This is a genomic window from Rahnella sp. PAMC25617 (assembly GCF_050606005.1).
Taxonomy (GTDB): domain Bacteria; phylum Pseudomonadota; class Gammaproteobacteria; order Enterobacterales; family Enterobacteriaceae; genus Rahnella; species Rahnella variigena.
This window is the reverse complement of sequence record NZ_JBOCUM010000007.1, coordinates 1-57,671: the sequence shown is the minus strand read 5'-3', so window position 1 is coordinate 57,671 and position 57,671 is coordinate 1. Positions and strand designations below refer to the sequence as shown.

General features: G+C 51.9%; 46 protein-coding genes and 1 tRNA gene. 24 read left to right on the top strand and 23 right to left on the bottom strand.

Annotation, left to right across the window (positions count from 1 at the left end; genetic code table 11):
• Nucleotides 1–119: 119 nt before the first annotated feature.
• The 7 genes from ACM615_RS11185 (at nt 120) to ACM615_RS11155 (ending at nt 8,410) form a co-directional block, all read left to right on the top strand.
• Nucleotides 120–1,043 (top strand): LysR family transcriptional regulator, encoded by a 924-nt coding sequence (locus ACM615_RS11185; protein WP_112289238.1) that lies wholly within the window; start codon nt 120–122, stop codon nt 1,041–1,043.
• A 261-nt stretch (nt 1,044–1,304) separates the two neighbouring features.
• Entirely contained in the window at nt 1,305–2,294 is a 990-nt protein-coding gene (locus ACM615_RS11180) for an ABC transporter substrate-binding protein (protein ID WP_129638734.1), read from the top strand.
• Nucleotides 2,295–2,305: 11 nt separating this feature from the next.
• A complete protein-coding gene (locus tag ACM615_RS11175) occupies nt 2,306–3,733 on the top strand; it encodes an amidohydrolase family protein (protein ID WP_431011887.1) in 1,428 nt (475 codons plus the stop codon).
• A gap of 27 nt (nt 3,734–3,760) precedes the next feature.
• Entirely contained in the window at nt 3,761–4,765 is a 1,005-nt protein-coding gene (locus ACM615_RS11170) for an isopenicillin N synthase family dioxygenase (RefSeq protein WP_431011886.1), read from the top strand.
• Nucleotides 4,766–4,933: 168 nt separating this feature from the next.
• Nucleotides 4,934–5,473, top strand: coding sequence for a DUF2058 domain-containing protein (locus ACM615_RS11165; protein WP_112289242.1), 540 nt, complete (start codon nt 4,934–4,936; stop codon nt 5,471–5,473).
• 278 nt (nt 5,474–5,751) lie between these two features.
• Nucleotides 5,752–7,104, top strand: coding sequence for a GmrSD restriction endonuclease domain-containing protein (locus tag ACM615_RS11160; RefSeq protein WP_132963950.1), 1,353 nt, complete (start codon nt 5,752–5,754; stop codon nt 7,102–7,104).
• Between the two features lie 232 nt (nt 7,105–7,336).
• Nucleotides 7,337–8,410 (top strand): GIY-YIG nuclease family protein, encoded by a 1,074-nt coding sequence (locus ACM615_RS11155; RefSeq protein WP_431011885.1) that lies wholly within the window; start codon nt 7,337–7,339, stop codon nt 8,408–8,410.
• A gap of 184 nt (nt 8,411–8,594) precedes the next feature.
• On the opposite strand, the gene ACM615_RS11150 is transcribed toward ACM615_RS11155, so the two are convergent.
• The 3 genes from ACM615_RS11150 to ACM615_RS11140 form a co-directional block, all read right to left on the bottom strand.
• Nucleotides 8,595–8,670 (bottom strand) — tRNA-Asn (locus tag ACM615_RS11150).
• Nucleotides 8,671–8,814: 144 nt separating this feature from the next.
• The gene (gene mtfA / locus ACM615_RS11145) at nt 8,815–9,591 is read right to left on the bottom strand and encodes a DgsA anti-repressor MtfA (protein WP_120163434.1); all 777 of its coding nucleotides are present in this window, start codon (nt 9,589–9,591) and stop codon (nt 8,815–8,817) included.
• A 239-nt stretch (nt 9,592–9,830) separates the two neighbouring features.
• Nucleotides 9,831–11,390: an EAL domain-containing protein gene (locus ACM615_RS11140; RefSeq protein WP_240783304.1), complete on the bottom strand. Its 1,560-nt coding sequence runs from the start codon at nt 11,388–11,390 to the stop codon at nt 9,831–9,833.
• A 347-nt stretch (nt 11,391–11,737) separates the two neighbouring features.
• On the opposite strand from ACM615_RS11140, the gene ACM615_RS11135 reads away from it, so the two are divergent.
• Nucleotides 11,738–12,766, top strand: a complete 1,029-nt coding sequence (locus tag ACM615_RS11135; RefSeq protein ID WP_129638741.1) for an alpha/beta fold hydrolase — start codon at nt 11,738–11,740, stop codon at nt 12,764–12,766.
• Between the two features lie 87 nt (nt 12,767–12,853).
• On the opposite strand, the gene ACM615_RS11130 is transcribed toward ACM615_RS11135, so the two are convergent.
• A complete protein-coding gene (locus ACM615_RS11130) occupies nt 12,854–13,360 on the bottom strand; it encodes a phenolic acid decarboxylase (protein WP_112289251.1) in 507 nt (168 codons plus the stop codon).
• Nucleotides 13,361–13,506: 146 nt separating this feature from the next.
• On the opposite strand from ACM615_RS11130, the gene ACM615_RS11125 reads away from it, so the two are divergent.
• Nucleotides 13,507–14,403 (top strand): LysR family transcriptional regulator, encoded by an 897-nt coding sequence (locus tag ACM615_RS11125; protein WP_129638742.1) that lies wholly within the window; start codon nt 13,507–13,509, stop codon nt 14,401–14,403.
• 36 nt (nt 14,404–14,439) lie between these two features.
• Here ACM615_RS11125 and ACM615_RS11120 read toward each other — a convergent pair whose 3' ends face one another.
• Complete coding sequence (locus ACM615_RS11120; RefSeq protein ID WP_129638743.1) at nt 14,440–16,071, bottom strand: phosphoethanolamine transferase; 1,632 nt, start codon at nt 16,069–16,071, stop codon at nt 14,440–14,442.
• 356 nt (nt 16,072–16,427) lie between these two features.
• On the opposite strand from ACM615_RS11120, the gene lpxA reads away from it, so the two are divergent.
• Nucleotides 16,428–17,216, top strand: a complete 789-nt coding sequence (gene lpxA / locus ACM615_RS11115) for an acyl-ACP--UDP-N-acetylglucosamine O-acyltransferase (RefSeq protein ID WP_240783345.1) — start codon at nt 16,428–16,430, stop codon at nt 17,214–17,216.
• 16 nt (nt 17,217–17,232) lie between these two features.
• Here lpxA and ACM615_RS11110 read toward each other — a convergent pair whose 3' ends face one another.
• The 4 genes from ACM615_RS11110 to ACM615_RS11095 all read right to left on the bottom strand — a co-directional run bounded on the left by ACM615_RS11110 (nt 17,233) and on the right by ACM615_RS11095 (nt 20,902).
• On the bottom strand, nt 17,233–18,255 hold the full coding sequence (locus ACM615_RS11110; protein ID WP_129638745.1) for a DUF2891 domain-containing protein: 1,023 nt from the start codon (nt 18,253–18,255) through the stop codon (nt 17,233–17,235).
• Between the two features lie 11 nt (nt 18,256–18,266).
• Nucleotides 18,267–19,217, bottom strand: coding sequence for a DUF979 domain-containing protein (locus tag ACM615_RS11105; protein WP_129638746.1), 951 nt, complete (start codon nt 19,215–19,217; stop codon nt 18,267–18,269).
• Nucleotides 19,214–19,903 (bottom strand): DUF969 domain-containing protein, encoded by a 690-nt coding sequence (locus ACM615_RS11100; RefSeq protein WP_112289257.1) that lies wholly within the window; start codon nt 19,901–19,903, stop codon nt 19,214–19,216. The genes ACM615_RS11105 and ACM615_RS11100 overlap by 4 nt, the downstream gene beginning before the upstream one ends.
• A gap of 339 nt (nt 19,904–20,242) precedes the next feature.
• Nucleotides 20,243–20,902 (bottom strand): epoxyqueuosine reductase QueH, encoded by a 660-nt coding sequence (locus ACM615_RS11095; protein ID WP_120163425.1) that lies wholly within the window; start codon nt 20,900–20,902, stop codon nt 20,243–20,245.
• 187 nt (nt 20,903–21,089) lie between these two features.
• On the opposite strand from ACM615_RS11095, the gene ACM615_RS11090 reads away from it, so the two are divergent.
• The 6 genes from ACM615_RS11090 to dsrB all read left to right on the top strand — a co-directional run bounded on the left by ACM615_RS11090 (nt 21,090) and on the right by dsrB (nt 26,148).
• Nucleotides 21,090–22,100: an AI-2E family transporter gene (locus ACM615_RS11090; protein ID WP_112289259.1), complete on the top strand. Its 1,011-nt coding sequence runs from the start codon at nt 21,090–21,092 to the stop codon at nt 22,098–22,100.
• Between the two features lie 206 nt (nt 22,101–22,306).
• Entirely contained in the window at nt 22,307–23,368 is a 1,062-nt protein-coding gene (locus ACM615_RS11085) for an NAD(P)-dependent alcohol dehydrogenase (protein WP_129638747.1), read from the top strand.
• Nucleotides 23,369–23,615: 247 nt separating this feature from the next.
• Nucleotides 23,616–23,954 carry a hypothetical protein gene (locus tag ACM615_RS11080; RefSeq protein WP_112289261.1) on the top strand — a complete coding sequence of 113 codons (339 nt, stop codon included), beginning with the start codon at nt 23,616–23,618 and terminating at the stop codon, nt 23,952–23,954.
• Between the two features lie 178 nt (nt 23,955–24,132).
• Entirely contained in the window at nt 24,133–25,008 is an 876-nt protein-coding gene (locus tag ACM615_RS11075; protein ID WP_129638748.1) for an ion transporter, read from the top strand.
• A gap of 298 nt (nt 25,009–25,306) precedes the next feature.
• Complete coding sequence (cspE, locus tag ACM615_RS11070) at nt 25,307–25,516, top strand: transcription antiterminator/RNA stability regulator CspE (protein ID WP_013575246.1); 210 nt, start codon at nt 25,307–25,309, stop codon at nt 25,514–25,516.
• Nucleotides 25,517–25,950: 434 nt separating this feature from the next.
• The gene (gene dsrB / locus ACM615_RS11065; protein WP_112289263.1) at nt 25,951–26,148 is read left to right on the top strand and encodes a protein DsrB; all 198 of its coding nucleotides are present in this window, start codon (nt 25,951–25,953) and stop codon (nt 26,146–26,148) included.
• A 99-nt stretch (nt 26,149–26,247) separates the two neighbouring features.
• On the opposite strand, the gene ACM615_RS11060 is transcribed toward dsrB, so the two are convergent.
• From ACM615_RS11060 to ACM615_RS11040, 5 genes are all read right to left on the bottom strand, one after another.
• Nucleotides 26,248–27,948: a methyl-accepting chemotaxis protein gene (locus ACM615_RS11060; protein ID WP_129638749.1), complete on the bottom strand. Its 1,701-nt coding sequence runs from the start codon at nt 27,946–27,948 to the stop codon at nt 26,248–26,250.
• A gap of 241 nt (nt 27,949–28,189) precedes the next feature.
• The gene (gene rcsA / locus ACM615_RS11055) at nt 28,190–28,804 is read right to left on the bottom strand and encodes a transcriptional regulator RcsA (RefSeq protein ID WP_112289265.1); all 615 of its coding nucleotides are present in this window, start codon (nt 28,802–28,804) and stop codon (nt 28,190–28,192) included.
• Between the two features lie 390 nt (nt 28,805–29,194).
• Nucleotides 29,195–30,385: a glycoside hydrolase family 88 protein gene (locus ACM615_RS11050; RefSeq protein WP_129638750.1), complete on the bottom strand. Its 1,191-nt coding sequence runs from the start codon at nt 30,383–30,385 to the stop codon at nt 29,195–29,197.
• A 59-nt stretch (nt 30,386–30,444) separates the two neighbouring features.
• On the bottom strand, nt 30,445–31,728 hold the full coding sequence (locus tag ACM615_RS11045) for an oligosaccharide MFS transporter (RefSeq protein WP_129638751.1): 1,284 nt from the start codon (nt 31,726–31,728) through the stop codon (nt 30,445–30,447).
• Between the two features lie 27 nt (nt 31,729–31,755).
• The gene (locus tag ACM615_RS11040; protein WP_431011884.1) at nt 31,756–33,594 is read right to left on the bottom strand and encodes a DUF2264 domain-containing protein; all 1,839 of its coding nucleotides are present in this window, start codon (nt 33,592–33,594) and stop codon (nt 31,756–31,758) included.
• 265 nt (nt 33,595–33,859) lie between these two features.
• Between ACM615_RS11040 and ACM615_RS11035 the strand changes: the two genes are divergently transcribed.
• Entirely contained in the window at nt 33,860–34,711 is an 852-nt protein-coding gene (locus ACM615_RS11035) for an AraC family transcriptional regulator (protein WP_430320960.1), read from the top strand.
• Nucleotides 34,712–34,716: 5 nt separating this feature from the next.
• Here the strand turns inward: ACM615_RS11035 and ACM615_RS11030 are convergent, their stop codons facing one another.
• Nucleotides 34,717–36,105 (bottom strand): CoA transferase, encoded by a 1,389-nt coding sequence (locus ACM615_RS11030; protein WP_431011883.1) that lies wholly within the window; start codon nt 36,103–36,105, stop codon nt 34,717–34,719.
• A 396-nt stretch (nt 36,106–36,501) separates the two neighbouring features.
• Between ACM615_RS11030 and ACM615_RS11025 the strand changes: the two genes are divergently transcribed.
• The gene (locus ACM615_RS11025) at nt 36,502–38,160 is read left to right on the top strand and encodes a glucan biosynthesis protein D (RefSeq protein WP_112289271.1); all 1,659 of its coding nucleotides are present in this window, start codon (nt 36,502–36,504) and stop codon (nt 38,158–38,160) included.
• Between the two features lie 286 nt (nt 38,161–38,446).
• Here the strand turns inward: ACM615_RS11025 and ACM615_RS11020 are convergent, their stop codons facing one another.
• A complete protein-coding gene (locus tag ACM615_RS11020) occupies nt 38,447–38,629 on the bottom strand; it encodes a hypothetical protein (protein WP_112289272.1) in 183 nt (60 codons plus the stop codon).
• A 392-nt stretch (nt 38,630–39,021) separates the two neighbouring features.
• On the opposite strand from ACM615_RS11020, the gene ACM615_RS11015 reads away from it, so the two are divergent.
• Entirely contained in the window at nt 39,022–40,119 is a 1,098-nt protein-coding gene (locus tag ACM615_RS11015; RefSeq protein ID WP_129638755.1) for a glycerol dehydrogenase, read from the top strand.
• Between the two features lie 38 nt (nt 40,120–40,157).
• Here the strand turns inward: ACM615_RS11015 and ACM615_RS11010 are convergent, their stop codons facing one another.
• The 3 genes from ACM615_RS11010 to ACM615_RS11000 form a co-directional block, all read right to left on the bottom strand.
• Nucleotides 40,158–40,952, bottom strand: coding sequence for a YaeF family permuted papain-like enzyme (locus tag ACM615_RS11010; protein ID WP_129638756.1), 795 nt, complete (start codon nt 40,950–40,952; stop codon nt 40,158–40,160).
• A 236-nt stretch (nt 40,953–41,188) separates the two neighbouring features.
• Nucleotides 41,189–42,475, bottom strand: coding sequence for a DUF445 domain-containing protein (locus ACM615_RS11005; RefSeq protein WP_129638757.1), 1,287 nt, complete (start codon nt 42,473–42,475; stop codon nt 41,189–41,191).
• On the bottom strand, nt 42,475–43,419 hold the full coding sequence (locus ACM615_RS11000; RefSeq protein WP_129638758.1) for a LysR substrate-binding domain-containing protein: 945 nt from the start codon (nt 43,417–43,419) through the stop codon (nt 42,475–42,477). Before ACM615_RS11000 ends, ACM615_RS11005 begins: the two co-directional genes overlap by 1 nt.
• A gap of 171 nt (nt 43,420–43,590) precedes the next feature.
• Here ACM615_RS11000 and ACM615_RS10995 point away from each other — a divergent pair, with 171 nt between their 5' ends.
• The 4 genes from ACM615_RS10995 to ACM615_RS10980 all read left to right on the top strand — a co-directional run bounded on the left by ACM615_RS10995 (nt 43,591) and on the right by ACM615_RS10980 (nt 50,136).
• Nucleotides 43,591–44,991, top strand: a complete 1,401-nt coding sequence (locus ACM615_RS10995) for an MFS transporter (protein ID WP_129638759.1) — start codon at nt 43,591–43,593, stop codon at nt 44,989–44,991.
• 66 nt (nt 44,992–45,057) lie between these two features.
• Nucleotides 45,058–46,719 (top strand): multidrug ABC transporter permease/ATP-binding protein, encoded by a 1,662-nt coding sequence (locus tag ACM615_RS10990; protein WP_120164033.1) that lies wholly within the window; start codon nt 45,058–45,060, stop codon nt 46,717–46,719.
• 22 nt (nt 46,720–46,741) lie between these two features.
• Entirely contained in the window at nt 46,742–47,560 is an 819-nt protein-coding gene (locus tag ACM615_RS10985; RefSeq protein ID WP_129638760.1) for a hypothetical protein, read from the top strand.
• A 149-nt stretch (nt 47,561–47,709) separates the two neighbouring features.
• Nucleotides 47,710–50,136 (top strand): DUF3772 domain-containing protein, encoded by a 2,427-nt coding sequence (locus ACM615_RS10980; RefSeq protein ID WP_112290232.1) that lies wholly within the window; start codon nt 47,710–47,712, stop codon nt 50,134–50,136.
• Between the two features lie 606 nt (nt 50,137–50,742).
• Here the strand turns inward: ACM615_RS10980 and corA are convergent.
• The 4 genes from corA to ACM615_RS10960 form a co-directional block, all read right to left on the bottom strand.
• A complete protein-coding gene (gene corA / locus ACM615_RS10975) occupies nt 50,743–51,750 on the bottom strand; it encodes a magnesium/cobalt transporter CorA (RefSeq protein ID WP_129638761.1) in 1,008 nt (335 codons plus the stop codon).
• Nucleotides 51,751–51,967: 217 nt separating this feature from the next.
• Nucleotides 51,968–53,650, bottom strand: coding sequence for an efflux transporter outer membrane subunit (locus tag ACM615_RS10970; RefSeq protein WP_129638762.1), 1,683 nt, complete (start codon nt 53,648–53,650; stop codon nt 51,968–51,970).
• Nucleotides 53,634–55,202 carry a DHA2 family efflux MFS transporter permease subunit gene (locus ACM615_RS10965; RefSeq protein WP_129638763.1) on the bottom strand — a complete coding sequence of 523 codons (1,569 nt, stop codon included), beginning with the start codon at nt 55,200–55,202 and terminating at the stop codon, nt 53,634–53,636. Before ACM615_RS10965 ends, ACM615_RS10970 begins: the two co-directional genes overlap by 17 nt.
• The gene (locus ACM615_RS10960) at nt 55,199–56,401 is read right to left on the bottom strand and encodes an HlyD family secretion protein (protein WP_129638764.1); all 1,203 of its coding nucleotides are present in this window, start codon (nt 56,399–56,401) and stop codon (nt 55,199–55,201) included. Before ACM615_RS10960 ends, ACM615_RS10965 begins: the two co-directional genes overlap by 4 nt.
• 264 nt (nt 56,402–56,665) lie before the next feature.
• Between ACM615_RS10960 and ACM615_RS10955 the strand changes: the two genes are divergently transcribed.
• Nucleotides 56,666–57,577 (top strand): cation diffusion facilitator family transporter, encoded by a 912-nt coding sequence (locus ACM615_RS10955; protein ID WP_120164026.1) that lies wholly within the window; start codon nt 56,666–56,668, stop codon nt 57,575–57,577.
• The last annotated feature ends 94 nt before the right edge of the window (nt 57,578–57,671 follow it).

The window sequence follows — 57,671 nt, the reverse complement described above, 5'->3', positions numbered from 1 at the left end:
GGGCAGATAAGCGGTGAAACGATTGTTCCCGTTGCATTGAAAGCTACGTTATTGTTATAAAACTGTTGCGTCCAGCGCTTTGATTCGCACATCCCGTTGCATAAAAGAGAGCACTCCCTATGTTCGCATTCTCCCGATTTCTGCTGTACTTCACCGAGGTTGCCCGTCAGGGATCGTTTCGTAAGGCGTCCGAAACCCTGCATGTTGCCGCATCGTCAATTGACCGGCAGATATTGCGGGTTGAAAAGGAACTGGCGATGCCGCTGTTTGAACGTCATCCCACAGGTTTACGGCTGACGGCGGCGGGGGAGCTGTTGCTGCATGCTGCCAATAACTGGAAAAAGGATTTTTCGCGTGTTCTGGAACAGCTCGACGATCTGCGCGGGTTGCGGCGCGGGCACGTACGGATTGCCACCATCGATGCCATCAACCGGCAATTTTTCTCGTCGATGCTCAAAAAAGTGCACGTCGATTATCCGAATATTTCGTTCACGCTGACCACCATGAACAACGTGGATATTCAGCAGGCGCTGATGTCCGGCGATGCAGACTTCGGACTGATGCTGAATCCGCAAAGTTCCCGGGAGTTGCAGGTGCGTGCTTTCGCCGAAATTGAGCTGGGCATTGTGGTGCCGAAAGGGCATCCGCTGGGCGACAGAAGCGGCGTGCGTTTCAATCAGTGCATGGAATATCCGTTTATCCTGCCCGCCGCACCGCTGATGCTGGCCGAACCGGTGCAGGCGCTGATGAATATCAACGGTGACAGGGTTCGCGAAGTCGCGGTGTCCAATAACATCCACATGATCCGTTCGCTGATTAAAGAGAAAATGGGCATCGGCATTCTGTGCTGGCTAGATATCATGGATGAAGTGGAAAGCGACGAGTTGCAGTTTATTCCGCTGACCGATCCGCAATTAAAAACCTTCACGCTGTCCCTGTGCGTTGCCCCTTCACGGCAGCTTTCTCTTGCCGCTTCGATGATGCTCAAACAACTGGAGATGTTATTCAGCCAGATCCAAACGGCGGGGCGTGAACGGCACTGATTGCACGATTTTGGTGCTTCACGCTCTGTGATGAATCAAAGGTTGCAGGGCGTGAGACGCAATTATCCCGACAAGGCGCAGGGAAAGCGCATCTGCGAAGTTGGCATCGTTTTTGTATAGTTAAAAGTGAGTAGAAGCGGTCAGTGCAGGTAACTGCGCGGGACATTGCTCAGCAACCATTTCGCGGTTCATTTTGAGCCGGTCAGGGGGGCTGAGCCGCGTTTGCTTATCCTCCCTCCGGCGATGATTAGGAGAGGAGCAATGAAGTCAATTTCCCGCATTCCCCTGTCTTGCTGCGTGCTGAGCACGCTGATCACTGGCGCTTTCTCCCTGTCGGCGCAGGCCGATGAGAAAATCGCACTGCTGACTTCCTGGTACGCGCAGGCTGAACAGGGCGGCTATTATCAGGCGCTGGCGACGGGCATTTACAAACGTTACGGACTGGATGTCAGCATTCAGTCCGGCGGCCCGCAGATCAACGGCATGCAGTTGCTGTTATCAAAACGCGCTGACGTCATCATCGGTTATGACCTGCAGTTGCTCGAATCGGTGCAGCGCGGGTTCCAGGCCAAAGCCATCGCGGCGCCTTTCCAGTTCGACCCGCAGGGGTTACTGACCCACGCTTCCGTGACGTCGCTCGACGGCCTGAAAGATAAAACTATTCTCGTTTCCAGCTCCGGGCAATCGACCTGGTGGCCGTGGCTTAAAGCACGCTATCAGCTCAGCGATTCGCAGGTTCGCCCGTATACCTTCAATATTCAGCCCTTTGTCGCGGACGAGAACGTAGCGCAGCAGGCGTACGTCAGCTCTGAAGTGTTTCAGGCGCAAAAGGCAGGTGTGAAATCCAATTTCTTCCTGTTCTCGGAGCACGGCTATCCGCCTTATGGCGGCATTCTGATCACCCGTCCTGACCTTATCAGCAGCCGCAAAGAGGCAATGGCGAAATTTGTGCAGGCATCGATGGAAGGCTGGGTGAGTTATCTGCAAAACCCGGCGGCCGGTAACGCGCTGATCAAAAAGGATAACCCGAAAATGACTGACGACCTGCTGGCCTGGGGCGTTCAGCAAATCAAAGAGCATCACCTGATTGATGGCGGCGATGCGGCGTCGCAGGGCTGGGGCACCATGACTGAAGCGCGCTGGCAGAAAACCCGTGATTTCATGGTCAACGCCAAACTGCTAAACGCGGATACCGACTGGAAACAGGCGTATACCACCGAATTTGTTGAGCACATGCAGGTTAAACCCTGAGGAGCGTTGCGATGTCATCTGACTCTTTACTGATTAAAAATGCTCACGCCATCCTGACCGGCCTGCCGGGCGACGGGGCGCGTCACGCCGGGCCGGATATTCGTGTGCGTCATGGCGTGATTGAGGCGATGGGCTCCCTGACGGCATTGCCGGACGAGCGGCTGGTTGATGCCCGCGACTGCGTGGTGTATCCGGCGTGGGTCAACACTCACCATCATTTGTTTCAGTCATTGCTGAAAGGCGAACCTCAGGGGCTGAACAAAAGCCTGACCGCGTGGTTAAGCGCCACGCCTTATCGCTTTCGCGCCACGTTCGATGAATCCACATTTCGCCTCGCGGTACGTATCGGTCTGACTGAGTTGCTGCGTTCTGGTTGCGCGACGGTGGCGGATCATAATTACCTTTACTGGCCGGATATGCCGTTTGATACCTCGGAAATCCTGTTCAGCGAAGGGGAAGCGCTGGGAATGCGCATTGTCTTATGCCGTGGCGGTGCAACGCAGGGACGGGCGATTGAGAAAGATTTACCGCAGGCGCTGAGACCGGAAAATTTCGATGATTACATGGCGGATATGGAACGGCTGGTGGGGCGTTATCACGATCCGAAACCGACGTCTCTGCGCCGCGTGGTCATGGCACCGACCACCTTGCTGCATTCTGCGCCCGGCGCGCAGTTGCGCGAAATGGCCAAACTGGCGCGCAGTTTAGGGATACGCCTGCACAGCCATCTGTCGGAAACGGTGGATTATCTCGATGCGGCACGCGCTAAGTTCGACATGACGCCGGTGCAGTTTTGCGCGGAACACGACTGGCTGGGGGACGACGTCTGGTTTGCGCATCTGGTCAAGTTGCTGCCGCAGGAGATCACCATGCTGGGACAAACCCGCACCGGCATTGCGCACTGTCCGCAAAGCAACGGACGTCTGGGCAGCGGCATCGCCGACCTGCTGGCGCTGGAACAGGCGGGCGTGCCGGTTTCGCTGGGCGTTGATGGTGCGGCATCCAACGAAGCCGCCGACATGCAAAGTGAAGCGCATGCCGCGTGGCTTTTACAGCGCGCGCGTAAAGGCATGATGGCGACACCGCGCTATGACGGCGGCACTTTTGAGGGCGGCGGCGATGCGGCATCCATCGAAGATGTGGTGCGCTGGGGCAGCGCGGGCGGGGCGCAGATCCTCGGTCTGCAACAGAGCGGCACCGTGCAGGTCGGTATGCTGGCGGATATCGCCATTTACCGGCTCGACGACCCGCGTTATTTCGGCCTGCACGACATGGCAATCGGCCCGGTGGCCTGTGGCGGTCGCGCTTCACTGAAGGCGCTGATGATCAATGGCCGCGTGATCGTCGAAAACGATGTTATCCCCGGTCTCGATCTGGACGCCATGCGCCATGACGCGATGGCTGCCGTCCGTACCCTGCAACAACGCGCTGCGCGCTAACCTAATTGATAAAGAAGGATAAGAATAATGACGCAATCAACTCAAACACAGTCAGCTCAAACAGCAGGTTATGCATTACAGGAACTGGAAAAAGAAGCCGGAATGGGCGCGATGGGCGAAGAGACGTTTGCCCGTGAAGTCCGTTGCATAGACCTGTCCGATTTCGAAAAGCGTCAAAGTGAGATCGCCGACGAACTGTGGAATGCAGCCGTTGAAATCGGCTTCTTTCAGGTGAGCAATCACGGTATCGCACTGAGCGATATCCGTCAGGCATTCAGCATGACAGAAGATTTCTTCTCGCTGCCCGACGCGGTAAAAGCGCAGTATCCGCTGGCGCGTAACGCTGGCTGGGAGAATAAATCACAGGTGAGACCGTCAACCAAAACGCCGGATCAGAAAGAGTCCTATCAGATCACCCGTCCGCTGATGGACAAGCTGTGGCCGCGCGAACAGGAACTGCCGGCGTTCAAAGACACCATGCTGAGTTTTGAATCGCAATGCTGGCAACTGGGCATGAAATTGCTTTCCTGTTTTGCGCTGAAACTGGGCTTCCCGGAACACTTTTTCGAGCAGGCGCATAACCCGGATCAGCAAACCTACCAGAGCACGCTGCGTATGCTGCACTACTATGCCACCGAACAGTCGGAGCAGGGCATGTGGCGCGCCGGTGCGCATACGGATTTCGACTGCCTGACGCTGCTTTTCCAGCGTCCCGGTCAGGGCGGATTGCAGGTTTGTCCGGGCAAAGACAGCGAAAGCCAGCAGTGGACCAGCATCGAGCCGCGCGAAGAAGTGATCACCTGCAACATCGGCGACATGCTGATGCGCTGGAGCGACGACCAGTTGCCATCAAACTTCCATCGCGTCAGAAGCCCGTTGCCCGGTGAATATCAGGGTGCGCGCTACAGCCTGGCATTTTTCTGTCAGGCCAATAAAGACGTCGAAATTCTGGGGCCGCAGGCGAAGTATCCGGCCATCAGTGCCGAAGACTATCTGCAACAGCGCATTCAGGCGAACTTCGCTAAGGGATAAGCAGAACCGGTAAGCCAAAGCCCGCTGAAGTTTTCTGAGGCGGGCTTTTTATCGGGCACAATTCGACGACTAAGAACCGGTCACTCAGCATTCAGGTTCTCCGGCCTGTATAGGCTTAAAAATTACGGTTATAATCGCTGAAATTTTTCAACGGATTTAGAAACAACGATGTCAAAACTCACCTTACAAGAACAGTTGCTGAAAGCGGGATTAGTCAGCAGCAAAAAGATGGACAAAGTGCAGAGAACGGCAAAAAAGTCACGCGTTCAGGCACGTGAAGCCCGTGCCGCTGTGGAAGAAAATAAAAAAGCCCAGCTTGAGCGTGATAAACAGCTCAGCGAAGAACAGAAGCAGGCGGCGCTGTCTAAAGAGTATAAAGCGCAGGTAAAACAGCTGATTGAAATGAATAAAATCGTCATTTCGAAAGGCAATATCGATTTCAACTTCACCGACGACAAACTGATCAAACGCATCGCCGTGGATAAAACCACTCAGGCGCAGCTGATCAGCGGCCGTCTCGCTATTGCGCGTCTGGTTTCTGAAAAAAGCGGCGAGAGCGAATACGCCATTATCCCTGCCAGCGTAGCGGATAAAATCGCGCAGCGTGATGCCAACAGCATTGTATTAAACAGCGCACTGAGTCAGGAAGAGCAGGACGAAGATGATCCGTATGCAGATTTCAAAGTGCCAGATGATTTGATGTGGTAATAAGCGGTTTGAGCTGATGATGAATAAAAAGCCCGGAAGGGCTTTTTATTTGGGTTGGCGTCAGGGTAAACAAGATTATTATAGTAAGTTTTAAACTCACCTTACTTATACAGAATTTTTTGTATTGAATTGCCGTTCATAACATTGAAAAATAGAAGCTTTAGAGTTAGATTCCTATTTGAAATGAAAGAAGGTAAAGATTCGCTCTATAAGCGTGAACCCTTCATTGAATCGTTAAAACATACAATAGACGTTATGCTAATAGCTGAGGATGCCGGATGCTACCTGAAGAAGAGAATGAACTTAGATTTGATGATGATGGTGAGGAAGAAGTACAAATTGCACCTGAGGACAATAGGATTCATACCTCAAGTGGCGATCTTGAAATTGAATCCCTTCATAATAAAAGGAATCGAGGACGGCTTATACTTCAGCCTGATTTTCAGCGTCAGTTCGTGTGGGACGCAAAGAAAGCGAGTAAGTTAATTGAGTCAGCGATTCTTCATATTCCATTGCCCATTATTTATTTATCGGAAGAAAAAGATGGCAAGGAATACGTTATTGATGGACAACAGCGTTTAACATCCTTCTTTTCCTTTATTGATGGTCACTTGCCAGATGGTAAAACATTCAAACTTAATGGCTTGAATGTCTGCACAGATTTAAATGGAAAGAAATTCAGCGATCTGTCAGATGAGTTACAAGATAGAGTCCGATATTACAAAATACGTGCTATCACATTTCAAAAGGATTCCAACGAAAACCTAAAGTTTGAAATATTTGAACGTCTGAATACAGGTTCAGTTCAATTGAATGACCAAGAGTTGAGAAATTGTCTTTATCGTGGAAACTTCAACCTTGCGCTGAAAGAGATGGCGGAAGATCCTGATTTCATGTTTATAGCTGGCCTGAAAGGGCCTGACAAACGGATGAAGGATATAGAGTTAGTTCTTCGTTTTTGTGCTTTCTATCACAAAACTTATCTCAACTATAAAGCACCAATGCGTAATTTCCTTAATTCAGAGGCATTAGAAAAAAGAGATATTTCAGATAAAGATATTCTCGAATTGAAATTAGCGTTCAAAAATTCGTGCCAAATAATTCGTTCGGCTTTTGGAGAGAATTCTTTCAAACGATTTTATAAGGGAAAAGAAGGTCAGCCAAATGGTTATTGGGAGCCGAAAAAGTTTAATGCCTCTTTATATGATGTATTAATATATTCTTTTTCTAAGGAAGATAAAAACAAGGTTTATCAGAATTTAGATTCTGTAAAAGAAGCACTGGTTTATCTAATGACTGAAGACCAAGAATTTATAGACTCTATAGAGTTGTCTACTAGTTCAGTACAAGCAGTAACTGTACGCTTCGACAAATGGCGATTGTCGTTGCAGTCTATCCTTGGCATCAATCAAAAAGAACCGCGTTGTTTCACTTTTAAACTTAAAGAGGAAATGATGTCAGTTGATCCTACGTGTGCAATTTGTAAGCAACACATTCAGTCAGTAGATGATGCCGCTCTTGATCACATAAAGCAATATTGGATAGGTGGAAGGACTATTCCTGAAAATGCCCGGCTAACACATCGTTATTGCAACTGGGCCAGACCTAAAGGTGACACCGGGTTGGTCTAATGATTCAGTCATCTAAGTATTATTTCGAGATGCCGATTAATTGATGTGCTGAACGAGTATCCGCCTCATAGCAGTTCAATAGTGAGTAGGTGTTGAGTGGGAGAGAATTGTTGATCGAAAGATTAAAAACCTGCTTTGTGTAACAAATTCGTAAAAACCACAGAAAGCAAAAAGCCCGCTTAAGTTTCCTTAAGCGGGCTTTTCTAAAACATTCATCATTATGAGGACGCTGATGATTATCACTATGGAATTATTAATGGCAGGGGCAACTCAAAGAGGCTCACATAAACGGCGCCAGATTGAGTTGCTGGGCGAAGAATGGCCGCCCACTCGCGGATGGAAGCAGCGAATAATTGGTAAGGTAATTCCTGATGAAGCAGCGGAAGAATTTATTCGGTTAGGTGGTGGCAATGTTAGTACTGAAGATTATTATAAATATAAAACTGGGCACTGGTTTAATGCTCAGACGCCAGTTGATATCTACCTATATGTCCTTGAGTTGTCGAATGGATGTTACTATGTTGGATTGACCGCAGATATAAAAAAGAGAACAGATGAGCACTTTAATGGCAAAGGTGCAGTGTGGACACGACTAAATACTCCTCTTCGACTGATGTATGCGATAGATACAGGAACGAAAAATGCCCGTGAAGCAGAAATAATAGAGAATGAAGCTACTATTATACTTATGCTTAAACACGGTATCAGTAAAGTTAGAGGGGGTTATTATACTCAAACAGAGCAGAAATTGGTTGAAGTACAATTGCGTGCTCATGGAGCATGGGAGCGTATAAAGCAGGCAGAGCTTGGAAAAATAGCTTTTAATTACGAGCTTAGCTGGGGTGATGCTCTGGATGATTTTCTTGATATCGCCTTGAACTATTACGATGAAAATTCTCCAGAACAAATGCATGAAAATGTATTTGCGACCTTTTTTTCCTTAACTCGTTACCCCTGCTGGGATGAAACTTTTGCTCCGTGTTTAGGTTGGAGTTTTTGGAATAAAAAGGGAATTCTTCCCGTCTTGTTGTCTTTCAAACATGCTCGTACTGTGGGTAGTAAATTACCTTCAGCTTATGATGTCCTTGCTGCCGCCCTAAATAGAGGTAAAAATGGAAAACACCCTTTAAGGCGTTTATTCCTGCTAGGTTGGAGAAGTTTTCAACCGCCAACAACAGACAAGCAGGCTGAGACCGTTATTCGGTTCATGTTTTATCTTGATGAAGGTACAGAATTTGATCGACAGTATGATGCATTCGTTTCGATCCTTTTTCCAGAAATGAGAGCACTGTTGCAGCCGCAATAGCGACGACAAACTGTCCACCGCTATCTATTAGACAAAATATGAGCTCATATATCGGTGACTTACGCCCCGATGGTTACGGTATGAAGAATGGTTGCAACATCTGCTCCTCGCTCATAACCGGCATCCCACACCTGACGCAAAGCAAAAAGCCCGCTTAAGTTTCCTTAAGCGGGCTTTTCTAATTTGGCTCCTCTGACTGGACTCGAACCAGTGACATACGGATTAACAGTCCGCCGTTCTACCGACTGAACTACAGAGGAATCGTGTGAACGGGGCGCATAGTATCCAGAGGGATGTGGAGTGTCAACGGCAATTTCGTGAAAAGCAGTGCGACTGCTCAGCAACTAATCAATATAGCCTTAAAACTTCACTTTTGGTCAGGAAAAACCGTTTAATCCTGACTTTTAACAATCACAACGCTGACCGCGAAGTTGCCTTGCCAGCGGGTCCTGTTGATAAAAACGGGTGAAATGACCGTATACCAGCGGAAAACGCTCCGAAAGCAATTCTGGGGCACTAAAGAAATATTCAGAAAGTACGGCAAAACACTCTGCCGGATCGGTCGCTGCGTAGGCATCCATGCTGGCCGCTTCTTCGCCAACGGTGTCAATTTCATCCTGTAAATTCTGCATCGCCGCCTGTAAATCATGCTCCCAGGCCACCACTTCGCGTAACGGAATCGGCGGGATACCGCTCACTTCGCCACCGTTTCGCATATCAAGTTTATGCGCGGCTTCGTGAATGATCAGGTTAAAACCGGAGTTATCAAAGGAGTCTTCAATATCCTGCCAGTTCAGCACGATCGGGCCCTGATCCCAGCTCTGACCGGCGTGAATTTGCGTACCGGCATGAACCAGTCCGTTTTCATCCTGCCATGGAGAATCGACAACAAAAGGGGAAGGGTAGAGCAAAATTTCATGAAAACCATCGAGCCACGACGCACCGAGTTCCATCACTGGCAGCGCAAAAAGTAATGCAATGCGTGCCTGCATCTGTTCAGTCAGTACAATACCCTGCAAAGGAACCAGTCGTTTCTGATGCAAAAGCTGGCTGGCGACCTGAATCAGACGTTGTTGCTCTTGCTCGTTCAGGGAGGACAACAGTGGGATATTCAGAGCGTCATTCCACGCGTCTGATTTCTCAATTTTCAGTTCATTCGCTTTCCACGGCCACTTAATCATCATCTTGCTCGCAAAGTGATCATTCAATTTATCAGCAGGGTTTGCCTCAGACTACACCAATACAAGTAACTTCAACAGGTTAGCAGCGTATCGGGACAATTCTGAATGGATGTTACACATCATAAGATTTTAAGCAAAATGCGCACACGTCTAATCAGACGTAGCTCACGTTATTATTCTAGTCACAGAGCGCGCAACGTGCCCGCCGCATCGAAACGCACGGCGGGCGCGGGGAAGGGTTAATGCCTGATCCACTTATCGATAAATTCAGATGGATCAACAGGCTTTCCAAAAAAGTAGCCTTGCAGGTATTCGAGGCGATAGGGGGCGAGATAATCCACCTGTTTTTGCGTTTCTATACCTTCTGCCACGATGACCATTTGCAGGCGTTTGGCCAGATCAATTACGTTATCGACAATATGTCCGGCCAGTGCGTCGGTGCCGATCCGGCCTATGAAACTCTGGTCTATTTTCAAAATGTCGATGTGGAATTTTTGCAGGTAAGCCAGGCTGGAATGGCCGGTACCAAAGTCATCCATGGCGACCAGCACGCCCATCCGGCGCAAGGCACTGAACAGGCTGTGGGTGGTTTCTGAAGGCTCTATGAGCTCGCGCTCCGTCAGTTCCAGAACCAGATTGATCGGGTTCTCCCGGAAGGCGTCAATAAAGGCTTTGCAGTCTTCGACCAGCGTCAGGTCTTTAAAGTGGCTGGCGCAGATATTGAACCCGAAATGGAAATTTTTTGGCAACTGAGCGGCCATCGGGCCGAACTGATCGCGCACCTGCGCCATCATCTGTCGGGTCATCGGCACAATCAGCCCGCTTTCTTCTGCCAGAGGGATGAACTGATATGGCGGGATCAGCCCCATCTGCGGATGCTGCCAGCGCATCAGCACTTCAGCGCCGGTAATTTCATGGTTTGTTCCATCCACGACCGGCTGCAAGTAAGGGATAAATTGTTTTTTCCCCAGCGCGTTTTTCAGTGTAGCAACCGGGCCACCCAACCGGCCAAGCAGCGCATAGGTCATAAAAGCAATGAAGATGCTGATCAGCGGGAACAGGATCAGGCTGACAGTGGCGTAGTCGAAAATATAACCCCAGTGATCGCTCGGCCGGATAACCAGTTGCATTTCATAGGGATATAACGAGGATTTCAGAGACAACTTTTCGCCATCAGGCCAGATTTCAGAAGTATGAATTTTGCCCTGGCTGTCCATCCACTTGTCGCCGACTTGCAGGATCAGATACGCATGGGTGCTGAGCAATTGCAGAATATTATGCAGGAAATAACCATCGACCCCGACCAGTACGCCGCTGCCGTTAACATCATGACGATAGGCAATCAGCGGGTGATCGGGCGTCACTATATTGCCGCTCATCAGCATCAGTTTTCCATCGACGTAATTTTGAGTGGAAATCGTATCGTCTCGCTCACCGAATAAAGAGGCGCAATAAACCTTATGCTGGCGATATAAATTGACGGTGCGTACGTTGGGAACTTTGGCGACCTGCCAGCGCAGCGCCTGAATGGTCGGCTGATCACAAGGTGCACCAATCAGATTTTCCACCGCGCCGGCGGCGATCGCGGCATTATCCAGCGTCATATCCACCAGTCTCACTGATTGTTGCAGGCTGGCGCTCACATCGCGCCGTAATCCCTGCGACGTTTGCCAGGAAATAGCCAGTATCCCGACTGCCGCGACCAGCGTGAACGCAAGCAGCGCGAGGCAAATCCGCATAGATGAACGGTTTAACCAGTTTGAGCCCAAAGAGATATCCACCAGTGAGAGACGGAGCAAGAAGTTTTGTTCTGTTAATATAACCCATAATGGTGTTAACCATTGTTACAGCTGGATAAGAAGGTTAATTTCACGCCATTGATAAGCCAGTCTTTTGATGCAAATCATGAATAATTCATTGTTTAACTATTTTTTGTGTCTATCAAATAGGGTCAGCGTGTTATCCCGGCTGAAGCACTGCGGTGCCGTTATTCCAGTGAACCGGGCGGTCTGATTTACCGTTTGAGCTGGATCTCAAGTCTGCGTCAGTTTGTGCGGTTTGAGTGTTATCGGGTTCTCCTGGCGGCATAAAGTTTGTAGCATAAGACTTTATGCCGTCTGTCCGTCACCGACACCAGGACTATCCGATGCTTCCCCGTTTTAAAGTGCTTCTTTCTGCCGCTGTGTTGTCTCTCTCCTTTTCAGGTGCAGTCTTTTCCGGCTCAGCGTTTGCTGCTGATGCACCGAGCTACGGGCCGCAACTACAGGGTTTTGACTATCCTTTTCCGCTGAAACAATTCTCTTTTAATTCCCAGGGAGCCCCGTTGCAAATGGGCTATCTGGACGTACCGGCCACCGGGCATAAAAATGGTCAGACTGTCGTGCTGATGCACGGTAAGAATTTTTGTGCCGCGACCTGGGGCGACACCATTTCGGCGCTGGTGAGTAAAGGTTATCGGGTGATCGCGCCCGATCAGGTCGGGTTCTGTTCATCGACCAAACCCTCCCATTACCAGTACAGTTTTCAGCAACTGGCGACCAATACCCATGAGTTGCTGAAAAGCCTGAAAATAACCAAAGCCGTGATTGTCGGGCATTCTACCGGCGGTATGCTGGCGACGCGATACAGCCTGATGTTTGCACCGGAAGTATCGAAACTGGTGCTGGTGAACCCGATTGGTCTGGAAGACTGGAAAGCCAAGGGCGTGCCTTATCGTACCGTGGATCAGTGGTACGACCGTGAGCTGAAAACCTCGGCGGACAGCATTAAACAGTATGAACTCAAAACCTATTACGTGAATAAGTGGAAACCGGAATACGACCGCTGGGTCGATATGCTGGCAGGGCTGAATAACGGGCCGGGGCATAAACTGGTGGCCTGGAACTCAGCGCTGATTTACGACATGATTTTCACGCAACCGGTCTTTTACGAATTCAAAAACCTGCGCGTGCCGACCACGCTGATGATCGGCACTGCCGATACCACAGCGATTGGCAGCGACATCGCGCCGCCTGCGGTAAAAGCCAAAATCGGTCATTACAACGTGCTGGGCAAACAGGTCGCGAAACTGATCCCTCATGCGAAACTGATCGAATTTAAAGGCCTCGGCCATGCTCCGCAGATGGAAGAGCCGGAAAAATTTAACGCGGCATTGCTGAAAACGCTGTCACGCTGATTTCCATTGTTTTCCGTTTCAATAATGAAAAACCGCAGCCTGAATGAACGGGCTGCGGTTTTTTATTGGTATTGCAGAACTGCGTGATTAACGCAGATTATCCGGGAAGTTGGCTGGCAGTTCGCTCGCTGCGCAGTCGATCACAGTGTCATTATCCGCACCGCAATCACGCACGAAGGTGATGGTCGCGAATTCATCGATCACTTCAGTCGGATACGCCGGTCCCGCATCACGATAAGAATTCATCAGCGGAATGTGGTCGTTCTGGAAGCAGACGGTTTTTTCCGGATTATTCATCACCCAGCGTGGGAAGAAAATGGTGCCGTGGAACACGTTATCGCCCAGATTCACAATCAGGCTGACGTCAGTCCCGGTCGGTTCAGTCCAGGAAATTTTGTACACATCAGATGCTACCCGCACGATATACGCTTTCTGATCTTTCACCCAACGGTTGCCGACCAGCCCGCTGTGAATACGGTAATCCAGAGTCTGCGCGTTTTTGACGTAGATTTCATAATTCCAGCCGTTGTCGTAGGTATAAACCACATGTTTGCCAACGAAACCACTCAGGTCATGTTTATCAAATGTGCTCATGGTAATTCTCCTTAACTCAGTATTGGAATGAAACATTTCGTTTCGTTGAGAAGAATATTACATCTTAAAAAACTGATAAAAAAACGCTGATTTCAGATGAAAATCATCTAAAATATAGATGTGTTTTATTCTGACAGGATGACGATATGGCGTTGCCAAGAACCACTCTGGAGCAATGGGTGGTGTTACAAACGGTGATTGAACAGGGCAGTTACGCGCAGGCGGCAACGGTGCTCAACCGCAGTCAGTCCTCGGTCAGTTATGCCCTGAGCGGGTTACAGGAACGCATCGGTTTACCCTTGCTGGAAATTAACGGCAGAAAGGCGACGCTGACCGAACAGGGGCGCGCTTTACTGGCGCAGGCAACACCGCTGATATCGGCATTTTTACAGCTTGAACATCGGGCTGCCGGGCTGAAAGACGGCGTGCGCACAGAGCTGAGTCTGGTGGTCGACAGCGTGTTTCCCAAAAACAGACTGTTCCGCGCACTTAAACACTTTCAGTCGCAATTCCCGGATACACGGGTGCATCTGACTGAGATTTTACGCGGGGAAAGCCTTGCACAACTCAGTGAACAATCGGCCGATTTGTACATCACCACGCTCGCGCCTGAAAACGCAATCCATGGACGTTTTCTGCTGGATGTGGACTTTGTTCCGGTGGCGAAAAGCGATCATCCGCTGTTGTCTTTGCCTGCTCCGCTGACCGCTCAGGATCTGGCGCGTTTCCCGCTGATCAGCGTCGCTGACCGTCACGCGCCGCCGGAAGATAAACATCCGGCAGGCACGGTGGCACAGTGGACATTCACCACGGTCGGTGCGGCGCTTGAAGCAATTACGGTGGGCGTTGGTTACGGCTGGCTGCCGCTGGAAAGCGTGGATAACGCGCTGAAAAACGGATTGCTCAGCCGCCTGATGTTGTCAGCCAGAACCGTCAGGCAAACGTCGCTGTATATGGTGCTGGATGATGAAACGCAGCGCTATGATCAAACGGTCAGTGCGCTGGCGAAAAGTATTCTGCAGGAGTGCAGTTTGCTGCCGTGAAATCCGGCAGCAAACCGTTTCATAACGCTGTCCCGGTCAGCGGGAGGCTTTACAGGCGGCAAGAATATCGAGCTGAGGGTCACGTTCTGACGTCTGTACATTCATCGCGCTGAGCACGGTGTGGAACAGATTGTCCTGTGAGACCTCTTTGTCCGCCGCATTGTCTTTCAGGCATTGCATGTCGATTCCCTGCGCTTTCGCATAATTATCGGAAAGCCAGAACAGCATCGGAACATGTGTCTGCTGCGCAGGTGCCACGCTGTAAGGCGTGCCGTGCAGATACAGACCGTTTTCGCCCAGCGATTCACCGTGATCAGAAAGGTAAATCACCGCCACATTGTATTTGTCCTGATACTGCTTCGCTTTTTCAATGACCTGTGACACCAGATAATCGGTGTAGAGCAGGGTGTTATCGTAGGTATTCACCAGCTGTTCCTGCGTACAGTTTTCAATGTCGCTGCGCGGACAGTCAGGTGTGAACTTGCGGAATTCCGGCGGATAACGTCTGGAATACGTCGGCCCGTGACTGCCAATCAGGTGCAGGGCAATCAGGGTGTTTTTTCCGTCGTTTTTAATATCCTCATCGATATTTTGCATCAGCGCCATGTCGTAGCAGGTGTCGCCGTCGCAATATTTGCCGTCATTTTTAGTCGGGATAATGACGTTTGGCACGCGGTCACAGACACCTTTACAGCCTTCGTCGTTATCTTTCCAGAAAACGGAAACGCCAGCTTTATGCAAGATATCCAGCAAGCCTTCGCTGTTTCGGGCGCGGTTAGCGTCGTAGCTGGTGCGTTTCATATTCGAGAACATACACGGCACGGAAATCGCCGTCGCCGTGCCGCATGACGTCATTTTGCTGAAACTCACCACATCCGCAATGGCCTGCGTGTACTGGTTAGTCGGTTTGCCATAACCATTCCACGACTGGTTTTGCGCCCGCGCGGTTTCACCCACGACCAGGAAGACCAGATTCGGTTTCTGGCCTGTTTGCTGCACCAGTTTTGCATCGTTGCCAATCGTCTGGAACGGCATTTTCGGCGTGAAATAACGGTGATTCATGTACTGGAAAGCGCTGTACAGATAGTTAGTCGGGACGATTTCCAGATTGAGCGTGCGGTTGTTACGCCCCACAGACGCATAATCTTTATAGAAAACACCGGCGATTGACGCCACTACCATCAGTGAAATCACCATCGACAGCAGACGCACACCGAGACGGCGCAGGCGGGTCTTTTCATAGCTTACCGGCGTTACGAATAACAGAATAGCGGGCAGGATGCCGGTAAACACAAACCACAGCACCACCTTCAGATTGAGATACGACGTCGCCTCAGACGATTGCGTCTCGATAATGTTTTCAATCATGCTTCGGTCAAATACGACCTGAAAGGTCATCATCGCAAAACTGGCGAGGGCGCTGACCGGCAGCACAATGATGAAGAAGGGCTTAAGCAACGGCCGGACGCTAAAAGGGGTGAACACAAAGTTCAGCGCAGCAAACAGTGCGACAGGAATGCTCAGGGCAAAAGCCAGGTTATAAGCGGGCAACGCATGGAGAATGCGATAAAAATGCAGCAGAATCGGCAAGTTAACCACAAAAGTGAAGTACAGCGTTAAGAGCAAGGTCAGCTTGAAATAGCTGATTTTTGGCAATAAGTAGCGCAATGCAAACTCCCAAAAGGGGTGAAAAAGCCAACGTAATGCGAGGCAAACATAACGTGCAGGAATGGATGGCAGGAATCATATTAATTCAAGCTTAAGAAAGCCTTAACGGGAGTGTCATAAATGTTTTACGTGATGGGTTTTTAGAAAAGGTTCAGAAAATAAATAAAATATAGTTCACCTGTTTTCCCCTCCGAAACCCTTATCCTGTGCGGTATAGCGGAGCGTTGTTTAATCTAAACCGTTTCGTTTAAGCCTTTCTGAGTGCGTTCCTTCCGCTCATTTTGACCTTCTCTGATTACTCCTGACACGTTTAATTCACCACTGGCGGCTTACCGGCTGTCAGAAGGACGTTTGTGTTGATTTCATCTTCGGCCACCATCGCGGCCAGCAGTATCATTGAATCTGGTGTCATTATCGGCCCGCGGGTGGTTATCGGGCCTTTTTGTATTATTTCCGCCGGTGTGCAAATTGGTGAAGGAACAATTATTTCTTCGCATACGGTCATCAACGGCAATACGAAAATCGGGTCAGATAACCAGATCGGCATGGGCTCTTCGATTGGCGAAATCAGTCAGGATCTGAAATATGCCGGAGAAGCTGCCGGGCTTGAAATCGGCAACCGCAACAGGATCGGCCGCCACGCAACATTGCATCGGGGAACCGCACAGGGCGGGGGACTGACCCGTATCGGTGATGACAATACTTTCGAGCGCGGTGTGCATATCGGCCATGACTGTCTGGTAGGGAATGCCACGTTTATGGGCGAGAACAGCGGACTGGCCGGACACGTTGTGCTGGGAGATGACACCTGCATTGAAGCTATGTGCGCGGTGCATCAGTTTTGCATTATTGGTACGGGAGTCCGCTTGCTGGCCGGATCCTGCGTTGTGCAGGATGTGCCGCCTTATGTTCAGGCGGGCGGAAACCGCGCGTCGCCGCAGGGGATTAATGAACAGGCCGGAGCATTCAGGCAGGCAGAACCCGCTGTGCGCGAGGTGATCCATTATCTGTATGACCTGCTTTATCACCAGCAGGCGGCGGTCGAAAAAGTGAGACTGGAGATCGGGCGTCTGAGTGTTGAATATCCGTTGCTGTGCCACTTCAATGAATTTTTCCTCCGTTCAGCTCGCGGTATTGTGCGCTGAACGGAGGAAAGGACAGTCAGGCTTCGAGGGCTAACAGCGCGAAAGTCGCCAGCCAGTGTTCGCCCATATAGGTGCTGTCGAGGTGATCCAACGCGCTGTGCAAATGGGCTTCGGCGGTCTGGCGCAACAGTGCAGCACGCGGATCACCGGCAGGTAATGCCGACGCCAGCGAACGCTGACACCAGGCGCGGCTGAGATTGAGTCCGTCGAGATGGCCGATTTTGCCATCATGGCGGTCAGTCACGGTCGCCGGTGTGAACAGCGTCGCCGGCTGGCTGTGTGCCAGTTCCGGCAGGAAACGCCCGAACCAGGTGACAAAGACGTCGCGAGGTAACACGCGGCGCATCAGTTCGGCTTCCATCAGGGAAGGGGAAAGGAATTCATCACCACCCGGTTCCCACGCCTGACAATGAACATCTTCCAGATGCCAGCGCAGTGCCGTTTCTTCGATGGTTGATGCCAGCGAAGTATGTTTAACGCTGCGCGCATAATCGAGCGTCAATGCCAGAGCAAAGGCGGTATTAAAGTGACTGCCGACGCGCAGCGGATACGTGGCTTTAGGCAGGAAGTCAGTGAAGCTTTTCTCAAAGAAGCGACTCATCGGTGCCAGCGTTTTGGCCCATCCTGCAGCCTGCGGCAATGTCATTTCATGCAACTGCTGAGTCAGCGCCAGAAACCACGCCCAGCCATAAGGCCGCTCAAATCCGTTATGTTGCGGCTGTTGCAGATACGCCATCTCACCCGAGACGTTTTCGGCGGTAAAATGCTCCGTCACCACGCTGATGATTTTTCCGGCTTCCGGCAGGTCAGGAAAGCGATCCAGCAAACGTAATAACAGCCAGTAACCATGAACGCAGGAATGCCAGTCGTAGCTGCCGTAAAAAATCGGATGCAGCTGGCGTGGGGTCTGCGCATCCGCGGCGCTGCTCATGGCGTGCATGATTTTATTAGGATACTCGCGCGTTAAATGATTCAGCGCCAGCGAGGCAAAACGGGACGCCATTTCTGGCGTCAGAGTAATTGTCGGTTGCGTTGTCATCTTTTCCCTTATCAGAAACGGAACACAAAGAGATACATAAAGGCGGTGTTGACCAGCAACAGCAATACGCCGGTTTTCCACTGTGCTTTGATCACGCCATTTTTATCCTGCAATTCAAGTAACGCCGCCGGAACGATGTTGAAATTCGCAGCCATTGGCGTCATCAGTGTTCCGCAAAAACCGGACAACATCCCGATAGCGCCCATAATCGCGGGATTTCCGCCCAGCTGATTCACGATGAGCGGCAAGCCGATACCCGCTGTCATCACAGGGAATGCGGCGAAACCGTTGCCCATAATCATGGTGAACAGCGCCATGCCGAAGGTATAAGCGATAACAATCGCCAGCGGAGATCCCAGTGGAATAATGTTTTTGACCAGTTCAGACACCACGCCGCCGACGCCCGCCAGCGCAAACAGCGCGCCGAGTGCGGCCAGCATTTGCGGCAAAATGGCCGCCCAGCCCACGGTATCCATCGTCTGACCGCCCGCTTTTATCGCCTTAACCGGCGAATCGCGCAGCATCACCAGCGCGGCAATAAATGCCACCAGCGTGCCGATCACCAGTGAAATCAGCGTAACGTTTTTGGCTTCCACCAGCGGGGTGTATTTCAGTGTCAGGGTGCCAATCAGGGTCACAATCGGGATCAGCAGGGCAGGAATGAACAGTTTATTGCCAAAACGCTTCGCACCGGCTTCACGTTTTTCCACCATTTCCGGCTGATCGTTATCGGTTTTGCCTTTCCCGAGTTTTCCGGTACCGGCAATAATGGCCAGTAATATCGCCATGCAACCGGTGACGAAATGCGGTAACTCGCCGCCAAACAGGAAGGTAATGCCGTAAATGCCCCAGAACAGCGCGTTTACATAACGGCGCGCGTTGCTTTTATCGCGCAGGTTAAAGAAGGCGTAAGCGCAAAACATCAGTCCTGCGAGGATATAAACGGTTTGTAAGCTGATCATTTCGCTGCGCTCCCGTGATGAACGTCAAAACGTTTTGCCAGCGAGCGGTCAAGCAGCCACAAACGAATAAAGTGGATAATCAGCGCAGCGATAGCCGTCGGGATTGCCCAGACCGAAAGATGCAGCGGCTCGACGTTAATGCCGTATTGCTCGAGAAAACCTTTGATCAGCAGGATGGATTGCACGGCGATAAAGATATCCTCACCGAAAAATACCGCAACGTTATCCGCCGCCGCGGCGTGAGCACGGATTTTCTGGCGCACATCATTGGGTAAATCACCGTATTTGGTGGTTGCCGCCGCTTCTGCCATCGGTGCAATCAGCGGGCGAACCATCTGCGCGTGGCCGCCCAGAGAATTGAGCCCCAGCGCAGCAGTCATCTGGCGCAGGAAGAAATACAACATCAGCACACGGCCGGTGGTGGCAGCGTGGACTTTCGAAATCAGATGCCGCGCCTGTTCCTTGAGGCCGCTGCGCTCAAGAATGGCAATCACCGGAAGCGTCAGCCAGATCAGGCCCATATAACGGTTATCGGTAAAGGCTTTGCCGAAAGCGCTGATGATCTCAACGGTGTGCATACCGCCCGCCAGCCCGGTTGAAATACCGGCGACGGTGACCACTAATAATGGATTAAACCGCAGTGCGAATCCCAGCACGACGATCGGAATACCAATTAAAACCCACATGGTGTGTCCCTCAATGTTGTTGTGTTTGTTTTATATTTTTGATGGTTCTCTGCCTGGTGAATACACCGGTAATAACACTGTGTAATTACATAGATCTAATTCGCATAAAAAATGCGTGAAGCGGAAAGTAACAAGCGTGATGACTGAACGCAAGATGGAAAAAATAGCGAAAAATCTCACAGGGGAATGGTTAAATAATGCAGTGAATTAATCCTGCAATATAAATAACTGACCGCAGATTTTTATCTGGTGTATCTGACAGGTGAGGGGGGAAATAGCAGAATAATAAACCCGGCGCTCAGGCCGGGTTTGCAGGGCAGAGAGGAAAGAGAAAAGCGGTTATTCGTCGTCCTCGTCGCCGTAATATTTCACGCCGAGTTTGATCAGTCCGCGCCCCTGCGATTTGCGATGTAAGTTGCTGTCACGTAAGGAATAAACGCATCCGCAGTATTCCTGCTGATAAAAACGCTCGCGCTTGCTGATTTCAATCATTCGCGCTGAACCGCCTTTTTTACGCCAGTTATAATCCCAGTACACCATGCCCGGATAAGGCGCGGCTGCACGTTCGCCGCAGCCGGTAATTTGTTTCATATCTTTCCAGCGCGAAATACCCAGACAACTGGTAATGGCACTGAAACCATTTTCCCAGGCATAAAGCGCCGTGCGTTCAAAGCGCATATCAAAACACATGGTGCAACGCTCGCCGCGCTCAGGTGCATTTTCCATTCCTTTAGCGCGCTCAAACCAATTATCAGTGTCGTAATCTGCATCAATAAAGGGAATGCCATGCTGCTCAGCGAAACGCATATTTTCTTCTTTGCGCAGCATATATTCTTTCTGCGGGTGAATATTCGGGTTGTAGAAATAGATTGTATAATCGATACCCGACGCCTGAATGGCCTCCATCACTTCACCTGAACAGGGCGCACAGCAGGAGTGCAGCAGCAATTTATCGTGTCCTTCAGGGAGTGTGAGCTTTTCGCGGATGAGTTCAGACATTGTTATTCACCAGAATGTAGGATTTTCTTTATCTATTAATACCCTCCGATCATAGAGAACCCAGCGTGACTGTCAAAATTTTCTTGCGGGTTTACGCTTGCGTAGAAGGGCGGTGTATTGTTCAGTGCTATGATAAGGATGATTGCAGGGCGCAGCCCGCTACACAGAGATTTTAAGGAAACAGGTAATGCAGATTATGAGATCGAATCAAATTCGCTGGCTCAGTGTGTTGATTGTGATGGGCGGGCTGTTACTGATTCTTCCTCTTCATTTACTGGCATGTTTTATTGCCGGTTTTTTAGTGTTTGAACTCATCAACGCCCTGACGCCGTACTTTCAGAAAATCATCAGCGGAGAACGTGCCCGCTGGGTTGTGGTCGCGGTTATCGGTACGCTGGTCGTCAGTTTCCTGACGGTGGCGATTGCCGGTATTGCCGATTTTCTGATGGAAGATATGAAAAATCCGGTGGCCTTTAATGCCATGGTGTCGCGTTTGCTTTCCGACGCACAGAGCCGTCTGTCGCCGGTATTGCTGCATTATCTGCCCGCCAATATTGAAGAGTTACAGCGCAGTTTCCTGCAATGGTTACGCGAGCATATTGTGATGATTCAGGCTTTCGGCAAGAACGCGGCACATGTGTTTCTGACGATGATTATCGGCATGATCCTCGGCGCGATTATTTCGCTTCAGCAACCGAATCACGGTGAACATCACGCGCCGCTGAAAAAGGAACTGTTGCAGCGGATGCGTTTGCTGGGTGAAGCCTTCCGCAATATTGTGTTTGCTCAGTTCCAGATTTCGCTGATCAACACCGTTTTGTCCGGTATTTTTCTGTTCGGGATTTTACCGCTGTTCGGCATTCACCTGCCGCTGGCAAAAACGCTGGTGGTGGTAACGTTCGTGTGCGGATTGCTACCGGTGATCGGTAATCTTATTTCTAACACGCTGATTTTCATCGTCGGTCTTTCCCTTTCATTGTGGGTCGGCGCGCTGGTACTGGCGTATCTGATCATCATTCACAAGGTGGAATACTTCCTGAATGCGCGTATTGTCGGCAGCCGTATTAAGGCGAAGTCCTGGGAGGTTCTGCTGGCGATGCTGGTCTTTGAAGCCGCGTTTGGTATCCCCGGCGTCGTGGCCGCACCTATCTATTACGCGTATATGAAAAGCGAACTGAAAGAAGCGGGTCTGATTTAATCCTTTCTTAAAACATGGCGCCTTGCCCGCAGGGCGCCACTGTTTAGTCACTGTACAATCCTTTCAAAAAATCCTGAAAAAAACAGATTCAGGCAAGCAATAGCGAGAATCGTTATATCTGTTTGTCATCTAAAACCCGCATAATTTCCTGGTGCCTGCAGTTCGTGCGGGCATGAAGTATTCCGTTTGCCTACCAGGAGAAAAAAATGACGCTTAACGTTCGTGGTTTCGCTGCACATTCAGCGGATGCGCCTCTCGCGCCTCATAACTTTGTTCGCCGTGACCCGCGTGATACCGACGTTGTGATCGACATTCTTTACTGTGGCGTGTGTCACTCAGACATCCACCAGGCTCGTAACGAATGGCATCAGAGCATTTATCCGATGGTTCCGGGCCATGAAATTATCGGTCGCGTTAAACACGTTGGCGCGAAAGTAACAGGCTTCAACGTCGGCGATACCGTCGGTGTCGGTTGTATGGTCGATTCTTGTCAGCACTGTGAGTCCTGCGCAGAAAGCCTGGAACAGTACTGTGAAGAAGGCGCTACCATGACCTATAACAGCCTTGATCGTCATGACAACATGATGACTTATGGCGGTTATTCTGAAGAAATCGTTGTTTCAGAAAAATTCGTACTGCGCGTTTCTGAAAAGCTGGATATCAAATCTGCCGCCCCGCTGCTGTGTGCCGGTATCACCACTTACTCTCCGCTTAAGCACTGGAAGGTGGGTAAAGGCCATAAAGTCGCGGTTGTTGGTTTAGGGGGTTTAGGTCACATGGGCCTGAAATTCGCTAAAGCGCTGGGTGCGGATGTGACGTTATTCACCCGTTCTAAAGGCAAAGAGCAGGAAGCTTACCGTCTGGGCGCTGACCACGTAGTGTTGTCTACCGACGCAGAACAAATGGCCGCAGTGAAAAATCACTTCGACTTTATTCTGGACACGGTACCGAATCCGCACGACCTGAATCCGTACCTGGAAACCCTCAAGCGTGATGGTACGCATATTCTGGTTGGCCTGATCGAGCCAATCGAACCTGCGCTGCACAGCGGTAAACTGGTCATGGGCCGCAAAACCGTTGCCGGCTCCCTGATCGGCGGTATCGCGGAAACTCAGGAAATGCTGGATTTCTGTGCTGAGCATGACATTTCCTGTGATGTGGAAATGATCGACATGCAGGATATCAACGGCGCTTACGAACGTATGCTGAAAAGCGACGTGAAATACCGCTTTGTTGTTGATATGGCTTCACTGAAAAACGCCGGTTAACTTTTATTGCGCATTGAAACGCGTGTATTGCGCATTGGATAGCGTGTGTTGCACGCTGAAGAGCATTTATTACGCGTTGACTAGCAATATTGGCTAAATAGCGACCTAATGCGTCTGTCCTGAATATTGTGTTAAATCAGCAGGGCAGGCGCATTGTGGCGAAATTTACTCTTTACACGTTTCTGTGACTTCTCGGCTTGAAAGCGCGGTGGTATCCTGCTGCCTTTCGCCGGGCGAAGGAAAACCAGTGGCTAAGAGTTTTGATGAACTCATCAGAGACATGGATCTGATGATTGAACATGTGGACAGGCTGAAAGACCTGCCGCCACGTGCAGCGCAACCAACCGCTGCGGACAAACCTGCGTACGATTCTTTCGGTGAGATTTTCGCCCTGAAAGCCGTGATGCGGGCTTTTATTTCTTCTGTCGACACGATTGTTAAAGTGCAGATTGCGAAGAAAGTCGAACAGGATATCGGCCATCTGGAGAATACCGTGCGGTCAATCGGCGGTGGCAGTGCTGACGCGGAAGACGTCGCGCAAATTACGGCTTATGTCCGTAATGCAGTTTCAGAGCTCATGGATTAATCCAGCACGCGACATTCGTGCTGGATTAATCCAGCACGCGACATTCGTGCTGTAAAATGCCGGTCACCGGGTCTTGTAAAGACAATATGTGACCGGCTTTTTTTTGGACTTTCTCACCCATAGGCGCGGCGTCTAAAAGCGTCTATTCTTGCCTTAACTCCTTTTGCCGGTGTCGTTTATGTCTCAGGATTACCGCTATTTCGCGTCAGCACGACGCAGATGTTATGCCCTTTTATTTGATCACCGCACACGCAGCGGTCGCCGGATGGAAACCTTCTGGATTGTTATCTCGCTGCTGAGTGTCATTTCTTTGTTCATTGAGTCGAGCGCAAGTGATCTCTTCCCCAATTCGCCGAAGATATTGCTACAGCTTGGCCTGATGGAAGTGGTGTTCACCGCCGTGTTTACGGTGGAATACTTGCTGCGGTTGATTTCCTCACCACGGAAAACTCGCTATCCGTTGAGCTTTTTCGGGATTGTCGACCTTTGTACTGTGTTGCCGATGTATATCATCTGGTTGATACCGTCGCTCACGTTGTCAACGAATCTGATGGTGCTGGTACGTCTGCTGAGAGTCCTGCGGGTACTTCGGGTGCTCAAATTGCTGCGCTATATGAGTGATGCCGGGCTCTTGTGGCGCAGCCTGATGCGCGCGCGACGTAAACTGGGCATCTTCTTCGGGTTTGTGGCGATCATCTTGTGTTTATTTGGCGGACTGATGTTTGCAGTAGAAGGGGGGAATGACGGTTTTAGTTCACTGGGAACCTCAGTTTACTGGGCGGTGGTCACGCTCACCACGGTCGGTTACGGTGATATCACGCCACATACCGCGCTGGGGCGAATGCTGGCATCGGTGCTTATTCTGCTCGGGTATTCCATCATTGCCGTTCCTACCGGGATTTTGACCGCTTATATGTCACAAGAGTTGGAAAAAGGACGTGCGGCGCGTTCTTGTCAGATTTGTCTGCATTCAAGACATGAAATTGATGCAAAATTTTGTGCGCATTGCGGAGCGGTTCTTGAAGCCGATACTTCCCAACCTGTTGAAAAATAGCCTGATAACTGCTCAATGATTGTACTATCTGGTACGTATTTCGACTATTTTTGGGGTTTACCTCACCATTGCATTAAAAAGAGTTGCTATTAAAGGGCAGTCATGAGTAAATACATACCGGCCTGTGGTACAGACCTATTTATGCACGACATCCTGAGTAAAGTTGTTCCAATTTAAAGCGTTATCCATGATAACCCTGCTCTGACGAATTTCCTTCTTAGTGCCTCCATAAGTAACGACTGAAATCCGGCTATAACATGCCCATGGTGGCGAAATTTATTTTTAAAAGGTAATTCCTATGTCAATGATGAAAGGTCAGGTTAAGTGGTTTAACGAGTCTAAAGGCTTTGGCTTCATCACTCCTGCTGACGGCAGCAAAGATGTGTTCGTACACTTCTCCGCTATCCAGGATCAAGGTTTCAAGACCCTGGCTGAAGGCCAGAACGTACAGTTCACTATCGAGAACGGTGCTAAAGGTCCGTCTGCGGCTAACGTTACCGCTATCTAATCTTGCTTTACCGCTGTTTCAGCGATAAACGTAAAGATAACAAAAACCCGCATGCGCGGGTTTTTTTACGTCTGTAGTTTGTCGATCTGGCTTATGGATCCTGTGTCAGGATGTCATTTGCGGATGCAGAAGGCGGAGTTTGCTCTGCAATAACTGCTTTGCCGGAAGGTGCTGGCAAAAGAACAAAAAAAAGCCCGCATAGTGGCGGGCAAAAATATTTCTTATGACATTCATTGTTGTACTCCCTCGGGGGTGAGCACGCTGTCAGTATAGTGGATATCAAAGTCAGGATTCTGGCCGCAATATGTTAAGGAAATGCAAATAAGTGCCGCAGGGTTATTTTCTGCTTTTCAGGCTAACTTTCCCCTCGCCACCTGCTTTTGTGTGGCGGTCTGTACTACAATAAACATAATTGAAAACCATGGGATAACCTGATGAAAGTTAATGATCTTGTGACAGTGAAAACCGACGGCGGGCCGCGCCGTCCGGGTAAAGTATTAGCCGTTGAAGAGTTTTATGAAGGCATCATGTATCTGGTGTCGCTGGAAGATTATCCGGCAGGCATCTGGTTCTTCAATGAAGGTGACAGCAAGGACGGTACATTCGTCGAACCGCGCGAAGGCACCGAATAGTCTTCGCCTGCAAACAGGCTGTCGGCATAAAAAAACACCGGGGCAAATGCCGCCGGTGTTTTTGTTTCTAAGGCTGTCTTTTAAAGCAATGTTGCGGGATCAGAACGTTTCCCAGTTAGGCTGTTCGCTGGCCTGTTTGGATGAACGCGAGTCCGGGGCGGAAAGGGTGCGAACCGGTGGCTGGCGCTTTGCCGGAGCACGTTGAGTGGTGCCCTCAAGACGAAATACCGCGACGGCCTGAGTCAGACGCGCAGCCTGTTCTTCCAGCGATGCCGCCGCCGCAGAGGCTTCCTGCACCAGTGAGGCGTTTTGTTGAGTGACGCCGTCCATTTCCGACACGGCCAGACTGACCTGACTGATCCCGCGGCTTTGCTCGTCAGAGGCGGAAGCGATTTCACCCATGATGTCCGTAACGTGACCGACGGCGGTGACGATTTCAGACATTGTATCGCCTGCGTCGCCGACCAGAATGCAGCCTTCGCCCACGTAATCGACGGATTCTTCAATCAGCGTTTCAATTTCTTTCGCGGCCTGCGCACTTCTTTGCGCCAGATTGCGCACTTCGCTGGCGACAACGGCAAAGCCACGGCCCTGTTCGCCCGCCCGCGCGGCTTCCACCGCGGCATTCAGCGCCAGAATATTGGTCTGGAAGGCAATACTGTTAATCACGTTGGTGATTTCAGCAATTTTGGATGAGCTGCGCGAAATTTTATCCATCGTCGTCACCACATCTTCCACAATGCTGCCGCCTTTTTGCGCTTTGCGCGAAGCATCAGCGGCCAGTTTGCTGGCGTGATGGGCATTTTCCGAGTTCTGTTTCACGGTCGCGGTCAGTTGTTCCATGCTGGCGGCGGTTTCTTCCAGCGCAGCGGCCTGTTGCTCGGTGCGGGAGGAAAGATCGGTGTTACCGGAAGCGATTTCCGTTGAACCCTGATAAATCGACACGGCACCTTCACGCACGGTCAGCACCGTGGACGCCAGAGAGTGCTGCATCTGCTCAACATTGCTGCTCAGCACACCGATTTCATTGCGACCATTGCTCTGACCTGGTTGAGTCAGGTCGCCTTCGGAAATTTTCTGAATACGCGTCACCAGACGGTTAAGCGGATTAATGATCACTTTGCGCATCACCAGATAGGTGATGAAGGTCAGTACCAGCGCCAGCAGGAAGCCGCCCGCCATCAGCGTATAACCGAGAACGGCGTTACGCTGGGCTTTGTCATTAATGGCGTTGGCGGTTTCGGTGCGATAGGCGATGGCAGCCAGTAACGGTATGTTGTTGGCCAGATCGAGGTTGCGCACGGTCTCCGCTTCCTGAGAAATGACTTCTTCAAAATGCGCCTGTTTGGCTGATTCCAGCATCGGTGCCATGCCTTTGGTCAGATAATCGTTGTAAGCTTTTTTCAGCGGCTCATCGAGCGCCAGATCCTTTTCTGTTTTATTCGGGCGATTGATATAGCTCTCAAAAGAAGACTGCGATTGTTTAATCCGGCTGGCGGCGTCAGTCAGGTTCTGATTGAACACATCCTGATCGCCGACACGGGCAGCAGCAGCGGCCTGGATCAGCAACAAACGCGCCGTGCGCAGATGGTTAGAACTGTTAGAAAGCGCCAGACGAATTTGCAGTTCCTGCGTGGCATTCGCGAGTGCGGCATTGCTTTGCTTAAGAAAGAAGCTGGACGTACCGATGGAAATGGCGAAAAGAAACAGGATCCCGGTGAGGATCAGGCTAATCAGGGTAATCAGTCGAATATTGCTGATGAAAGACGTTCTGGAATCTGAAAGGGTAGGAGTATCCATATTATTTTATTCCGCTCTGTTGATCCTGCATACCGTCGGTTCCGGACGGTAAGTAACAGCGATGTAGACATTGCCAGCGGGCAAGTCCTGCCGTGACGAAAAGAAAGCGCCAATAAGATTCATCGGCATTTGAGCGGAGGTATTCAGTTTATATTTGTGGCGCAGATCGCATTTTTACAGATTTATCGCGTTCGCTACAGGCTACGTCAAGACACAGCCTGTAGCGGGGACCGGAGAGAGGCTAATTAACGTATATTCCGTTGGTGAGTTGGTCACACAAACGAACAACGTGATAAATAATATGTTTATTCGGTGACTTTATTTTCCGCTTAATATTTCCTTTATATGAAGACACCGTTTTTGTTTTGATTTGCAACTTATCGGATATTTCAATCGTTCCGTTACCTGACATCCACATTCTTAACGTGGCGGATTCTGAACGGCTGAGCATCACCGGTCTGATATCCAGCGCCGCACAACTGGCCGGATCCTGTGCCTGCGGCAGTGAGGGATGATTCAGTAACTGACGGAGCGTTGCTGCCTTAATTGATTTCGAGGTGATAATCACGTTCTTTCGAACAAAAATATATTCTTCAAAATGAATACGCGTACGCGACATGAAGATAAAAAATAACGTTTCAGGGCAGTCAGTAATCAGTTCACCCAGCCGCTCTTTGTTATGCGACTGAGACAACATGCAATCCTCATTAATAAACACCACAGAGGGTTTGAGTCTGACGCATCCGGCCTGAAGCTGGTCAAAACTGCTGGCGTAACTGATTTCCTGTTCGCTGGTGAGTAATTGTTGCAAGCCCAGACGGGTATACCGGCATGGATCCAAGATTATCGTTTGCATAGTAAGTCCTCGTAGGACGTCCTTGTTCTGCATAATGATTGGATTCTTTGGTGTCAGCACAAAGCGCAAAGAATGCGCGCTGACTCTACTTTTTGCATGAAAGTTGACCGGTTGGAAGTGTTATTTTTTGTTGTTCACGGACAGGGAGGTTTTTGATTAATTTGGTTTATGTCAGGATTAACTTTGTAACTGAACAAAAAAAGGAAACTAATTCGGATTATTCTTAATGGATGTAAGGACATAGAAGAAAGGCTTAATAACAGGTGTGTTACAGTAACACTCTGCAACACTTCGCAGAGAGATGATGATGCTGCTTATGCTTAAAAACAATTCACGAATGAAATATGGCAATAAAAGCGGACGCAGCGTGTCAGCGCTGCGTCACAGTCATTACCAGTAGGATTGCCAGCACTGCGTCAGGCGCGTCAGGGCTTCAACATAAAAATAATCGCCCCAGCTGCAACACTCATCCACGCCTTTACCGCTTGCCATGTGGTACACAGAATGCTTAAGCAGTCCGTCACAATCTTCCTGCTCACCGGTCAGATAATTCTCAGTCAGTGAATCCATGATGCGAAGCGCCATTTCCTCATAACAGGCGCGTTTGACGTCCGTGGCGGGCAGGGCCGTTGCCAGACTCAGCAGGCCGCACACCGCAATGGCAGCGGCTGAACTGTCGCGGACGGCATCGGTACCCAGCAGCGCTAAATCCCAGTGACACACATCATCTTCCGGCAGACGGTTCAGGAAATAATGCGCCAGGCAGCGTGACAGCTCGACCTGTTCTTCATCACCGGTATACCGGTAGCTGAGAAGGAATCCGTAAATGCCCCAGGCCTGACCGCGAGACCAGCATGAATCATCCGCATAACCCTGATGCGTGTTGCCGAAACGCGGTTCACCGGTCACGGTATCCATGTAATACGTGTGATACGTCGACGCATCCGGGCGCACAATATATTTCGCAGCCTGCTCCGCATGGGCGCTCGCCGCGTCTGCAAAGCGAGGTTCGCCGGTTTGTTCACTTGCCCAGTAGAGCAATGGCAGGTTCATATTGCAGTCAATAATCATGCGCCCGGCCTGTTCCGGATCCTTCAAATCCCCCCATGCCTGAATGATTTTTGCTTTGCTATTGAAGCGTTCCATCAGAGCTTCGGCCGCCAGCAGGGCAAATCCGCGTGCCTGACGATTGCCGGTCAGTTTAAAGGCGCTGACGCAGGACAAACTGTAGAGAAAACCGAGATCGTGCGTGGCGGTATCAATGCGGTTAGCGATGCGGTTACCAAATGACGTCACCTGTTTTTCTGCCGCCAACCGGTAACGGTCGTCGCCGGTCATCTCATACGCCAGCCACAGTTGTCCGGTCCAGAAACTGGTGGTCCACTCCACATTCTCCGTCAGTTTGTAGTGGCCGTTTTCGCAGGTTTCTGCCGGAAACTTATCGCCAAATTTATCCAGATTGCGGGAAATTTTACTGAGCACCACCTGGCGTGCCCGTTGTAATTTTTGCGCGAAAGCAATTCTGTCCAGCTGGTTCAGTTCAACGGGCAGTAACTTTTCTTTCGTGATGTTGAGCGTCATAACGTCTCCCTTTTGCAGAGCAATAAGTGTCTTAGAGTCAATGGATGGATTTCAGTCGGTCATTTCAGCGGCGCGAGTTCGCCGTTGTTTTCGGCAGGTTCTGCCGGGGCTGGCGCGCCGGAACGCAGGCTGTGACAGGCAGATAGCGTGAAAGCAGAAATCAGCGTGAAGCACAGTGCAATGCCGCCCATCACCAGATACGTGTGTTCGAAACCAATGCGGTCATAGAAGTAACCGGCAGGCGGGGCGACCACGATTGAGCCAACATAAATCATTGCCTGATAACCCAGCAGATACATGGTGGCGTTGACGCGTTTGCTGAAATGCTCAGCGATATATTTGAATACCGATACCAGCAGCAGGGCGATTTCCAGCCCGTAGAACGGTTTGATAATCGAAATAAGCAGCGGATCGCTGGTCAGTCCGGAAGCGATCAGACGTATTCCCACTACTGCGCCCACCAGCAGCAGGCCTTTCTTGGCACCGAAATAGTTCACCAGGAAAGGGATCACCATCATCATCAGGAATTCCAGACCGGACTGCACGGTGCTCAGATATCCGTACCAGGCATTGCCTTGCTCTTTGGTGTCGAAGAAGGTGACGAAATAGCGTGAGAACTGCTGTTCAGCGACAAACATCATCCACGCCACGCCCGCGACATACATTGAGAACATCCAGAATTTGCGGTTTTTGAGCAGCAAAATAACGTCGCTGAACACGATTTTTTGCGCAGAAATCACGTCGTTATTTTTGAGTTCTTCATCACCAATTTTCAGCGACAGCAGAACCGCTAACATCACCAGCGACGTGGCGCTGCTCAGACTGAAGTTCCAGGCCGGAGAAAGATTAAACAGTAAGCCGGAAAACGAGGCCGCCAGCGCCCAGCCGAGCGAGCCCCACATACGCACCTGACCGAATTCCATGTGGTACAGGCGACTGAAGCGGTCGGCGTAAGATTCAGAAGCCGCCACACCGGCGTACCAGCCAAGGCTCAGATACAGCGCACCGGCGATAATCCCAAGCATCAGATGGCTTTCCAGCAGGGGCTGGTAAATGTAAATAAAGAACGGCGCCATCAGCGCGGAAACCAGCACGACAAAATAGAGCAGGGATTTGCTCATGCCGATTTTGTCCATGATGTAGCCATAAACCGGCTTCATGATCACCGCGAATACGCCGTTGATGGCAAACACCGTGCCGATACTGACGCTGTCCAGACCGGCCTTTTGGCCGAGCCACAGCGCATACAGCCCGAAGCTTGAAGACCAGGTGAAAAAATACAGGAATATAAAGCTGCTCATTTTATAGTAAGCCGTTTTACTGGCAGTTTTTATCGCTTTCATAGTGACTCCTGAAACGGACTCTGACGGTTAACCTAACGTTATCTGGCCGCTGTGGCCGGGAGACTGCCAGCGCAATTGCGCGCCCTCCAGACTGACTTCCGGCACGTCTTTGTTGCTGATATCACTGCTTGCCGACGCACATACGGCGGTGATCAGCCAGTGTGAACCTGCGGGAAGGCTGTTTTGCAGCACCGGAATGACTGCCGTTTCGGCAAACATAATGCTGCTGTTCGGCGGTGTGATCACCGTACCGGCTTCCCGCACAGCGTGACTTTCCAGGCTGACAATCCGGCTGATGCCGTTACGTGCTGTGACCGTTATCGCACGGCGATCGCCGGTGAATTCAGCTTGCGTGGAAGGTTCCTGAATGACCGCAAATCCGCCTTCGGCTGTATCAAGCGGACGCTGATTTTCGATGTGATGAACCCGCAGATGCCAGTCGCCGCAAGGAATAAGCCAGGTGCGGACGCAAACGTCATGCCACGGCAGCCAGCGGGAATAAATCATCGAGCCGGTGATGCGGGTTTCGGCACAGTCGCGACGTCCGCGAAAATATCCGTCGCCTTCAGAGAACATCAGCATCGAATCACAACCGGCGTGATTCAGCCCGTAACGGCCACGATCCAGTGTGAAACCGAACTGGCTGGAATAGGCGAATTTGGTGTACTTGGCTTCGGTATTTACAAAGTTATTCAGCTCAAGCTGCCCGGAGGTCAGCATCACCACATGCTCACCTTCGGCATCGCGGGTCAGGATCTGACTGGCATGAGGAATGCAGTGAGCGCGGGATAGTTCCGGCAGTGGTGCTTCGTCGGCCTGCCAGAACGCATCGTCCTGTGGCAGGGCCAGCACCAGAAACAGTTTGCACGCCCAGTAAGGGGAACCCGGCGCGTTATAGTCTTCGGCCATCACCAGATTTGGCGTGTGATAACCAATACTGAGCACGCCGTCACGGTCAAAAATAGGCTCTTTCAGCCAGTGCCGCAGATGACGCAAGATCACACCTTTGATGATGCCCGGCGTGAAAACGTCCAGTTTGCTGTACGCGGCGGCGCTCCAGAAAGCCGCTTCGGCGAAGCGATAGGTCAGGCTGCGGCCGAAAGGCACGGCCGCACCCTCTGCGGAGAACATGGTGATGAAATCCTGAGCGAAACGCTGCGCACGTTCACGAAGCATGGCGGCACGCGGCGCATCCACATCCGCCATATTTTGTGCGTAAAGCAGTCCGTAATAATGAAACGCCATTGAAATGTAGTAATCACGCGGACGGCCCGGACCATCGGAATACCAGCCATCGCCAAGATAATAACTTTCCATCAATTCAAAACGGGCGCCTGCGGCAGCCTGATCCCAGGGCAGACCGCTTTGCTTAAAGCCCATCTGCACCATGATCGGGAAGAAATTCCAGTTGTTATTGGGAATGGTCGCATCACGCCCCTGATCCAGCCACGCCGCCAGGTTCTGCTGTTCCTGCGGGGTGAAATGCTGCAAGAGTTGCTTATTAAGGAGCGTCAGCCCGACACCGAAGGCGGCCATTTCTACGCATCGCTGATCGAAATCGCGGATATTCCCCCAGTATTGAGGATGCTGCGGGTCGGTACCCAGGCGAATGGCATTCAGGTAAAAGGGCAGATCTGCGCATTCGCCGCCACCGGCCAGCAGCGGAAAAATCCCCCACAGCATGCGCGACAGCGCCTCCATTTTGGCGACCTCTTTACCGTAATGCGTGGTGGAGTTTCCCAAATCAATGCCGCTTTTACCTTCTTCTGTATACGGCGACACCGCCGAGAGAAGTTCATTAAGCAGTTGCTGCACATCGTCGCGGGTACGCAACGGGTTATCGATATTCACAATATTCAGGGTCATCAAAGTTCTCCCGGTGACTGAATGGGAACCAGAAAATAAAGGTTTATTAATTTGAAATATTATTTCAATTCTCTGCGTCGAGACTGAAATATAGAGAAGTGAGAAGTGCTGATTGTTAACTGCTTCACAGAATGACGTGATTTTTAAAGTTGTGGTTATTAAATGGCGGGTAAAAGGGCTTAAATTATAAAAAACAGACTGAAAATTGTGTTTTGTTGTCCTGAAGAAAAAAGACGCAAAAATACACTGCGAGGAAACGACCCGAATGCCGGCATCTGATTATCTCGAACGTATTGCCCTTAACGAACGTCAGGTTTCTTTTAACCGGATGAGCCGCGGCAGCGCTAATTATTTTCACTGGCATCAGTGCCTGGAATTACTTTTTGTCAGTCAGGGCTACGGCATTGTGATTGTCGATAATCAGCAATACACGCTACGACCGGGTCGGATGTTTGTCTTCCCGCCATTCAAACTGCATAAAGTTTTTGTGGAAGCGGACGAGAAGAACGCGTATCTGCGCACCACAATTCACCTCGATCATCAGTTGCTGGATGGCTGTCTGCAATCATTCCCGCAGCGCCGCAGGCGATTCGCCAGTCTTTGGGATGCCGACCGTGCCGCGCCGATTTTTGACCTGAGCGATCATGCCAGTCATATCGAAGTGATCCTCGAACAGTTTAATCAGTTGCCCGAACCGCAGGCGGATCAATGGGAAGAAATCACCATGCTTATCCTGCAACTGATGGTGTTTATGCCTGCGGAAGACGGGCAGCCGAAAACCATCAGCCGCACGACGGCTTCGAAAGTGATGCAATGGATCGAAGAAAATTACGTGCGGAAGTTTTCACTGGCAGACCTTGCGGCTGCGCTGGGTCTTTCAGAAAGCTATATATCACGGGTATTCGGGCAGGAAACGGGCGGCTCTATTCAGGATTATCTCGCCACGCGGCGGGTAAAACGCGCCTGTGAACTGCTGCGCTCAACCGACCGTTCGGTTGAAGAGATCGGGCTGCAATGCGGCTTTTCTGATGCGCCGTATTTCATCACCCGTTTCAAGAAAATGATCGGCAAAACGCCGCTGCAATATCGCAAGGCGGCGTTTTCATTATTACCGTGAAATCCTCACATTGACCGCCAGCCAGCGGGGGAAGAACCGAGCGGTGAAGCCGGTAAATCCCACTGCAGCGACGTGTTTTCCAGCCAGACCGGCGCAAGCAAACGCCGGGCATTGCCCCAGACGGTGATTTCCGCCTCCGTTGAGAAGTCGGCTTGTTCTGCGGATCCAATCAGCGATTCATCGCTGGCGGCGGATGCGCCATTTTCCATCAGTTCCCGGGCGGTACGTGCCAGCGACAGACGGAATTCGCTGCCCTGACCGGTCTCCACCCGTTGGGCTAAACCTTGCAAAACGGCTGCGGCCATCAGATAACCAGTGGTGTGATCAAGCGCCTGAACTGGCAGAGGCACCGGTTTATTGCTCCCCGACAGCTTCATTCCCTGTTCCGCAATGCCACAACTCATCTGCACAAGACTGTCGAAGCCTCGCCGCTCGCGCCACGGCCCGCTCCAGCCATAGGCGTTCAGACAGACATCCACCAGACCCGGCGCAATAGCACGACGCTGCTCGCTGCCATAGCCGAGTTTGTGCAGCGCACCGGCACGGTAGCCATGAACAATCACATCTGCGTCACGTAATAATTCTTCGAACCGGTGCCGGTCCTGCGGGTTATGCAAATTGAGCCGCGCACAATGTTTACCCAAAGTGACATCGGCTTCCTGACTGGTTTCATCCCAGCCGAAAGGATCGATACGCAACACATCGGCACCCAGTCCGGCCAGAAAACGTGTGGCGACCGGCCCGGCGATGATCCGCGTCAGATCCAGAACCTTAATGCCTGCCAGCGGTTTTTCACGCGATAATGCCCACTGCGGCAGCATGGCTGCCGGTGTTAAAGAGCGCTGAAACAACGGCTCATTGTGCAGGGATTTTCCCTGAATATGCTGCTGCCATTGGTCCGGGCTGAGCATCTGCGCGGCGCATCCTCCCGCCTGCACCACGGCCTGTTCCAGTTCAGCCTTTTTCCACATAATGACCCGCTGTGCCAGTGCTTCGCGGCTTTGTGCTTTTCCGAGCAGCGTTTCCACCACTTTGCGGTGCGCAGGCGCATTGGTATGCAAACGGATCCAGCCATCTGCTGTCGCGTAGTCACCCGCCAGACTGTCCCAGGCGGGTGGAATTTCCCAGCCTTCTGGCCTGATGCTGGTTTTACACCAAAGCGACGCCAGCCGCCGGTCGACGGTCACGGTTTCATGTCCGCCATGCCTGAGTGCCAGTAACCGTGACAGCGCCATTCCGGCTAATGCCACGGACGCGGTGATAAGCGGGGTGACCCGATAATAAGACGGCAGATTTCCGGCGCCATTTATATGAAGTGAACAGGGAAGTGAAATCTCACCGGTGAGCTGAGCGTACAGCGCCCGGACCTTCTTCTGGATAAGTTCATCTGACATGCGTTAACTCCGCTATGAGGAATTTTGCTTTACAAATTTATAACATTTATAAGAGGGTGTGGGAAATTAATGAGTGACACTGTCACAGGGTGAGTTGCAACTTTGCGGTAACAGAATGCTCCTAAAGTCCTCTGCGGTTATCTCCCTTAAACAGGGTATTCTTTACGGCTCAATCCCTTGTTTCCAAAAACCCTCTCAACCCGTGCCATACGGGGGATGAGTGCAGTCATAAGCGCTAACTTTTTCAAGCGAAATATTAGCTGAATGCATTCAATTTCTTGTACTCGGCTTGTGAATTTTACGTTAGCCTTAGGGTCGAAAATTCTGAATACGCGGGGACTGCGTTTTTGTGACGAAGCCCCAGATTTTTTGCCCAGTACAGGAAACGATTCTGGCATGGAACGAAGAGCATTTATTAAAGCATCTATGGCACTCGCCGCCTGGTGTGGTGTGCCGGCAATGTCCACACTGTTCACCCGTTCCGCAGAAGCGGCAGAGGCGAATGTGGCAGACGGCGGCGAATTGCCGTTTGATTTCAATGCGCTGAAAAAAATGGCGAAAGATTTGGCGGACAAGCCCTACGGTGGCGCGCCTCAACCCTTGCCTAAAACGCTGGCTGAACTGACGCCGCAGGCTTACAACGCCATTCAGTACGACCATGCGCATTCACTGTGGAATGGTCTGCCGGACCGCCAGCTGGATGTGGAATTATTCCACGTCGGTATGGGCTTTAAGCGCCGTGTGCGCATGTATTCCGTGGATCCGGTGAAACATATGGCGCGTGAGATTCATTTCCGCCCTGAACTGTTCAACTATCACGATGCAGGTGTGGATACAAAGCAGCTGGAAGGCTTCTCAAATCTCGGATTCGCCGGTTTTAAAGTCAATAAAGCGCCGGAACTGACGCGTCGCGACGTGGTGTCTTTCCTCGGCGCCAGTTATTTCCGTGCGGTGGATGATACCTACCAGTACGGCCTGTCAGCGCGCGGTGTGGCGGTGGATACCTTCACGGATCAGCCGGAGGAATTCCCGGATTTTACTGCATTCTGGTTTGATACCCCGAAACCCGGCGATACCACGTTCACCGTTTATGCGCTGCTGGACGGCATGAGCATCACGGGGGCCTATAAATTCGTGATCCACTGCGAACCGACCCGCGTGGTGATGGAAATCGAAAACCACCTGCATGCCCGCGAGGACATCAAACAGCTGGGTATTTCTCCGATGACCAGTATGTTCAGCTGTGGCACCAGTGAACGCGGGCGTTGCGATACGATCCATCCGCAAATTCACGACTCAGATCGTCTGGAAATGTGGACTGGCAACGGCGAATGGATTTGTCGTCCGCTGAATAACCCGCAGAGTTTGCAATTCAACGCATTCAGCGATAACAGCCCGAAAGGGTTTGGTTTGTTGCAGCTAGACCATGATTTCGACAATTATCAGGATGTCATTGGCTGGTATAACAAACGCCCGAGTTTGTGGGTCGAACCGGTCGGAGACTGGGGGAAGGGCGCGGTTAACCTGATGGAAATCCCGACGACCGGCGAAACGCTGGATAACGTGGTGTGCTTCTGGCAGCCGGAAAAACCGGTGAAATCTGGCGCTGAGTTCAGCTTCAGCTACAAACTGTACTGGAGTTCTGAGCCGCCGCACCGCAGCCCGCTGGCCAATGTGCTGGCGACCCGTACCGGTATGGGCGGTTTCCCGGAAGGCTGGGCACCAGGCGAAAACTATCCGCAGGTCTGGGCGCGCCGTTTTGCCATCGATTTCGTTGGCGGCGAGCTGAAAGCGTTTGCCGATAAAGGCATCGAGCCGGTCATCAACGTCTCTCACGGGAAAATCAAAAATATCGAGATTCTGTATGTGCAGCCGTTCGACGGTTATCGCATTCTGTTCGACTGGTATCCGGACAGCGATTCTGTCGCACCGGTTGAGCTGCGTATGTTCCTGCGTAACGGACAGACTGCCTTGTCAGAAACCTGGCTGTATCAGTATTTCCCGCCCGCGCCGGAAAAACGCAAGTACATTGACGATCGTAAAATGACGAAATAGTCCCCGTCATCCTTCAGGCCGCAGGTGCGTTGACTGCATTCGCTCACCCGAATCACTGACTTTAATCAGCTCATCGGGATTCGTTCGTTTGCCGCCTTCCTGCAGCTTGAATGATTTGGGGGAGCTGTGACTGATAAAAATACAAAAAGCCCCGATCATTCGGGGCTTTTGCTTTTCTACATTATTATTTTTTGCAGGTGAACCAGACACAGGATCTTGCAAAATGCTTTAACGGGTAAAGCAAGGGTAACGCACGGTACTCAACTGATGAAAGCCAGGATGGCAATCAAAACGCCTTCACCAGCATTCCGTTCTGCGGCTGTTGCTGAGGATTTCTCAGCGCAGCATCGAAAGATTTTTCGACTTCTTTCAACTGCTGTAAAAATTCATTTGGCGAAAAATCGTGTGGTTTGCTGCTCATATAGGCAAGCGCCAGTTCTTTGGCATTGTAGCGCTGAAAGTTATACATGCTGTTCCCTTATTAATGTTCAAAATATTAATGGAATGGCTAACAGCGAGCTGGCTAATGACCACTGCTTACGACGTGCTGCCAATGAAGTGAATAATACGTGACTGGCTGATAAGCGGAAGTCGCTTTTATTGATGTATTCAATAGATGAAAGCTAACAATCGACGGAATGAATTTTGTGAGGAAATCATGCCGGTTTATATAATCATTTTGGGGTATTACTTGATCGGAAAATTATTTGCCGCAATATCTTAAACATCCTCATTATTTGAAAATTTTCTTTGCGAGTCATGCTGTTAATGTGAATTAAAAGGGTTGGGCTTCCTGCCGCGCTGCGTTACCCTCGGGGTAGTTATTCACGTAAGCATTATCAACGAAAAGAGGTTTTTATCATGAGTAAATTTATCTTCTCTTCGCCAAGGAAATACGTTCAGGGCAGCGGTGTTCTGGATGAATTAGGGGATTATCTGCCTGCTCTGGGCGGAAAATCATTCCTGATAGCTGATGATGTCGTTTGGGGAATTATCGGTGATCGCGTTAACGCGTCACTGAAAAAAGCCGACGTTGAATTCCATTATGAACGCTTTAACGGAGAAGCCTCGGCCAACGAAATTACCCGTCTTGCCGCCATCGCCCGCGATGCGGGAACGAAGGTAGTGGTCGGCCTCGGCGGCGGTAAAACGCTGGATACCGTAAAAGCTATTGCCGATGAACTGAAGCAAAATGTGGTGATTGTGCCGACCGTGGCTTCCACTGATGCGCCGTGCAGCGCACTATCCGTTATCTATTCGGATGAAGGCGTTTTCGAATCTTATCGCTTCTACAACAAAAACCCGGACCTGGTACTGGTTGATACCCATGTCTGCGCACAGGCTCCGGTACGCCTGTTTGCTTCCGGTATTGCTGACGGTCTGGCGACGTTTGTTGAGGCGCAGGCTGTGCTGCGTTCACATTCTCATTCCATGGTGGGCGGCGACCCGACAATTGCCGGTATGGCGATAGCAGAAGCGTGCGAGAAAACGCTGCTGACTTACGGCTACAGCGCCTATACCGCGGTTGAGCAGAAACTGGTGACACCGGCGGTAGAAGCGGTCGTGGAAGCCAACACACTGCTTTCCGGTCTGGGCTTTGAAAATGCCGGTCTGGCGGGCGCACATGCCATCCACAACGGTTTTACCGCGATTTCAGGTGATATTCACCATCTGACCCATGGCGAAAAAGTGGCGTACGGTACGCTGACGCAAATGGTACTGGAACAGCGTCCTGACGAAGAGATCGCGAAATACGTTCGCTTCTACCGCGCCATCAAAATGCCAACCACGTTGAAAGAAATGCATCTGGAAAACGAATCGTTCGCCAATCTGGTGAAAGTCGGTGCGCTGGCAGGCGGCGAGGGCGATACGCTGGGTAACCTGAACCACACTCTTTCTGCCGAAGACGTAGCGAATGCTATTCTGGCGGTAGATGCATTCAGTAAATCTGTGAAGTAATGTGTTTTGCTCCCTCTGCAAAGGGGGAGCATTAACAGTCAACCAAACACCGCGTTATATAAATTCCACTTTTTCAGATGACCGACATATTGCAGTGGCTGAACGGGTGTGAAAGAAGAGACATCTCCCTCACGCATGTGCAGAAGATCAGCAGGAGATATCCAGAGCGCGTTTGAGGCTGTAACAGGACTGCCTGCAAAATTAAAGGCTTCGATAACAAACTGGGAACAGAAAAAAGTTGTCTGCGTTTCTGGAGCATCACCCATCTGGACGGTAGCCAAAGTGTTTATACAGGTGCTTCTTCCCTTTCCGAAAAACAGCGGTAAATCACAAACTCTTCGCGTCAATGTATAAGGCGCAATAATAATGATGCCCTTATAATTGTATTTCTTACCCTGATTATTCTGAGAGAAAATTCTTAATTTCGCGGCCTGTAAGTCTGTTAATTTTTGCTTGCGTAAACTCACCATGGAGTTGCTGTGAGTTAATGCGTCTTCTAAAGAAATTATTTGTACGCCATCTCCGACCGCTTCAGCCACTTCTCCGTTACCCAGATACACCGAGGCATGGCTGACGCCAGTCATGCTGAATAATCTGATGCCCAGTGATGTCACGCCTGTAGAGGAAGAAAGCAGAATATCTCCTGGTTGTAATTGCCCTGCAGTAATCGTAACCGCGTCTTTATCTTCCAGCGTAGAAATTCTTTGCAAATGTAAGGTTGTTTTACTGACAGAGGGCTGAAGTTCTGCCTGCTGAGATATATTGGGCTGAGAACTGCATCCTGATAACAAAATAATAGCGGGCAAAAGAGTTACCCTGATCAAATAAATCATGTTTCCGCATCCTTGCTGGTAATAAAAATCCGAATAAAAGCGTTTTTGTTATATTTAAGTCGGGTGATTCTATTCTTTTGGGATTAATCAGGCAATAAAGTAGTTCGATAAAATAATGGCGGGCGCATATTTTAGCTTTTTGATTTGTCTTTAATACTCCCTCCCAGCCTCCACGGTCTAAACCGGAGGGGTGGGCTGGGGTATTAAGAGCTAACACACGACTTAAGCAGGCTCGGTTAAATCCGCGCCATCACCCACGGGATTGCCACTGGCAGTTGCGAAAGCAGATACAGCGCAAGACCGATAAAGGCGCCGACCAGCGTGCCGTTGATGCGGATAAACTGCAAATCCTTGCCGATGTTCAGCTCAATTTGCCGTGACATATCACGCGGATCCCAGCCTTTTACCGTGTCACTGATATGACGCGTCAGGAATTCGGCAAATTCCGGTGCGACTTTCTCCGCAATAGTTTCCATCTGCTGATTCAGCGAGAGGCGCAGCTTTTCATCTTGTGCCAGCGCATTGCCCAGCCATTGCCCGGATTCGGTGACTTTGGCGAACACCCGCGAATCCTCACTTTCTAAATCGTCTTTCAGCCAGTTACGCATATCGCCCCACAGCTGCAACACGTACGCGTTAAGCTTCTCGTCATCTTTCAGGTATTGCTTGATGTCTTCGGCCTTCTGCGCGGTCGCGGGGTCATTTTGCAGCTTCCAGATAAAGTTCTGCACCGAGCGGTCAAACCCTTTACGGAAGGCGTGGGTTTTATCATTGCCCATATCGTCGAGCACTGAATTCACTGCATTGGACACTAAGTCCGCGCCGTTGCGTCCCAGCCAGCCGGTCGGCAGCAGTTTGGCGGTCAGCGGATGTTCCCGTTTCATCCAGCCGACAATCTGCGCGGAAATAAACTGCCGCGTGCTGTCTTTTGCCAGCAAGATTTCCAGCTGATCCATCGCCTGATCAAGCAGCTCCTGATGGCGTCCGTTTTTAGTCAGGCTTTCCAGCAGGGTGGCCATTGAGGCTGACAGGTCGATTTTGTCGATCACCCGATACAGCGCGCGGCGCATAAGCTGGGCGATACGCTGATCGTCGGTGACATCCAGAAATCCGCGGATCATCTTCACGGCATATTTCGCAAACCGCTGCGCGTTATCCGGCGCATTCAGCCAGTCGGTCAGCATCCGTGCGGGGTCATGCTGACGGATAAGCGTGATAAGGGTCGCGGGGGCGAGGAATTTCTCCTGCACGAAGACCGCCAGATTATCGGCAATTTTGTCTTTGTTTTTAGGGATGATCGCCGTATGTGAGGCGACGAACGGCACCGGCACACGGCGAAACAGTGCCACGACCGCAAACCAGTCAGCCATTGCGCCGACCATCGCGGCCTCGGAAATGGCTTTCAGCCCGGAAACCCAGAAGTTGGGTGGCAGGAAAAGGGTGATGACAAACAGGGCGGCGGCAATCAGCAGCAGCCCCAGCGCGTTACGTTTACTTCGGCGAAGTTCTTGTTCTTTATCCATTACCTCAGTTTAGGAAGCGTGCGGCGGCCTGTCAGCTTTTTTCTTGCGATAGCGCCATTTGCGGTGCTGTGCGCCGTCACCAGTTGCCGGAAAGCAGCCAGCGCCGGGGTTTCGCCGTCCTGCCGCCAGGCCATGTAAATTTCAGCAAAGGCATCGGGGTGGCTGAGCGGGCGGAACTCAATATCTGGAAAGCCCAGCTGGCGGGCGCTTTCCGGCACAATCGCCAGCCCGAGACCGGCGCGTACCAGCCCGAGAATGGTGTGGGTCTGGCTGCAATGTTGCACGTAATGTGGCACGACGTTGGCCTGGGCAAACAGCCCGGCCACACAGTCGTAAAAGTATTTGCCTTCAGTGGCGGAATACATAATGAACGGCTGACCAGCAAAGTCGCGCAGACGGATACGCGGTTTCGCCGCCAGAACGGAGGCAGCGGGAAGCGCCACGCATAACGGCTCGCGCAGCACACACTGATAGGCGAGGGGAAATAGCGCCACCGGCTGGCGCACAAAGCCGATATCCAGCGTACGCGCCGCCAGCGCCTGAAGCTGCGCGGAAGACACCATCTCTTTGAGCACCAGCGTAATTTCCGGCAGTTCCTGCGCCGCCAGCGCAATAATCTGCGGAATTTGCCAGTAGCCGCTGACGGCAGTGAACCCCAGCATCAGCCTCCCGATTTCCCCTTTCTCGACGCGTTTTACAGTTTCCTGCGCCTGTCCGGTGAACTCGAGGATCAGTTTTGCATCGCGCAAAAACGTCTTTCCCGAGGCCGTCAGACTGACGTGCCGGTTGGTTCTTTCCAGCAAACACGCGCCAAGCGCATGTTCGAGTAACTGGATCTGACGGCTCAGCGGAGGCTGCGTCATAAACAATCTTTTCGCCGCGCGTCCGAAATGTAATTCCTCCGCGACCGCCACAAAACAGCGCAACTGGTTTAATTCAATCATTCAATTTTTGACTTGTTCCATTGTCTTTTTAACTTAGACCGTATCGTTAAATGTTTCTACTCTGTTAATTAATTTGGATTTTTTAGATCTGAATGGCGTGACCGAAACGGCAAAAACTGTGTCTCCGGTCACAAAAAGCAAGGAATGCACTCATAAGTCTGGAGAGAAAACATGACGTCCCCTACAGATGTGTCAGATAACGCCAAACCGCTGGTCCGCGAATCGGCAGCAGAGGCGGTGAAACCGGGTCATTTCCGTTACGTGGTCCTCGGAATGATTTTTGCCATCACGGTGATTAACTATGCCGACCGCGCCACGCTGTCGATTGCCGGTACGGAAGTGTCGCGGGTGCTGAACCTCGATCCGGTGATGCTCGGCATGGTTTTTTCGGCGTTTGCCTGGGCATATATGATCGGGCAAATCCCCGGTGGCTGGCTGCTGGATAAATTCGGCGCACGGCGGGTCTATGGTTGCAGCCTGATACTGTGGTCAGTGTTTACTATGTTGCAGGGTACTGTCGGCTGGTTCGGCGTCAGCGGGATTTCGGCGGCTATCATGCTGTTCTTCCTGCGCTTTATGCTCGGTCTGGTAGAGTCTCCGGCATTCCCCGCCAATGCACGCATTGTCGCCTGCTGGTTCCCGACCAATGAACGCGGCACGGCGACGTCGCTGTTTAACTCCGCGCAGTACATGGCGATTGGCGTATTCACCCCGATCATGGCGTGGCTGACTCACGCGCTCGGCTGGGAACATGTATTCCTGTGGATGGGCGCGGTCGGGCTGTTCGCCGGGATTTTATGGTTCGCCTTTTATAAAGAACCGCACAGCAGTCCGCACATCAAACCTGCCGAACTCGAACACATCCGCGCCAACGGTGCGCTGGTCGATCTCGAACTTAACCGCCGTGCTTCGCGCCAGAAATTCACCTTCCGCGAAGTGATGCAACTGTTCCAGAGTCGCACGCTGTGGGGCATTTATATTGGTCAGTACTGCATTACCTCGATGAGTTACTTCTTTATGACCTGGTTCCCGATTTACCTGATCAAAGGGCGCGGGATGACGGTCATGCAGGCTGGCTGGGTGGTCGCGTTACCAGCGATTTGCGGCTTTACCGGCGGGGTGCTGGGCGGTGTGATGTCGGATTACATGATCCGCCGCGGCGTCAGTCCGTCAAAAGCGCGAAAAACACCGTTTGTGCTGGGTATGTTTTTTGCCGCCATGCTGGCGATGGCGAACTTTGTTTCCACTGATGCGGCGGTGATTGCGCTGATGACGCTGGCGTTCTTTGGCAAAGGTTTATCAGCGATTGGCTGGGCGGTGATGTCCGATACGGCACCGGAGAAAATGATCGGCCTGAGTGGCGGGGTGTTTAACTGTCTGGGCAATGTGGCCGGGATTATTACGCCGGTAGTGATCGGCTATATCGTGGCGGCGACCGGCTCCTTTAACCTCGCGTTGTGGTTTGTTGGCGCACACGGTTTACTCGGCATGTTTGGCTATCTGGTAGTGGCTGGCAAGTTTGAGCGCATGGTGATCCGACCGGATGACCGGGAAAATGAGAATTGTTCTTGATATGACAAGATGTGTCATTAAACTGCGTGCAGCATCATTTTCCTGCATTCAGAACGAGAAAAATTCATGGAGTTGTTACGCGTTGTTTTTAAGCAATACCGTTGGCCGTTTTTAGGGGTGATGGCGCTGAGTTTGCTCAGCGCCGTTCTGGGCATTGGCCTGATCGCGTTTATCAATCTGAAACTGATTCAAACCACACAGGCTTCTTTAATTGTCCTGCCGGAATTTCTCGGGCTGTTACTGCTGCTGATGGCCGTGACGCTGGGCTCCCAGCTGGCCCTGACCGTGCTGGGGCACCACTTCATTTACCGCCTGCGCGGACAATTCATCAAACGTATTTTAGACACCGATATTGAGCGTATCGAGCAGATCGGTAATGCACAACTGCTTGCGAGCCTTGGCAGTGACATCCGCAATATCACACTGGCGTTCGTGCGTCTGCCGGAACTGGTGCAGGGGATTATCCTGACCATTGGTTGCGCCGGATATCTGGCGTGGTTGTCGCCGGAAATGCTGCTGGTGACGGTTATCTGGCTGGTGATCACTATCTTTGGCGGCTTTAAGCTGGTGTCTCACGTTTACCGCCATCTGGCGAAAGTGCGCGAGGCGGAAGACAAACTGCAAACCGATTACCAGAAAGTGATCGAAGGGCGCAAAGAGCTGGCGCTGAACCGCGAGCGGGCGCGTCATCTGTTCGATGAGGTTTATCGCAAAGATGCTGAAGAGTATCGCCACCACATTATCCGCGCAGATACTTTCCATCTGAGCGCCGTGAACTGGTCGAATATCATGATGCTGGGCGCAATCGGCCTGGTGTTCTTCATGGCCAACGGCATGGGCTGGTCCAATACCGAAGTGGCGGCGACCTATTCCCTGACGTTGTTATTCCTGCGTACACCGATGTTGCAGGCGGTCGGCGCACTGCCGACGCTGCTCAGCGCGCAGGTGGCGTTTGGCAAACTGAAATCGCTGAAACTGGCGGAATATAATGAGGCGTTTACGCCAGCCATTGCTGCAAAACAGTGGCAGACGCTGGAATTACGCGACCTGGTGTTCAGTTATGAAGGCAAATCAGAGGGCGCCGGTTTTGGCGTAGGTCCGTTGAATCTGACCATTACCCGCGGCGAACTGGTCTTTCTGATTGGCGGCAACGGCAGCGGAAAATCCACCATGGCGATGTTGCTGACCGGCCTGTATCAGCCGCGTTCCGGGCAGATCCTGCTCGATGGCGTGCCGGTTACGGCAGAAAATGCTGAACAGTATCGGCAGATCTTCTCGGCAGTCTTTACTGATTTCCATCTGTTTGGTCAGCTGATTGGCCCGCAAGGCGGACAGCCGGATCCGCTGGTCGTGGAAGACTGGCTGCAACGACTGAAAATGAAAGAAAAACTCCAGTTCAGCGGCAACGAAGTCACTAACCTGCAACTCTCACAGGGGCAACGTAAGCGCGTGGCGTTGCTGCTGGCGGCGGCAGAAGGGCGAGACTTCCTGCTGCTCGACGAATGGGCAGCCGATCAGGATCCGCAGTTCCGCCGGACGTTCTACCGTGAGCTGTTGCCGCAATTGCGTGATATGGGCAAAACCGTGCTGGCAATCAGTCACGATGATCACTATTTTGAACACGCTGACCGCCTGCTGGAAATGCGGACGGGCAAACTGACAGAACTGCACGGGCAGGCGCGTATTGACGCCAGCCGTGATGCGGTCGCACAAATTGGAAGTCACTAAATTTTTCTGAAGGCAACGGATTATGAACTGGACAGAAGTGATGGTGTGGGGCATCAGCGGCGTAGTGGTTGGCTCGCTGCTCGGCGCGTTACATAAAAGAGGCAAAATCGGGCGCATCCCGGCGGTCGTTTTATTTCTGGTGCTGATTGTCGGCGGCAATATTTTATGGGGCGGACTGGTCAAACCGCGTCTGGCAGGCAACAGCGAAGAGCAGAAGATCGACCAGGCGCTGGAAGCCCTGCCGCTGTATAACACCATCAAAATGCAGGAACCGGCGCTTTACGCGCAAATCCGCAGCAATATTCTGAACATGAAGAAAGAGGGCAAAACGCAGCAGGACGCGATCGACACCGTGAAACCGATGGTATCCGTTCTGCTCTCGCAGCGTATCACCCATGCGCCGGACGCCAATGTGAACGAGGCGATGCAGGTCAATCTTGAAGAAATGCAGACGTTGCAGGCGCGCAAAGACGGCAGCTGCTTCAAATTCCTTTATCCGCAGGTCAGCGGCGGAATTAATACTGCGGAGGTTCTGCCACCGGCATTGTTCCAGAAAGATCTCAACACTATGAATGATTTACTGCTGGCGACCGGCAGCGGGCAGACGGCGCAGCCTCAGGCCGTCAGCACTGAAAAAGTGGTCCAGATGATGGCGCCGGTGCGCGAGGCGCTGGCGAATATGTACGGCGAGCAATTGCAGATGTTCAGCGACCTGACCAAACCGGATGTCGATCGCGAAAAGGTCTGTGAAATTTCCATCAGTCTGTATTCAGGCATTCTGGCACTGCAACCGGCGGATTCCGCTGCGATCCTCCGCCAGATGCTGGGTAAAAACGACTAATCTGATCAAGGGCAGCCCTTTCTGCGGGCTGTCCGTTTTCAGACAGTGAAACAAACAGACAATCCCTACTATTCTTCTTAATAAGAAAGAGTATTCTTCTCCCGCTTTTCTAAAAAAATAATTTTTCGAGCTCCCGGAATCATCCTTCTATGCAAAAAATGTTAAGAGTGCCGCTGCTGCTGGCATTGTTGTCATGTTTATTCCTGACGCCTGTACTGAGTTACGCGGACGACAGTACCGGTCAGCCTGACACAGCAGAACAACCGGTAAAAGTGAATGTCACCACCGCCTTACCGGCATTACAAAAGCGTCTGGATCAGCTGAAACAGCAGGTTTCATCGGCGAAAACAGATAAGAAATACACCGGCCTGACCGATGCCGCACAGAAACTGGCAGAAGATGCCGACAAGCTGACTGCCGCGCTGACCCCTCAGCTGGCGCAGGTGCAGGCACAGCTGGACGTTCTTGGCCCGGCACCTGCGCCGGGCACGCTCACTGAAACTCCTCAGGTGATCAGCCAGCGTAATAAGCTTAACGCCAGCAAAACGCTGATGACCACACAACTCGAGCAGACCAAAGCGATTGCCGTTGGCGCACAAAATCTGTCTTCGCAAATCGCTGGCTTACGTCGTGACGCACTGAAAACCCAGATTGCGCTCAATACCGGCAGCATTCTTGGCAGCAATTTCTGGGCACCGCTGATTACGCCAAACGATGATGATGCGGCACGTTTTGATGATTTTGGTTCGCAGGTTAAAGATGCCTGGACGCAGGCGTGGAGTGATGACTGGCGCGTCGGCACCGGCATTTATCTGTTCCTGGCACTGGTGATTGGTGTGTTTGGCCGCCGCGTGCTGGACAAACCGATGAACTGGATCCTGCCGCGCTGGCTGCCGCAGGGACGCTTTCGTCGCAGTTTCCTGGCCTGTTTCACCACGCTGAGCACCACGTTAACTCTGGGCATCAGCGTCCAGTTGCTGGGCTATATTTTCACCCGGCTGCCGGATACTTCGCCGTGGGTGACAGAATTCGCCGAACAACTGGTTGAACTGACCTATTTCTCTGCGGTGATCGCCGGGCTGGGTATTGCGTTACTTTCTAATAACCATCCGTCATGGCGTCTGCCGGGAATTGCGGATCCGCTGGCGAAAACGCTGGCGTCATTCCCGGTTCTGCTGGCGGGCTTTATTTTCCTGTTCGGCATTATTGAACAACTGAATAACCTGGTCGGTGCCAGCGTCTCCGCCACCTTATTCGGCAACGGATTAGCGGCGTTACTGGTGGCGCTCAACTGCCTGATTGCACCGGTTCGCGTCAACCGTATGCGCCGCAGAATGAAGGCAGAAGGCGAGCAGACCGAAGCGCGTTCCACGCTGGCGGGGCTTATCCACCTGGTGATCAGCCTGACCGCTTTTGTCATTCTGATGGCGTTGCTGATCGGTTACATCCCGCTGGCACGTTTCGTGACCTTCGAACTGCTGTGGATTGGTCTGGTGGTCAGCTGCCTGTACCTGCTGATCCACTTCGTTGTTGATCTCTGCGAAAGCGTATTTTCGCCGACCACGCACAGCGGCAAAATCCTCAAAGGCACGCTGAGCGTCAATGACCGCCATCTGTCTCTGGCTGCCACATTATTCTCGGCAATCGGTAAAACCGCGCTGCTGCTGATGGCCGCGATTGCGCTGCTTAACGGTACGTTCGGCACCACGACGCCGCTGGAATTGCTGGCAAAAGTGGTCGATATCTGGGGCGGTAAAGGCCTCGAAAGCATGAACATCATTCCGGCGCACGCGGTTAACGCGGTGCTGTGTCTGGTGGTCGGCTGGTATATTCTGCGCTCCGCACGCCGCTGGCTGGATAACGATTTCCTGCCGAAAACCATGATGGACCGAGGAATGCGCGCCTCGCTGGTGACACTGTTCACCAACGTGGGTTATGTGCTGATCATTCTGCTGACGCTGTCGTCGCTGGGTATTGAATGGAACAAACTGGCGTGGATCGTCAGTGCGTTGTCGGTCGGTATCGGTTTCGGTTTACAGGAGATTGTGAAGAATTTTATCTCCGGTCTGATCCTGCTGACAGAGCGTCCGGTGAAAGTAGGGGATTTGATCAGCATCAGCGGTGTAGAAGGGGACATCCGTCGTATTAATGTCCGCGCTACTGAAATTCAGCTGAGTGATAAATCCACCGTGATTGTACCGAACTCCCAGCTGATATCGCAGAACGTGCGTAACGCCACCATGGGCAACGCGCAGGGCGTGGCAACTATCGCACTGACATTCCCGCTGGATATCGACCCTGAACAGGTTAAGACCTTGCTGCTGGAAGCCTACAACCTGCACGAATCTATTCTGGAAAATCCACCGGCCTCGGTAAGTTTCAAAGAACTGGGCCCGACCGGGATTGTGCTGAGCGTGACCGGCTACGTGAACAGCCCGCGCATGGTCAGCGGCACGCGCAGTGATTTGCTGTACGAAATCCTCAAAATGCTGCGGGCAGCGGGGATCAGTCTGAGTCAGACGCAGACGATGATTTTGGAGAAACCGGCAGAGAGGGTTGCTCCGGTGGAAGAGTGAAAAGTGCGGGGTTGGCTACCCGCGCCCGTTTTTAACGTCAAGGTCAAGGTCAACACCGTGGGCGTCGGCCCACACCGACTTGGGGGGCGGCCTATCGCCGCCACCCCCCAAGACCCCCCGGGCTCTTTCACTGCGCGCTATCGCTGGGACGATGGACATGTTCCGGCACATTGGTGAGTGGCGCAAATTCAGGTGCTTCGCACTGCCTTCTCTCGGTCTTCAAGCCATAGGTCTTGAAGCCGCTCCGTTCAGCTGAATTTTGAGCACGCCAGTCAACTTTTCTAAAAGATGAAAACAGTCTGTTTTTGAATTTAAGATCGTGCGGGCGATTCAGAAAGCTTGCTGAACGGAGCGGCCTGGAGACCTTAGGCTCCAGGACCGAGTGAAGGAACCGCAAAGCGGCAAGATTTCCAGCCTGTCGCAGTGTTCCCTGAAACATAGCCAGCGAGCGGAGCGCGCAGTTAAAAAAACGCAGGATTCCAAAGGGTTTCGTTTAAAACCCTTTGGGCCAGTGTGGGCGGCGAGCCCACGACCTTGACCCTAAGGCCAGTTTGGGTGGCAACCCAAGGTTTTGTGGGTGTGGGCGGCGAGCCCAAGGTCTTGATTTTAAAGCCAGCCGGATTTTTTGAGTTTCCAGTAAAGCCATCCGCAACCGACGACAGTCACACCCAGTGTTACCGGATATCCCCACCAGTCATCCAGCTCCGGCATATTTTTAAAGTTCATACCGTACAGACTGAAAATCACCGTCGGGATTGCCAGGATCGCGCCCCAGCCTGCCAGCCGTTGCACCACTTCATTCTGATGCACGGACACCAGTGCCAGATTGACATGCATGGCGTTGGACAGCATTTCGCGCACATCGTCAGTCGTGCGGATGACCTGATTGGCGTGGTCCTGTACGTCGCGGATATAGGCGCGCAGGCTTTTAGGCATCAGTTCTTCATAATGATGGCTGAGCTGATTACAGATATCTTCCATCGGCACGGCGGCGTTGCGCAGTGACAACAGATCGCGCCGCAGGCTGTACACCTGTTGTACCGCCTGCTGATTGAAGGTGTTCTGGAACATCATTTTTTCGATGGCATCAAACTGACCGGTGTACTGATGCAAAATTTCCAGATAGTTATCGACGATGGAATCGAGCACGCAATACAACGCATAAGCAGGCCCTTTACTCATCATTTCCGGGCGTTCTTCGGCATGTTTACGGATGTCTTTGTAACTGGATGACGCGCCGTGACGCACGGTGATCAGGAAGTTTTTGCCAAGAAAAAGGTGTGTCTCGCCGTACTCGATGGTTTCATTTACTTTCTGCGCAGTGTGCGTGACGATAAAAAGCGACTCGCCGTATTGCTCGATCTTCGGGCGCTGATGGGCGGTCAGTGCATCTTCAATCGCCAGATCGTGCAGGCCGAATTCTTCCTGAATGCTGCGCATGTAGGCGTCTTCAGGTTGCCATAATCCCAGCCAGACAAACGTATCCGGTTCTTTCAGTACTTCACTGATGTCTTCGACCGTCACATCCTGCAATCGCTTACCGTCGCGGTAGGCCACGCTGTTGATCACTGAATCACAGCTGGGTTTTTTATCTTCGCTGGAAATGGAGTTCATTGTTTTACCCGATTGTTATTCAGACGAAAATCCTGCCCGCAGGCAGGATGATTTCAGTGTCTGAACAGAATAGCGCAGTCTGATAGAAAAGCGCTGACCGGGAATCTTAAAAGAGGAATCACTTGTAACGGTTATCCTGACAGATTTTTCATTGCCTGCCCCGTCCACGCCGTCTGATTTTATCTCTTCGCATTAATCCTTTTGTATAACACCGGCGTTACGGTGTCACGCCGGACGTGGTTTGTACTTTCACATCTGGCGTCGCTGCCGGACCAAACACGGTATAGGTCGGCAAATCAACGTTTTGATACGGTTCCCAGCCGCCGCCCAGCGCTTTATACAATGACACCAGATCGGTGCTGGTTTTCACTTTCGCTTCAGCGGATTGCTGATGCGCCTGTGCCAGCTGGCGCTGGGCATCCAGCACGTTGATGAACGTCGAAAGCCCCTGGCGGTAACTGTCGCTGGCCAGATCAAAGGCGGTCTGCAACGCTTCGGTTGTCTGATCTAAACCGCTGACCTGATCCTGATCGGTGCGGTAATTCACCAGCGCATTATCGACATCCTGCAACGCCGTCAGCACGGTCTGACGGTAATTCAGCGCCGCATTGGCCTGTTGCGCACGGGAAAGATGCACGCTGGACACCAGACGTCCGCCCTGGAAAATAGGCAGGGAAATCTGAGGACCAAACGAGTAGAAATGGCTGCTCCAGTTATCGAGATAACTCACGTCGGTATTACGCATACCGAACTGACCGGTCAGCGAAATACTCGGGAATAACTGTGCGACGGAAACCCCGATATTGGCGGTTGCCGCGTGTAAATCCGCTTCGGCTTTACGCACGTCCGGGCGACGGCGCGCCAGCTGTGACGGCACACCGACCGGTACGGCTGCGGGCAGGGCAGGCATCGGTTTCGGCGCGGAAAGTTCGGCATCCAGCGAACCCGGTGTCTGACCGAGTAAAACCGCCAGTCCGTTCATCGCCTGACGTTCCTGCGCCTGATATTGCGGCAGCTGAGCGCGCAGCGAACCTAACTGCGCACGGGCATTCTCTACATCTAATTGCGGCGACAGCCCGTTCTGCTGACGGTTTTGCGTCAGATCTAAAGTTTGCTGCGCCACGTCGATTTGCGTCTGAATGGCTGCTGTCACGCTTTGCGCGCCACGCAGTTGCAGATAAGCGCGGGCAACTTCGGCTTGCAGCGAGACCAGCGCATCGTTGCGCTGTTCGACTGAAGACTGAGTCTGCGCGTTTGCGGCTTCGACCTGACGACGCGTGCCGCCAAATAAATCCAGCTCCCAGCTGGCGTCGAAACTGCCCTGATACAAGTTCACCGGCCGGGTGGCGGTATCAATGGCACCGGAGGCTTGCGGACCGAGATCGTTGAGCTGCTGGGATGCGCCGCTGGAATCGAGAATACCTTTCAGCCCGAGCTGCTGACGCGTCATTTTCGCGCTGCCCTGAACGGACGGCAGCCATGCGCCTTCAGCCTGTTTCACCTGCTCACGGGCACCGGCGATACGCAATACTGCCTGTTGCAGGGAAATATTCCCGGCAATGGCGCGGGTGATCAGACTGTCGAGCTGCGGATCGTTAAACGCTTTCCACCACAATGGATTCGGTTCAGAAGGCAGCGCAATTGACGCGCCGTCTTTGTCTTTCGGCTGTGTCATATCGTTGTACGACGTCGGCGTCACCGGGTTTGGCTTCTGATAATCCGGGCCAACGGAGCACGCTGCTAATACCAGCGTCAATGTCGAAAGAGTCAGGAAGCGGGTGCCTGTCTGTATAACCCCCTCCCGACCTCCCCCTTCGCAGGGGGAGGAGCAGGACGGCATCACGGATGGCTGAATTCTCAGAGTAGAGCTTTTCTTGTTCAACTTAATGTGCTCCGGCATTACCTTCGCTCTTAACTGGCGAAAGCAGGAAACAAAACGGGATCAAAATAACGGCGACGATGGCGCAATAACCGAACACATCGATGTAAGCCAGAATGCGCGATTGGGAAATCATCTCCTGATACATGCGCACGGTGGCAAGCTGCATCGGGTCGCCGACGATGTGGGCGAAATCACGAATAGCCTCAGCGCTTTTACTGACCGCCTGATTAAACTGTTCGTTGAGCGGCGACATGTTGTGCGCCATATGGGCACTGTGCGCCTGCGTTCGCTCAGTCACACCGGCGGTCGCCAGCGAAATACCAATCGACCCCGCGACGTTACGGAACATAGTAAACAGCGCGGCGGCATCGGCATTCATCCTTTGCGGAATGGTGATGAACGCAATAGTGGTCAGCGGTACAAACAGGAAACCCAGGCCGAGGGACTGCGCACTGCGATACATCACCAGCGTGGTGAAATCGACATCTGGCGTCAGCGTCGCCGAATAGATAAACGAGGCGGCCAGCAGGAAGAAACCAAACGCAATGATGTAGCGCGTCTGCACGATGGGCATCAGTTTAAGCACCAGCGGGATCGACAGCACAATCAGTATCGCGCCCGGCGACATCACCAGCCCGGAAAGCGTGGCGGTGTACCCCAGCTGTTGCTGCGCCAGTTGCGGAATAACCACCGAACTGCCGTACAGAATCATCGCCATTCCGGCCATCAGCAAACCGGCCACTGCGAAGTTTTTATCCTTCATACAGCGCAAATCGACCACCGGCTTTTTGGCGTAAAGCAGCCAGTAAATCGCCCCGACAATCCCGGTAGCGGCCAGTACGGCGAACGTCACGATAAAGCCAGACTTAAACCAGTCGTCATCCTCACCGCGGTCCATCATGACCTGCAGGCACCCTAAGCCCAGCGCAATCAGCCCGATACCGATGTAATCGATACTGAGCTTGCCTTTGGCCTTACGTTCCCACGGTGGGTCTTCCAGCAGCTGATAAATCGCCAGCAGGGCGATAATGCCCACCGGAATGTTGATCAGAAACACCCAGCGCCAGCTGAAGTTATCGGTGATGTAACCGCCCAGCGTCGGGCCGACAACCGGTGCGACGATGATGGCAATGGAAGACAGACCAAACGCCTTGCCGCGATCTTCCGGCTTAAAGTAATCAAGCAGAACCGATTGCTGAATCGGCTGCAAACCACCGCCGAAAAAGCCCTGCAGGATGCGGAACAGAATCATCTGCCACAGTTCAGTGGCGATCCCGCACAGGAAGGAGCAGACGGTGAACATGCCGATACAAATCAGGAAGTAAGTTTTACGCCCCATGACGCGGCTGAGAAACGCCGATATTGGCAGCACGATGCCATTCGCCACCAGATAGGACGTCAGTACCCAGGTGGATTCGTCATAACTGGAAGACAGCGATCCGGCGACGTGCGGCAGCGCCACGTTAACGATGGTGGTGTCCAGGATTTCCATGAACACCGCAATGGTTACGACGGCGGCAACTGCCCACGGATTGGCCTTGGGTTTCCAGTAGCTGCGATCTTCATTCATTCGACGGTCACCGTCGGTTCGACTGACAGACCCAGCGGCAGGTGATGATTTTCATCCAGCCCGCTGTCGATGACGATTTTCACCGGCACGCGCTGAACGATTTTCACATAGTTACCGGTGGCATTTTCAGCCGGGAAGGCCGAGAAGCGCGAGCCGGTGCCTTGCTGAATACTGTCAACGTGACCGTGAAGTTTGATGTCAGGGAAGGCATCAACGGTGATTTCCACTTTGTTGCCGGGACGCATACGTTCGAGCTGCGATTCCTTATAGTTCGCCGCGATCCAGATATCTTTCGACACTACGGAGAACAGCGACGTACCGGCCTGAACCAGCGTGCCGACCTGCACATTACGTTTGGTGACATAGCCGTCGAACGGTGCCCGAACCTGCGCATAGGAAAGATTCAGCGTCGCAGTTTCCAGCTGAGCTTTCGCCTGCTCAACCTGTTGCTGACGTGCCTCAACATTAGTTTCAGCCTGACGAATGTTCAGCTGTACCTGCGCGGCAACCTGAACCTGCGCTTTGGCATTTTCAAGATCGGCCGTTGCAGAACGCACCTGCGCATTGGACGTATCAATATTTTGTTGGGTGGTGGCACGTGGATCCACACCGCGCTGGCGGCGGAAATCAGCGGTAGCATTCAGCAAATTGGCTTCTGCACGGGTTTGCTGAGCTTTAGCCTGCGCCAGCTGCGCCGGATACTGCACTTTCGCCAGGTCGTACTGCGCCTGAGCCTGATGCAACTGGGCGACGGCCAGACCGAGCTGCGCCTGTGCCTGATCGCGCTGTGCGGTGGCATCACGCGGGTCGATTTCTACCAGCAGATCGCCTTTTTTGACTAACTGGTTATCTTTCACCGCCAGATTCGTGACATAACCGGCGATTTTCGGCGCGATGGTCACGGCATCGCCTTCGGTGAAGGCGTCATCGGTGCTGATCTGATCTTTGGTCATCAGCCACCAGACCAGTGACACGACCACCATCACCACCACGACAATTCCGAGGATGATCAGCGGCTTCTTGCCCGGACCTTTGCGCTTTTCATCGTTGTCCTGATTGTCGTTACCGGACTCTTTATCGGACCCTTTTTGGTCTTTGGTGTCTTGCTTGTAACCTTCTCCTGATTTGACCTGGCTGGAATCGAGTTCTGAGTGTGCGTCTTCAGACGCGGAAGGCTGGTTATTTTTTTCGTTTGTCATAATGCTCATCTGATTATCGGTGCGCGCGCGCCGGAACAAAGAAATCTTGTTTTAAGCTAGATTGTATTGATGTAAATGCAAGTAAATATAGGTCAATAAACCTCAGTGAGAGCACGAAGATCCAAACCATAGGGAAGGTCTTAAAATGACGAAATGGGTTATACTGCGAACCTGGTATTTGTATTTATCAAATAAATTTGATTCTTTGCTTCAGGAAATTCTTGTGATCACTTCCCCAAAATATCTGCTCCGCAGGAGCAAACCATGAGCCGTCCAGCACCGTCCTATAAAGGGCTGACACGTATTGCCTCGCTGGTCTCCCTGTGTGTGGCGCTGGTTCTGGTCTGCGTAAAAGTATGGGCGTGGGCTGCCACCGGTTCGATTGCGTTGCTGACGTCAGCAGCCGACGGTCTGGTCGATGTGCTTGCGTCGATGGTGACGTTAATCGGTGTGCGTTACGCCATACGGCCAGCTGATAAAGGCCATCGCTACGGGCACGGCAAAGCCGAAGCCGTTGCCGCCTTTGTTCAGGCCTTGCTGCTGGGTGCGGCGGGGCTGGTGCTGGGCGGTGAATCCATCGGACGTATCATTAATCCGGAACCTCTGGCGCAGCTTGGTCTTGGGATTTGGGTCATCATCGGCAGCTCTCTGGCGGCCACCGGTTTAGTGCTGATGCAAACGTACGTGGTGAAACGCACCGGCTCGACCGCGATTGCCGCTGACCGCGCGCATTACGTCACGGATGTCGCGGTGAATATCGCTGTTCTTCTGGCGCTGATTTTCGAACGCTATTTCGGCTGGACGCGTTCCGACTCCATCGGCGCACTGCTGATTTCCTTCTACATGCTCTGGAACGCCCGCGGTATGGCGGCAGATGCGCTGAAACAATTGCTGGACAGGGAACTGAGTGCCGATGACCGTAAGCGCGTGAAAGCGGCAGTATTAAGTGTCGAAGGTGTACGCGGCGTGCATGACATTCGCACCCGCAACGGCGGCGACCGCGTATTTGTCGAGTTTCACGTTGAGGTCGATGGTGCCCTGACGGTGGATATCGGCCATGATATTGGTGATGCCGCTGAAATGGCGGTAAGTAAACTGTTCAAGTCAGCGGATGTGACCGCGCATCTGGAGCCGGACGGGATTGATGACGACAGACTGGATAATTTATTGCACTAAGGCTTAGGCATTGGGTTGCCATCCAAACTGGCCAAGACCTTGGGTTGCCACCCAAACTGGCCTTAAGGTTAAGGTCAAGGTCGTGGGCGTCGGC

Excerpts from the sequence above, each read along its gene's own strand:
- ACM615_RS11040 (WP_431011884.1), bottom strand. The coding sequence starts at position 33,594 with ATGACCCTGAATATTGTGAATATCGATAACCCGTTGCGTACCCGCGAC.
- ACM615_RS11165 (WP_112289242.1), top strand. The coding sequence starts at position 4,934 with ATGTCAAAACTCACCTTACAAGAACAGTTGCTGAAAGCGGGATTAGTC.
- ACM615_RS11035 (WP_430320960.1), top strand. The coding sequence starts at position 33,860 with ATGCCGGCATCTGATTATCTCGAACGTATTGCCCTTAACGAACGTCAG.
- ACM615_RS11075 (WP_129638748.1), top strand. The coding sequence starts at position 24,133 with ATGTCTCAGGATTACCGCTATTTCGCGTCAGCACGACGCAGATGTTAT.
- ACM615_RS11020 (WP_112289272.1), bottom strand. The coding sequence starts at position 38,629 with ATGTATAACTTTCAGCGCTACAATGCCAAAGAACTGGCGCTTGCCTAT.
- ACM615_RS10985 (WP_129638760.1), top strand. The coding sequence starts at position 46,742 with ATGAACTGGACAGAAGTGATGGTGTGGGGCATCAGCGGCGTAGTGGTT.
- ACM615_RS11010 (WP_129638756.1), bottom strand. The coding sequence starts at position 40,952 with ATGATTTATTTGATCAGGGTAACTCTTTTGCCCGCTATTATTTTGTTA.
- ACM615_RS11175 (WP_431011887.1), top strand. The coding sequence starts at position 2,306 with ATGTCATCTGACTCTTTACTGATTAAAAATGCTCACGCCATCCTGACC.
- ACM615_RS10990 (WP_120164033.1), top strand. The coding sequence starts at position 45,058 with ATGGAGTTGTTACGCGTTGTTTTTAAGCAATACCGTTGGCCGTTTTTA.
- ACM615_RS11050 (WP_129638750.1), bottom strand. The coding sequence starts at position 30,385 with ATGACGCTCAACATCACGAAAGAAAAGTTACTGCCCGTTGAACTGAAC.
- ACM615_RS11085 (WP_129638747.1), top strand. The coding sequence starts at position 22,307 with ATGACGCTTAACGTTCGTGGTTTCGCTGCACATTCAGCGGATGCGCCT.
- ACM615_RS11110 (WP_129638745.1), bottom strand. The coding sequence starts at position 18,255 with ATGACAACGCAACCGACAATTACTCTGACGCCAGAAATGGCGTCCCGT.
- ACM615_RS10995 (WP_129638759.1), top strand. The coding sequence starts at position 43,591 with ATGACGTCCCCTACAGATGTGTCAGATAACGCCAAACCGCTGGTCCGC.
- ACM615_RS11000 (WP_129638758.1), bottom strand. The coding sequence starts at position 43,419 with ATGATTGAATTAAACCAGTTGCGCTGTTTTGTGGCGGTCGCGGAGGAA.
- corA (WP_129638761.1), bottom strand. The coding sequence starts at position 51,750 with ATGAACTCCATTTCCAGCGAAGATAAAAAACCCAGCTGTGATTCAGTG.
- dsrB (WP_112289263.1), top strand. The coding sequence starts at position 25,951 with ATGAAAGTTAATGATCTTGTGACAGTGAAAACCGACGGCGGGCCGCGC.
- ACM615_RS11100 (WP_112289257.1), bottom strand. The coding sequence starts at position 19,903 with ATGTGGGTTTTAATTGGTATTCCGATCGTCGTGCTGGGATTCGCACTG.
- ACM615_RS11090 (WP_112289259.1), top strand. The coding sequence starts at position 21,090 with ATGCAGATTATGAGATCGAATCAAATTCGCTGGCTCAGTGTGTTGATT.
- ACM615_RS11030 (WP_431011883.1), bottom strand. The coding sequence starts at position 36,105 with ATGTCAGATGAACTTATCCAGAAGAAGGTCCGGGCGCTGTACGCTCAG.
- ACM615_RS11180 (WP_129638734.1), top strand. The coding sequence starts at position 1,305 with ATGAAGTCAATTTCCCGCATTCCCCTGTCTTGCTGCGTGCTGAGCACG.
- ACM615_RS11060 (WP_129638749.1), bottom strand. The coding sequence starts at position 27,948 with ATGGATACTCCTACCCTTTCAGATTCCAGAACGTCTTTCATCAGCAAT.
- cspE (WP_013575246.1), top strand. The coding sequence starts at position 25,307 with ATGTCAATGATGAAAGGTCAGGTTAAGTGGTTTAACGAGTCTAAAGGC.
- ACM615_RS10970 (WP_129638762.1), bottom strand. The coding sequence starts at position 53,650 with ATGCCGGAGCACATTAAGTTGAACAAGAAAAGCTCTACTCTGAGAATT.
- ACM615_RS11125 (WP_129638742.1), top strand. The coding sequence starts at position 13,507 with ATGGCGTTGCCAAGAACCACTCTGGAGCAATGGGTGGTGTTACAAACG.
- ACM615_RS11025 (WP_112289271.1), top strand. The coding sequence starts at position 36,502 with ATGGAACGAAGAGCATTTATTAAAGCATCTATGGCACTCGCCGCCTGG.
- ACM615_RS10960 (WP_129638764.1), bottom strand. The coding sequence starts at position 56,401 with ATGACAAACGAAAAAAATAACCAGCCTTCCGCGTCTGAAGACGCACAC.
- ACM615_RS11015 (WP_129638755.1), top strand. The coding sequence starts at position 39,022 with ATGAGTAAATTTATCTTCTCTTCGCCAAGGAAATACGTTCAGGGCAGC.
- ACM615_RS11130 (WP_112289251.1), bottom strand. The coding sequence starts at position 13,360 with ATGAGCACATTTGATAAACATGACCTGAGTGGTTTCGTTGGCAAACAT.
- ACM615_RS11160 (WP_132963950.1), top strand. The coding sequence starts at position 5,752 with ATGCTACCTGAAGAAGAGAATGAACTTAGATTTGATGATGATGGTGAG.
- ACM615_RS11105 (WP_129638746.1), bottom strand. The coding sequence starts at position 19,217 with ATGATCAGCTTACAAACCGTTTATATCCTCGCAGGACTGATGTTTTGC.
- ACM615_RS10955 (WP_120164026.1), top strand. The coding sequence starts at position 56,666 with ATGAGCCGTCCAGCACCGTCCTATAAAGGGCTGACACGTATTGCCTCG.
- ACM615_RS10965 (WP_129638763.1), bottom strand. The coding sequence starts at position 55,202 with ATGAATGAAGATCGCAGCTACTGGAAACCCAAGGCCAATCCGTGGGCA.
- ACM615_RS10980 (WP_112290232.1), top strand. The coding sequence starts at position 47,710 with ATGCAAAAAATGTTAAGAGTGCCGCTGCTGCTGGCATTGTTGTCATGT.
- ACM615_RS11185 (WP_112289238.1), top strand. The coding sequence starts at position 120 with ATGTTCGCATTCTCCCGATTTCTGCTGTACTTCACCGAGGTTGCCCGT.
- ACM615_RS11135 (WP_129638741.1), top strand. The coding sequence starts at position 11,738 with ATGCTTCCCCGTTTTAAAGTGCTTCTTTCTGCCGCTGTGTTGTCTCTC.
- ACM615_RS11155 (WP_431011885.1), top strand. The coding sequence starts at position 7,337 with ATGATTATCACTATGGAATTATTAATGGCAGGGGCAACTCAAAGAGGC.
- mtfA (WP_120163434.1), bottom strand. The coding sequence starts at position 9,591 with ATGATTAAGTGGCCGTGGAAAGCGAATGAACTGAAAATTGAGAAATCA.
- ACM615_RS11170 (WP_431011886.1), top strand. The coding sequence starts at position 3,761 with ATGACGCAATCAACTCAAACACAGTCAGCTCAAACAGCAGGTTATGCA.
- ACM615_RS11005 (WP_129638757.1), bottom strand. The coding sequence starts at position 42,475 with ATGGATAAAGAACAAGAACTTCGCCGAAGTAAACGTAACGCGCTGGGG.
- ACM615_RS11045 (WP_129638751.1), bottom strand. The coding sequence starts at position 31,728 with ATGAAAGCGATAAAAACTGCCAGTAAAACGGCTTACTATAAAATGAGC.
- rcsA (WP_112289265.1), bottom strand. The coding sequence starts at position 28,804 with ATGCAAACGATAATCTTGGATCCATGCCGGTATACCCGTCTGGGCTTG.
- ACM615_RS11095 (WP_120163425.1), bottom strand. The coding sequence starts at position 20,902 with ATGTCTGAACTCATCCGCGAAAAGCTCACACTCCCTGAAGGACACGAT.